General features: G+C 56.9%; 51 protein-coding genes, 4 tRNA genes and 1 riboswitch (2 of these 56 cut by a window edge). Of the genes, 25 read left to right on the plus strand and 30 right to left on the minus strand.

Translation table 11 applies throughout. The features are described from left to right. Nucleotides 1–4,112, minus strand: partial view of an alpha-2-macroglobulin family protein gene (locus RSQ48_RS10025; protein WP_415301743.1) — the 5' portion only. It extends 1,798 nt beyond the left edge of the window; the window shows 4,112 of its 5,910 coding nt (coding positions 1–4,112); its start codon is at nt 4,110–4,112; the stop codon falls past the left edge of the window. A 343-nt stretch (nt 4,113–4,455) separates the two neighbouring features. Between RSQ48_RS10025 and RSQ48_RS10030 the strand changes: the two genes are divergently transcribed. Further along, nucleotides 4,456–4,992: a hypothetical protein gene (locus RSQ48_RS10030; RefSeq protein WP_003799485.1), complete on the plus strand. Its 537-nt coding sequence runs from the start codon at nt 4,456–4,458 to the stop codon at nt 4,990–4,992. Between the two features lie 77 nt (nt 4,993–5,069). Here the strand turns inward: RSQ48_RS10030 and RSQ48_RS10035 are convergent, their stop codons facing one another. Both RSQ48_RS10035 and hemN read right to left on the minus strand, forming a co-directional pair. Then, complete coding sequence (locus RSQ48_RS10035) at nt 5,070–6,218, minus strand: NAD(P)H-dependent flavin oxidoreductase (RefSeq protein WP_240208619.1); 1,149 nt, start codon at nt 6,216–6,218, stop codon at nt 5,070–5,072. 122 nt (nt 6,219–6,340) lie between these two features. Then, nucleotides 6,341–7,762 (minus strand): oxygen-independent coproporphyrinogen III oxidase, encoded by a 1,422-nt coding sequence (hemN, locus tag RSQ48_RS10040; protein WP_003799480.1) that lies wholly within the window; start codon nt 7,760–7,762, stop codon nt 6,341–6,343. A gap of 196 nt (nt 7,763–7,958) precedes the next feature. On the opposite strand from hemN, the gene RSQ48_RS10045 reads away from it, so the two are divergent. The 7 genes from RSQ48_RS10045 to RSQ48_RS10075 all read left to right on the plus strand — a co-directional run bounded on the left by RSQ48_RS10045 (nt 7,959) and on the right by RSQ48_RS10075 (nt 14,606). After that, nucleotides 7,959–10,886 carry a monovalent cation/H+ antiporter subunit A gene (locus RSQ48_RS10045; protein ID WP_003799479.1) on the plus strand — a complete coding sequence of 976 codons (2,928 nt, stop codon included), beginning with the start codon at nt 7,959–7,961 and terminating at the stop codon, nt 10,884–10,886. Then, on the plus strand, nt 10,886–11,227 hold the full coding sequence (locus RSQ48_RS10050) for a Na+/H+ antiporter subunit C (protein WP_003799476.1): 342 nt from the start codon (nt 10,886–10,888) through the stop codon (nt 11,225–11,227). Before RSQ48_RS10045 ends, RSQ48_RS10050 begins: the two co-directional genes overlap by 1 nt. Before the next feature lie 44 nt (nt 11,228–11,271). Next, a complete protein-coding gene (locus RSQ48_RS10055; RefSeq protein ID WP_407927747.1) occupies nt 11,272–12,858 on the plus strand; it encodes a monovalent cation/H+ antiporter subunit D in 1,587 nt (528 codons plus the stop codon). Then, a complete protein-coding gene (locus RSQ48_RS10060) occupies nt 12,858–13,343 on the plus strand; it encodes a Na+/H+ antiporter subunit E (protein ID WP_003799469.1) in 486 nt (161 codons plus the stop codon). The genes RSQ48_RS10055 and RSQ48_RS10060 overlap by 1 nt, the downstream gene beginning before the upstream one ends. Continuing rightward, nucleotides 13,340–13,621: a K+/H+ antiporter subunit F gene (locus RSQ48_RS10065; protein WP_003799468.1), complete on the plus strand. Its 282-nt coding sequence runs from the start codon at nt 13,340–13,342 to the stop codon at nt 13,619–13,621. The genes RSQ48_RS10060 and RSQ48_RS10065 overlap by 4 nt, the downstream gene beginning before the upstream one ends. Then, nucleotides 13,618–14,046, plus strand: a complete 429-nt coding sequence (mnhG, locus tag RSQ48_RS10070; RefSeq protein ID WP_003799467.1) for a monovalent cation/H(+) antiporter subunit G — start codon at nt 13,618–13,620, stop codon at nt 14,044–14,046. The genes RSQ48_RS10065 and mnhG overlap by 4 nt, the downstream gene beginning before the upstream one ends. A gap of 182 nt (nt 14,047–14,228) precedes the next feature. After that, a complete protein-coding gene (locus RSQ48_RS10075) occupies nt 14,229–14,606 on the plus strand; it encodes a hypothetical protein (protein ID WP_003799466.1) in 378 nt (125 codons plus the stop codon). Between the two features lie 93 nt (nt 14,607–14,699). Here the strand turns inward: RSQ48_RS10075 and RSQ48_RS10080 are convergent, their stop codons facing one another. The 10 genes from RSQ48_RS10080 to RSQ48_RS10125 all read right to left on the minus strand — a co-directional run bounded on the left by RSQ48_RS10080 (nt 14,700) and on the right by RSQ48_RS10125 (nt 24,886). Then, nucleotides 14,700–16,586 carry a potassium transporter Kup gene (locus tag RSQ48_RS10080; protein WP_051010389.1) on the minus strand — a complete coding sequence of 629 codons (1,887 nt, stop codon included), beginning with the start codon at nt 16,584–16,586 and terminating at the stop codon, nt 14,700–14,702. A gap of 3 nt (nt 16,587–16,589) precedes the next feature. After that, the gene (locus RSQ48_RS10085) at nt 16,590–17,729 is read right to left on the minus strand and encodes a sensor histidine kinase (RefSeq protein ID WP_003799464.1); all 1,140 of its coding nucleotides are present in this window, start codon (nt 17,727–17,729) and stop codon (nt 16,590–16,592) included. A gap of 39 nt (nt 17,730–17,768) precedes the next feature. After that, entirely contained in the window at nt 17,769–18,449 is a 681-nt protein-coding gene (locus RSQ48_RS10090) for a response regulator transcription factor (RefSeq protein WP_003799463.1), read from the minus strand. Between the two features lie 89 nt (nt 18,450–18,538). Then, the gene (locus RSQ48_RS10095) at nt 18,539–19,039 is read right to left on the minus strand and encodes an ExbD/TolR family protein (RefSeq protein WP_003799462.1); all 501 of its coding nucleotides are present in this window, start codon (nt 19,037–19,039) and stop codon (nt 18,539–18,541) included. A 2-nt stretch (nt 19,040–19,041) separates the two neighbouring features. After that, a complete protein-coding gene (locus RSQ48_RS10100; protein WP_059317537.1) occupies nt 19,042–19,899 on the minus strand; it encodes a MotA/TolQ/ExbB proton channel family protein in 858 nt (285 codons plus the stop codon). A 9-nt stretch (nt 19,900–19,908) separates the two neighbouring features. Then, nucleotides 19,909–20,676: an energy transducer TonB gene (locus tag RSQ48_RS10105; RefSeq protein WP_003799460.1), complete on the minus strand. Its 768-nt coding sequence runs from the start codon at nt 20,674–20,676 to the stop codon at nt 19,909–19,911. 250 nt (nt 20,677–20,926) lie between these two features. After that, on the minus strand, nt 20,927–22,024 hold the full coding sequence (locus RSQ48_RS10110; RefSeq protein WP_003799459.1) for a sulfate/molybdate ABC transporter ATP-binding protein: 1,098 nt from the start codon (nt 22,022–22,024) through the stop codon (nt 20,927–20,929). 18 nt (nt 22,025–22,042) lie between these two features. Then, nucleotides 22,043–22,930, minus strand: coding sequence for a sulfate ABC transporter permease subunit CysW (gene cysW / locus RSQ48_RS10115; RefSeq protein ID WP_003799458.1), 888 nt, complete (start codon nt 22,928–22,930; stop codon nt 22,043–22,045). After that, the gene (gene cysT, locus RSQ48_RS10120) at nt 22,927–23,841 is read right to left on the minus strand and encodes a sulfate ABC transporter permease subunit CysT (protein ID WP_415301744.1); all 915 of its coding nucleotides are present in this window, start codon (nt 23,839–23,841) and stop codon (nt 22,927–22,929) included. The genes cysW and cysT overlap by 4 nt, the downstream gene beginning before the upstream one ends. A gap of 25 nt (nt 23,842–23,866) precedes the next feature. Further along, nucleotides 23,867–24,886, minus strand: a complete 1,020-nt coding sequence (locus tag RSQ48_RS10125; protein WP_415301745.1) for a sulfate ABC transporter substrate-binding protein — start codon at nt 24,884–24,886, stop codon at nt 23,867–23,869. A gap of 489 nt (nt 24,887–25,375) precedes the next feature. On the opposite strand from RSQ48_RS10125, the gene RSQ48_RS10130 reads away from it, so the two are divergent. Then, a complete protein-coding gene (locus RSQ48_RS10130; RefSeq protein WP_003799454.1) occupies nt 25,376–25,789 on the plus strand; it encodes a BON domain-containing protein in 414 nt (137 codons plus the stop codon). A 139-nt stretch (nt 25,790–25,928) separates the two neighbouring features. Here RSQ48_RS10130 and RSQ48_RS10135 read toward each other — a convergent pair whose 3' ends face one another. The 4 genes from RSQ48_RS10135 to RSQ48_RS10150 form a co-directional block, all read right to left on the minus strand. Then, entirely contained in the window at nt 25,929–26,138 is a 210-nt protein-coding gene (locus RSQ48_RS10135; RefSeq protein ID WP_003799452.1) for a cold-shock protein, read from the minus strand. A gap of 427 nt (nt 26,139–26,565) precedes the next feature. Continuing rightward, nucleotides 26,566–26,641 (minus strand) — tRNA-Val (locus RSQ48_RS10140). Nucleotides 26,642–26,732: 91 nt separating this feature from the next. Further along, entirely contained in the window at nt 26,733–27,005 is a 273-nt protein-coding gene (locus tag RSQ48_RS10145; RefSeq protein WP_003799450.1) for an HU family DNA-binding protein, read from the minus strand. Between the two features lie 341 nt (nt 27,006–27,346). Further along, nucleotides 27,347–27,532, minus strand: coding sequence for a hypothetical protein (locus RSQ48_RS10150; RefSeq protein WP_219234902.1), 186 nt, complete (start codon nt 27,530–27,532; stop codon nt 27,347–27,349). 44 nt (nt 27,533–27,576) lie between these two features. Here RSQ48_RS10150 and cobA point away from each other — a divergent pair, with 44 nt between their 5' ends. The 7 genes from cobA to nirJ are packed head-to-tail and all read left to right on the plus strand — an operon-like array spanning nt 27,577 to nt 32,982. Beyond that, nucleotides 27,577–28,359, plus strand: a complete 783-nt coding sequence (gene cobA, locus RSQ48_RS10155) for a uroporphyrinogen-III C-methyltransferase (RefSeq protein WP_003799445.1) — start codon at nt 27,577–27,579, stop codon at nt 28,357–28,359. Then, complete coding sequence (locus tag RSQ48_RS10160; RefSeq protein WP_415301746.1) at nt 28,356–28,733, plus strand: c-type cytochrome; 378 nt, start codon at nt 28,356–28,358, stop codon at nt 28,731–28,733. Before cobA ends, RSQ48_RS10160 begins: the two co-directional genes overlap by 4 nt. Continuing rightward, nucleotides 28,730–29,893: a cytochrome D1 domain-containing protein gene (locus tag RSQ48_RS10165; RefSeq protein WP_415301747.1), complete on the plus strand. Its 1,164-nt coding sequence runs from the start codon at nt 28,730–28,732 to the stop codon at nt 29,891–29,893. The genes RSQ48_RS10160 and RSQ48_RS10165 overlap by 4 nt, the downstream gene beginning before the upstream one ends. Continuing rightward, nucleotides 29,883–30,869, plus strand: a complete 987-nt coding sequence (locus RSQ48_RS10170) for an Lrp/AsnC family transcriptional regulator (RefSeq protein WP_415301748.1) — start codon at nt 29,883–29,885, stop codon at nt 30,867–30,869. Before RSQ48_RS10165 ends, RSQ48_RS10170 begins: the two co-directional genes overlap by 11 nt. After that, a complete protein-coding gene (locus tag RSQ48_RS10175) occupies nt 30,862–31,347 on the plus strand; it encodes an Lrp/AsnC family transcriptional regulator (RefSeq protein ID WP_003799440.1) in 486 nt (161 codons plus the stop codon). The genes RSQ48_RS10170 and RSQ48_RS10175 overlap by 8 nt, the downstream gene beginning before the upstream one ends. Nucleotide 31,348: 1 nt before the next feature. Then, the gene (locus tag RSQ48_RS10180) at nt 31,349–31,846 is read left to right on the plus strand and encodes an Lrp/AsnC family transcriptional regulator (RefSeq protein ID WP_415301749.1); all 498 of its coding nucleotides are present in this window, start codon (nt 31,349–31,351) and stop codon (nt 31,844–31,846) included. Between the two features lie 2 nt (nt 31,847–31,848). Next, the gene (gene nirJ, locus RSQ48_RS10185) at nt 31,849–32,982 is read left to right on the plus strand and encodes a heme d1 biosynthesis radical SAM protein NirJ (RefSeq protein WP_415301750.1); all 1,134 of its coding nucleotides are present in this window, start codon (nt 31,849–31,851) and stop codon (nt 32,980–32,982) included. A gap of 382 nt (nt 32,983–33,364) precedes the next feature. On the opposite strand, the gene RSQ48_RS10190 is transcribed toward nirJ, so the two are convergent. Genes RSQ48_RS10190 through RSQ48_RS10200 form a run of 3 tightly spaced genes read right to left on the minus strand, consistent with a single transcriptional unit; the run spans nt 33,365 to nt 36,311 of the window. Further along, nucleotides 33,365–34,345, minus strand: coding sequence for an NAD(P)-dependent oxidoreductase (locus tag RSQ48_RS10190; protein ID WP_415301751.1), 981 nt, complete (start codon nt 34,343–34,345; stop codon nt 33,365–33,367). A gap of 48 nt (nt 34,346–34,393) precedes the next feature. Beyond that, nucleotides 34,394–34,738, minus strand: coding sequence for a c-type cytochrome (locus tag RSQ48_RS10195; protein ID WP_415301752.1), 345 nt, complete (start codon nt 34,736–34,738; stop codon nt 34,394–34,396). Nucleotides 34,739–34,751: 13 nt separating this feature from the next. Continuing rightward, entirely contained in the window at nt 34,752–36,311 is a 1,560-nt protein-coding gene (locus RSQ48_RS10200; protein WP_230406167.1) for a nitrite reductase, read from the minus strand. Nucleotides 36,312–36,629: 318 nt separating this feature from the next. Here RSQ48_RS10200 and RSQ48_RS10205 point away from each other — a divergent pair, with 318 nt between their 5' ends. Continuing rightward, complete coding sequence (locus tag RSQ48_RS10205; RefSeq protein ID WP_003799428.1) at nt 36,630–38,102, plus strand: PLP-dependent aminotransferase family protein; 1,473 nt, start codon at nt 36,630–36,632, stop codon at nt 38,100–38,102. A 13-nt stretch (nt 38,103–38,115) separates the two neighbouring features. Here RSQ48_RS10205 and RSQ48_RS10210 read toward each other — a convergent pair whose 3' ends face one another. The 3 genes from RSQ48_RS10210 to rnr all read right to left on the minus strand — a co-directional run bounded on the left by RSQ48_RS10210 (nt 38,116) and on the right by rnr (nt 42,806). Continuing rightward, nucleotides 38,116–39,351 (minus strand): cystathionine gamma-synthase family protein, encoded by a 1,236-nt coding sequence (locus RSQ48_RS10210; RefSeq protein ID WP_039942898.1) that lies wholly within the window; start codon nt 39,349–39,351, stop codon nt 38,116–38,118. Nucleotides 39,352–39,509: 158 nt separating this feature from the next. After that, nucleotides 39,510–40,256: a 23S rRNA (guanosine(2251)-2'-O)-methyltransferase RlmB gene (rlmB, locus tag RSQ48_RS10215; protein WP_003799424.1), complete on the minus strand. Its 747-nt coding sequence runs from the start codon at nt 40,254–40,256 to the stop codon at nt 39,510–39,512. A 72-nt stretch (nt 40,257–40,328) separates the two neighbouring features. Continuing rightward, the gene (gene rnr / locus RSQ48_RS10220; protein WP_003799422.1) at nt 40,329–42,806 is read right to left on the minus strand and encodes a ribonuclease R; all 2,478 of its coding nucleotides are present in this window, start codon (nt 42,804–42,806) and stop codon (nt 40,329–40,331) included. Between the two features lie 109 nt (nt 42,807–42,915). Between rnr and RSQ48_RS10225 the strand changes: the two genes are divergently transcribed. Continuing rightward, a tRNA-Leu gene (locus RSQ48_RS10225) sits at nt 42,916–43,000 on the plus strand. A 513-nt stretch (nt 43,001–43,513) separates the two neighbouring features. Here RSQ48_RS10225 and RSQ48_RS10230 read toward each other — a convergent pair. Together RSQ48_RS10230 and RSQ48_RS10235 are read right to left on the minus strand one after the other, a co-directional pair. Beyond that, the gene (locus RSQ48_RS10230) at nt 43,514–43,756 is read right to left on the minus strand and encodes a heavy-metal-associated domain-containing protein (RefSeq protein WP_100214765.1); all 243 of its coding nucleotides are present in this window, start codon (nt 43,754–43,756) and stop codon (nt 43,514–43,516) included. A gap of 717 nt (nt 43,757–44,473) precedes the next feature. Continuing rightward, nucleotides 44,474–44,558, minus strand: a tRNA-Leu gene (locus RSQ48_RS10235). Between the two features lie 150 nt (nt 44,559–44,708). Further along, nucleotides 44,709–44,802: riboswitch (SAM-I-IV-variant riboswitch) on the plus strand. Nucleotides 44,803–44,920: 118 nt separating this feature from the next. Between RSQ48_RS10235 and RSQ48_RS10240 the strand changes: the two genes are divergently transcribed. After that, nucleotides 44,921–45,265 carry a hypothetical protein gene (locus RSQ48_RS10240; RefSeq protein WP_415301753.1) on the plus strand — a complete coding sequence of 115 codons (345 nt, stop codon included), beginning with the start codon at nt 44,921–44,923 and terminating at the stop codon, nt 45,263–45,265. Here the strand turns inward: RSQ48_RS10240 and RSQ48_RS10245 are convergent. Further along, a complete protein-coding gene (locus RSQ48_RS10245) occupies nt 45,262–46,062 on the minus strand; it encodes a siderophore-interacting protein (protein WP_415301754.1) in 801 nt (266 codons plus the stop codon). The two genes, RSQ48_RS10240 and RSQ48_RS10245, sit on opposite strands and share 4 nt — an antisense overlap. Before the next feature lie 2 nt (nt 46,063–46,064). Continuing rightward, on the minus strand, nt 46,065–46,637 hold the full coding sequence (locus RSQ48_RS10250) for a PadR family transcriptional regulator (protein ID WP_003799415.1): 573 nt from the start codon (nt 46,635–46,637) through the stop codon (nt 46,065–46,067). A 160-nt stretch (nt 46,638–46,797) separates the two neighbouring features. Between RSQ48_RS10250 and RSQ48_RS10255 the strand changes: the two genes are divergently transcribed. Continuing rightward, nucleotides 46,798–46,882 (plus strand) — tRNA-Leu (locus tag RSQ48_RS10255). An 817-nt stretch (nt 46,883–47,699) separates the two neighbouring features. Here RSQ48_RS10255 and RSQ48_RS10260 read toward each other — a convergent pair. Both RSQ48_RS10260 and RSQ48_RS10265 read right to left on the minus strand, forming a co-directional pair. After that, nucleotides 47,700–48,773, minus strand: coding sequence for an NAD(P)/FAD-dependent oxidoreductase (locus RSQ48_RS10260; protein ID WP_131070648.1), 1,074 nt, complete (start codon nt 48,771–48,773; stop codon nt 47,700–47,702). A gap of 303 nt (nt 48,774–49,076) precedes the next feature. After that, nucleotides 49,077–49,757, minus strand: a complete 681-nt coding sequence (locus RSQ48_RS10265) for a prepilin peptidase (RefSeq protein WP_415301755.1) — start codon at nt 49,755–49,757, stop codon at nt 49,077–49,079. 225 nt (nt 49,758–49,982) lie between these two features. Between RSQ48_RS10265 and RSQ48_RS10270 the strand changes: the two genes are divergently transcribed. Next, the gene (locus tag RSQ48_RS10270) at nt 49,983–52,010 is read left to right on the plus strand and encodes a DUF4139 domain-containing protein (protein ID WP_415301756.1); all 2,028 of its coding nucleotides are present in this window, start codon (nt 49,983–49,985) and stop codon (nt 52,008–52,010) included. A 2-nt stretch (nt 52,011–52,012) separates the two neighbouring features. On the opposite strand, the gene RSQ48_RS10275 is transcribed toward RSQ48_RS10270, so the two are convergent. Next, the gene (locus tag RSQ48_RS10275; RefSeq protein ID WP_003799407.1) at nt 52,013–52,891 is read right to left on the minus strand and encodes a LysR substrate-binding domain-containing protein; all 879 of its coding nucleotides are present in this window, start codon (nt 52,889–52,891) and stop codon (nt 52,013–52,015) included. A gap of 140 nt (nt 52,892–53,031) precedes the next feature. Here RSQ48_RS10275 and RSQ48_RS10280 point away from each other — a divergent pair, with 140 nt between their 5' ends. The 4 genes in view from RSQ48_RS10280 to RSQ48_RS10295 are tightly spaced (at most 36 nt apart) and all read left to right on the plus strand, a layout consistent with a single transcriptional unit that may run on beyond the window. Beyond that, complete coding sequence (locus RSQ48_RS10280) at nt 53,032–54,108, plus strand: putative 2-aminoethylphosphonate ABC transporter ATP-binding protein (protein ID WP_131070650.1); 1,077 nt, start codon at nt 53,032–53,034, stop codon at nt 54,106–54,108. After that, entirely contained in the window at nt 54,095–55,906 is a 1,812-nt protein-coding gene (locus tag RSQ48_RS10285) for a putative 2-aminoethylphosphonate ABC transporter permease subunit (RefSeq protein WP_336579345.1), read from the plus strand. The genes RSQ48_RS10280 and RSQ48_RS10285 overlap by 14 nt, the downstream gene beginning before the upstream one ends. Nucleotides 55,907–55,913: 7 nt before the next feature. Beyond that, complete coding sequence (gene phnX, locus RSQ48_RS10290) at nt 55,914–56,780, plus strand: phosphonoacetaldehyde hydrolase (protein WP_415301757.1); 867 nt, start codon at nt 55,914–55,916, stop codon at nt 56,778–56,780. A gap of 36 nt (nt 56,781–56,816) precedes the next feature. Next, on the plus strand, nt 56,817–57,531 hold the 5' portion of the coding sequence (locus tag RSQ48_RS10295) for a putative 2-aminoethylphosphonate ABC transporter substrate-binding protein (protein ID WP_003799399.1). It continues 305 nt past the right edge of the window; the window shows 715 of its 1,020 coding nt (coding positions 1–715); it begins with the start codon at nt 56,817–56,819; the stop codon falls past the right edge of the window.

Consider the following 57,531-nt stretch of genomic DNA (forward strand, 5'->3'; position numbering starts at 1 on the left):
TGCTCAGGCAAGGCGGCTGATGGCAAGCCCTTGCCACGGTACTGTGCCTGCACGTTGACCGTCATGGCACGCGGGCTGCTGTTTCGCAGCGTAAGCTGAGCCTGGTACTGATCGCCTTCGCGAGCAATCGCGGGCAAACCAGGAATGATCTGCAGATCCTGCGTGGTGACGATCTGGGCGGAGCCACTGCCAAAACGCTCACCAGCCAAATCGGCAACGGCCACGATGCGGTACTGGGTCAAGGAGTCTTTGAGGGGGACCGTCACGGTCGCGCGTCCTTGAGCATCCAGCTCCACATTGCCCTTCCATAGCAACAAGGTGTCGAGCAACTCGCGGGTGGGGCTCTTGCCGCCGCCACCGCCTGCTGCCACCGCCTTGCGGCCATAATGTCGACGTCCCACAATCTCGGACTGTGCTGTAGCGGTCTGCACGTTGTAACCCCGCAAAGCACGCATGGCCGTGAGCAGGTCCCAACTCGTGTTAGGGCTCAGTTCCAGCAAGGCCTGATCCACGGCCGCCAGGGCCACGGAAGCACCGGCTGCGGGTGAACCATCCGGTTTGAGAACCTGAATATCCACCTGGGCCTGCTCACGGATGGCGTACTGATTGCGATCCGTGCTGACTTTCACATCCAGCGCATCTTGCTGGCTACTCACTTCGATACCGGCCAGACCAAAGCGATAGCTGGGCTTGGACAAATCTACCGTGGTAGTCGGGGCCACAAACTCGCCCCCCCCTTCCGAGTAGGCCTTGTACCAGGTCAGAGGCTGGCTCCAGCCCCAGCTGAAAAAGGAGTACCAGGGAACATCACGCAGACGCCCCCGCAGCACCAGCACGGAAACGTAGACATTCGGCCCCCATTCGGGTTTGATCTCCACGCTGACGGTCGGATTGTCGCCTTCGAGCTGGACAACCTGGGCCTGCAACACACCCTCGCGCTCCACCGACACCAGGGCGGTGGCCTCACGGAATGGCATTCGCACCTGGAACTGCGCCTTTTCGCCCGGCGCCCAGGTCTTTTTCGCAGGAATGACATCTATCCGGTCATCATTCTGACCACCAAACCACAACGAGCCCGAACCGCTGACCCAGACCGTGCTGGCGGCCACCGACTCACGGCCCTTGTCATCACGCGCAATGGCACGCAGCTCCACCTGGCCGCCCTTCTCCAGTTTTACATCGCACTGCACCAACCCCTGTTCGTCGCTGCGTCCCTCGCAGACCGTACCCAGGTCTTGGCGCTGCTCCTGGTTGTCGTAGCTGTAAAACCCGCCCACCATACGCTTACGAATCGAGAAGCGCTGCACATTGGCGGCCTCAATACGGACTGGCACATTCTTCAAGGGCTTGCCGTCAGGGCTTAAGGCAATAGCCGAGAGCTGGGTGGATGAACCCGCCGCCAACCAAGTGCCTGCACGCAAGCCCGCCACCACATCGGCAGGCCATACCGCAATCGTCTGGGTCAGGGTTTGAATCTCGCCATTGGGATCGGAAAACGTCGCCTCCACCAAAAACTCGGAAGGCTGATCCACTACAGGCAACTGATCCAGCTTGGCACGCAACCCGCCTTGGGCATCGAGCTGGAAGCGTTGTTTGTTCAAGAAAACGCGAGCCTCTGACATCGCCGACTGATCCGCTTTTTCAGGCGGCGCAAAGCTGTAGTCACTGTAAGTGCTGAACGCGGGCGACTGACTGCGCACCACCGCCGACAGTTGTACAGGCAGGAAATCCGCCGGGCCACCAGACAGATAACGCAGCTGCAGATCAGCCTGCATCTGCTCAGGACTGATCAGATAGGGACGATCCTGACCATCACTTAACTTGATACTACCGCCCAGCACAGGCAGCTTGAATTGCTCAACACGGAAATCGCCAAAATTGAAGTACTGGTTCTCGCCTTCGGTTCGCAGTCGGTAGACACCCAGCTCCGCATCCTTGGGGATCGTCCAGTCGGTCAATGCAAATACGCTACCGGCCGCCGTTTTTTGCCATTTCAGTGGCAATTCAATCCGTTTGCCGCTGCCTTCATGTTCGACGATCATCGTCTCGGGATAACGAACTGGAGCCTTGAAGCCATCGCGTACCCGCTCACGCAGGTAATGTTTCATGTGCGCGACTTCACCGGCACGAAACAGGCTGCGATCCATCACGCTATGCGCAACCGGCTCATCGCGACCGCCCCAGTTATAGGGCACATTAAAGCGCCATGGCTCGATACCGGCGTTCCATTCGCTCAGCGCGAAACTGAACTCGTCTTTGCCCCTGGCCATGGGGTTGTCTTTATCGATGCGGGCCGTCACAAACAGGCCGGACAGGCCAGTCTCATTGCAATAATCCGGGCTGGAGACAGGATGGGGGTGATGAAAAATCCCGTCCTGCCCTGTTTCGCCCTGCACCAGCTCTTCGCCGCGGCAATTCATGACACGGATTTTGGCGCCGGGCACGACTTTGGCATCATCCAGGGTAGTGACCCAAACCAGCAGGTCATCACCACCTTGCTTGATGTGTACCCCCAGATTGGTGACCAGCACCGAACTACGCACATACATGGTGCCCGCCGACTCCAGCAAGGAGGCGCCCAAGCGCGGCGAGGCCACTTCCAGAACGTGGAAACCGGGCTCTTTCAGCGGCACGCCAATCAGTTCAAAAGGACGCTCGTTTTTCTGGTCCATGCCGGGCAAATCAAGCTTTTTAAGATCCTTGCCCTGAAGCAGAGGCTGAGCGCGCAGATCCAGATAACCGTTTTGATCGATGGGAGCGGTTACGCGAAAATCGCTGCCCATCATGCTCTTCAGCGTGTCCGCTGCCACCGACCAGGAATAGTTAAGCTGCCGCAGCCGGGAATACCAGGCCAGGACCTCCTTATCGTCCTTGACCGCCATCGCCCCCACCTGCCCGGCCGACACCAGCATCTGCTGAGTGGTCAGATTCGCTTCCACATTACGCAAGTTCAAACCAATGGCGGGTGGGTCAGCGTCATCCGAGCCATCGCGATCAGCATGGCCAAAGCGCTCGACAATCCCAAAAGGCTCCACCACAAACTTGACCAGCGGCGGATACGTCGTCGTCTTCATGCCGTTGCTCAAGACCTCGGGATTTTGCAAGGGCCGCCCGGCATCGTCCGTCAAGGAGTCTGGAACCTGGATGGTCAGCTGGGCATTTTCCGGAAAAGGCCCCTCAAATCGTACATTCTGGCCGGGACCACGGTCTTGCCAGGCCTCATCCTGGTCGGACACAGGCTCCCATACCTTGTCGCCGGCTTGTAGACGAATCTGCTGCAGGTGCTCATAGGCAACCGGTGCCGAGAACTGTACAGCCACACTGCCAACAGGCGTGCAGGGCGCCTCAGCGCGTTCGCGCAGACAAGAAAGCGAAGCCGTGAAATGTGGCCGCACTGAAAAATCGAAGGTATAGCGGTCGGTATTAGGCACGCCCTTGCGATTGGCAATCGCTGTCGTGATGCCCGGCTCGAGCACAACCGACACGCTGGCATCGGCGGGCAAAGGACGCGCGCATTGCACGGCCTGATAACGCTCATCCACCTCATCCACATAGAAGGCAGAACGAGCCAGGGCATCACGCTGCGCACCTTCAATGGCCTTTAGGCCAATGCGCTCGCCAATGCCCTCAACCCGGCAATACCCGTGCTTGACTAAAGAAGCACTATTAACGGGCGCATTGAAATTAAATAAAAATACCTGGTCTTCATCAATAATGCTGTAATACGGGCGGCTGGATTCCAAAATGGCGCCACCGGAATTGAAACGATATTGAGCCGGTCCGCTAATCGCTTCATTATTAATGCTGCGAAAGCTCTTGGACACCACGGCGGTACAAGTCAAGCCAGGTCCTGGTCGCTCATCAAACTCATAAATCCAGCGACGGGAATCCAGCCAGCGGCCCTGCCCCGCAACGGAAGGATCATCACACTGGACCTGGACAGGTGCCGGCAGTTGTGAATCGCCAAAATGAACAGCGGGCTTGGCAAAGGTAACTTTGACATCCCGTAAATCGGACGTCGCCCCTTGGGGCGAAAAACTGCTAATCGTAATGGCTTGGGCGCTACTGACGCCCAGCAAGAACATCAAGCCCAGCAAAGACTGGCGATGCATCGTTCTTCCCCTATGGATATGCTATTTTCGGCGCCAGTTTAATGGAAATCCGCTACGCTGAGCGTGTATAAACTCTTACATGCATGCTTAAAGAATGCCACCAAGTGCAACAAAAAAAAACGCCGGACTTTAAATCACGGCGCAATGGCTTTGAAGGGGCAAACATGGCATTTGAAAGTAAAAATTTCAAATGCGACCAAACACCCCCTTTTTTCCTCAAACTGGCGACATCAACTACGATAAATGCCATACGAACAGACAGCAGCACTGGAAAACCAGCCCACTAACCCCATATAGAGTGAGGCTTGTGAAGACCCAAGCGCTTCGATTTCAGGAAAGACACATGAGCACCATGACCCTGCAGGAACTGGATAAGACCCGAGAGGAATGTCGCAAACTGATCAGTCGACGCGCCCTGCTTTCAGCCGCCGCTGCCGTTGTCCCTGTTCCCGGCGTGGACGTAGGTACCGACGTGGCCATTTTAATGAAGGTCATCCCCATTATTAATGCCCGCTTTGGACTGACGGCCAGCGATGTGGACGCCCTGAGCCCCGAGCTGAAGAAGCTGGTGGTGGTCGGTGGAACAAGCATGGGCTTGGGCCTGGTGGGCCGCGTTCTGAGCACTGATCGCATCATCAATATTCTGGTGCGTCTGGGAGCAAAAAAGCTGGCCGGTAAATATGGTGCCAAATATGTCCCGCTGATAGGCAGTGCCATTTCTGCCTCTATCAGCTTTGTCGTACTGCGCAAGGTCGGCAACCAGCACATCGAGGAGTGCTATGAGATTGCCCGTCGTCTGGCATTGGAGACACAACGACGGGAAGCTGTCCATACCATCGATGCGGCTGAAGAAGGCCTGATACGCGAGCTCAAGGGCTAAGACACCGCTTGCGCGCCTTAGTCTGGAGAGCGTCCTGCTTCAGTTCGCACCCCAGACAGTTCGCCCAGCCCCGGTCCTTAGACTGCAGGGACCACACCCGGTGTTTTGCTGCGACCATTCAACATATAGTCCATCAGTTCGCGCACAGACTTCATGGCCTTGCCGAAAGGCAAGGCCTCTGAACTGCGAAAGAACAGACCCCGCTGTACATCGCCTTTCAAGGCATACGCCAATTGACGGTCAATGCAAAACTGTCCATGACGCTGCACACCGTCGCGCAAACCGCAATGAGCCAGGCAGTCAAAGCCTTCGGTGCACGGCCGTTCGCGAGCCACCGATTGCAGTTTTTTCTCTTTGTGCAAATAAGCGTCCAGCCACGGTGTACGCACGGCTCGAGCCGGCAATCCGGCCACGCTCATGAAGGTCACGATGTCCTTGGCTTCCGCATCCAGCAAAACACGCTTGAAATTCTCGTGGGCATCGCCTTCCTCGGTCACCGCAAACGCCGTCCCCATTTGCACGCCATCCGCCCCCCAATCCATAAGCTGGCGCAACTGTTCAGGACGGTGAATCCCACCGGCAGCGATCAAAGGGATGCGCTCGGACTCCAGGCCCAACTCTCGGAATAAGGCACGACATCCCTCCAGCACGCGCTGAAACGCATATTCCGGTTTATTCAGAGACTGATCATCGGCTGCGCCCAGATGGCCAGCCGCATACCGGGGATTCTCCAGAACAACGGCATCGGGCAATCGCTTGCGACGCAGCCATTTCTTTACAAGCAAGGTGACGCCGCGCACGTCGGACAGAATGGGGATGAGCGCGACCTTGGGATGGTCCTGCACCAGTTCGGGCAAGTCCAGCGGCAGACCGGCACCCACTACCACGGCATCCGCACCGCTCTCGCACGACTGGCGCACATACTCGGGATACTGCGAAACCGCCTTCATGATGTTGACGGCGATGCTGCCATTGCCGCCCGAGCGCTCTCGGGCAAGATTGATTTCACGATCCAGCGCCTGCAAATTGGCCGCATCGACCACACCTTTTTCGACTTCACCCTGAGTGCTGTCCATCAGGTCTTCGTGATGACGCCGTAAATCCACGCTGGAGATGGTTCCCAGCCCGCCCAGTGCAGCCACAGTGCCGGCCAGTCGGGACGCCGATATACCGACTCCCATGCCGCCTTGGACAATAGGCAAAAGCAGTTTTCCCTTCAGGGACATGAGACGTAAATCCGTCTTTAGCACGATGTAAATACCTTAGGTTGATGCAAGAACCTGCCGGCCACGTCGGGACCAGAAACAGGGCAATAAAAAGGTGGCCGTCTTTGACAACGGCCACGGTGTTAAATCAGGCGGGAATAGCGTGCGCCGCTTTCCTGGCTCAAGTACTTGTCAAACACCATGCTGTAGGCGCGCACAAACAAACGGCCCTTGGGCAAGACCTGAATGGACTGAGAGTCGACGGTCAGCAAGCCCGCTTGCGCATAGCTGCTGAGCTCTTGCAGCTCAGCGGAGAAGTAACTGGCAAAATCGATGCCGTAACGCGCTTCCAGACGCGCAATCGGTACGGGCATGCTGCACATCAAGTGCATGATGACTTCGGCGCGCAGGCGATCGTCCTGCTGCATCACAATCCCACGCTCGATGGGCAAACACCCCTGGTCAATTTCGGCGTAGTAATTGCGCAGGCTGCGGGCATTTTGCACATGCATCGTCCCCACTTGCCCAATGGACGAAACGCCAAAGGACACCAAATCACAGGCTGACCGCGTGGTGTAACCCTGGAAATTGCGGTGCAAGCTGCCATCCAGGCGGGCCAGATTCAACTCGTCGTTGGGCAGTGCAAAATGATCCAGACCGATATAGACATAACCCGCATCCAGCAGGCGCTGCGAGGACATCAGGAACAGTTGCAGACGCTGGTCGGCATCGGGCAACTGTTCTTCGTTAATTAAACGCTGAGCCTTAAAGCGAGTGGGAAGATGCGCATAGTTGTACAAGGCAATCCGATCCGGCCTCAGTTGCACCAGTAAATCAATGGTGGATGCAAAGCTCTCCAGGGTCTGCAAGGGCAGACCGTAAATCAGATCCGTATTGATGGACTGGAAGCCAGCGGCCCGGCCTTGCTCGATGGCACGTTCGACCATGTCGAAAGGCTGGATACGGTTAATGGCTTTTTGCACATTAGGGTCAAAGTCCTGAACCCCAAAGCTGGTACGGTTAAAGCCCAGAGCCGCCAAGTTCTGGAGTGTGTCGTCGGACAGGGTGCGTGGATCGATCTCGATGCCCAGCTCAGCATCGGCCGTGAACATGAACTGCTCCTTGAGCTTGGTCATCAGCCGGGTGAGTTGTTCATTGTCCAGGAACGTGGGCGAGCCGCCGCCCAGGTGAAGTTGCTCGGTGCGCCTGTCCTCCCCCATATACTGGGTGACCATATCGATCTCGCGCAGCAGGTAATCCAGATACTGCTCGCTCTTGCTGCGATCTTGAGTGATGATCTTGTTGCAGGCACAGAAATAGCAGAGCGACTGGCAGAACGGGATATGCACGTAAACCGACAAGGGGGGATTGCTGCTGCTTAAGGCGCGCCGCGACAGCTCATGAATGTAGGGCTGTGCGGGGAAATCCTGAAAAAAACGGTCTGCGGTAGGGTAGGAGGTATAGCGCGGTCCGGAACGATCAAAGCGCCGAATCAAGGCTTCAGAGATCTCGATATCCTGTGTGGTCGGGGCGCTGGCGTCCGATGCTTCCAAGGTTTGCGGCATAGAGGGTCCTCCTGCAAAAGACCGATTTCTTCTAGTCAAGCATTCATTGTGAGAGAAAATCGCGGGTACACGCTTGACCTGCATCAAGGCCACAAGAACTAAAAAAACGCTTTTTTTATGACTGTTGGGCTGAAATTAGCTTCATATATCGTATTATTAAGCGCTAGCCGCCTAAATTACCGCCTGTTGGAGCCAGATGTATTTGCTCGTGATCCTAGCACTGCCGTTTATCGGCAGCTTGCTATCTTCCCTGATGCCCGCGAACTCTCGCAAACTCCAAGCATCTCTTGCCGGCGCTGTCGCCGTTACCTGCGCCCTACTGACCCTCTACGCCTATCCGGACATCGCTCGCGGAGAGGTGCTCGAGTCCTCCCGTTCCTGGATTCCAGCCCACGGCCTGACCTTCAAGTTGCGCATGGATGGTTATGCCTGGCTCTTTAGCATCATCATCACGGCCATGGGGGCACTGATTGCCCTGTATGCGCACTATTACCTGTCAGCCCAGGACCCGGTACGACGCTTTTTTTCCTTTTTGCAGGCCTTCATGGGTTCCATGCTGGGGGTCGTGCTGTCGGGCAACCTTATCCAGATGGTCGTGTTCTGGGAGCTGACCAGCCTGTCCTCGTTCATGCTGATTGCCTATTGGTATCACCGCATGGACGCGCGCCGGGGCGCCCGCATGTCGCTCATCATCACCGGCACCGGAGGCTTCTGTTTGCTGGCAGGCGTGCTCATGCTCGGCCAGGCCGCAGGCAGCTACGATCTGAGCGTGGTACTGGAGTCGGGCGAGCAGATTCGCAATCATCCCTGGTATACCGGGATGCTGATCCTGATTGCTCTGGGCGCCCTGAGCAAAAGCGCCCAGTTTCCCTTTCATATCTGGTTGCCTCACGCCATGGCAGCCCCCACTCCCGTCTCGGCGTATTTGCACTCGGCCACCATGGTCAAAGCCGGCGTATTCTTACTGGCCCGTCTGTGGCCGGTGCTGTCGGGCACCACGGAATGGGCAGTCATTATTGGCGGTGCCGGCTTGTGCTCCCTGACACTGGGAGCTTACGTGGCCATGTTCCAGCGTGACATGAAAGGGGTTCTGGCCTACTCCACCATCAGTCACCTGGGCCTGATTACCTTGCTGCTTGGCCTGAGCAGCCCCCTTGCCCTGGTTGCTGCGGTCTTTCACATGATGAACCATGCCACCTTCAAGGCCTCTTTGTTCATGGCGGCCGGCATTGTGGATCACGAAACTGGTACCCGAAACCTGAACCGCTTGTCCGGGCTGCGCCATGCCATGCCCCTGACAGCCACACTGGCAACCGTTGCAGCCGCTTCCATGGCCGGGGTCCCACTGCTGAACGGTTTCATTTCCAAAGAAATGTTCTTTGCCGAAACTGTTTTGGCCAGCAACGGCAATACCTGGGAATACGCTTTGCCGGTGGTAGCCGTCATTGCCGGCTCCTTTAGCGTGGCGTACTCCTTGCGCTTCATTGCACAGGTATTTTTTGGCCCCGTCGCCAAGGATCTGCCCCGCGAGCCCCATGAGCCACCCCGCCGGATGCTCATACCCAGCGCCATTCTGGTGCTGACCTGCCTTCTGGTGGGCATTATGCCAAGCCTGACCTTCGGGCCCTTCCTGCATACTGCTGCCAGCGCTATTTTGGGCAGTGAAATGCCTCAGTACGACCTGGCCCTGTGGCATGGGTTCAATCTGCCCTTGGTCATGAGTCTGGTGGCAACGGTCATGGGCGTGATTTTGGTCCTTATCATCAACCGCTTCTATAAGAACCGCCAAGGGCGCACCCCGCTGCTGACACGCGCCGATGGCCGCCGCTTTTTCGAGCTGGCCATGGAGTACCTGGAAGTGGCAGCCAACTGGGCGGTGGGCAAACTGTATTCGCCGCGTCTGCAGCGCCAGATCTTGTTGATTATCGTCGTGACGATCAGTGTGGCGGCCCTGCCGCTGGCTCGCGGCAACTGGTTCAAATCCACTATCTTCACCCCGATTGATCCGTTCTTCGCCCTGATGTGGGTGGTCGGCATCGCCTGCGCCATCGGCGCGGCGCGTCAGGCCAAATTCCATCGCCCGGCTTCCCTGCTCCTTTCAGGCGGCGCCGGTCTGGTGACCAGCCTGACCTTTGCCTGGCTCTCGGCGCCCGACCTGGCCTTGACGCAATTGGCCGTGGAAGTCGTCACTGTCGTGCTGATCCTGCTGGGCCTGCGCTGGCTGCCACAACGTGTCAGCGACATGCCGGGCGCTCAGGACAACAGTGGACGTGCCCTGTTGCGCCGCAGTCGCGACTTGATCATTGCCATTCTGGCCGGCGGTGGGATCGCCGCCCTGGCCTACGCCATGATGACCCGCCCCCACCCCAGTGGAATTTCGCCCTTCTTTATCGAGAAGGCCCTGCCCCTGGGCGGTGGCGCAAATGTGGTCAATGTGATTTTGGTTGATTTCCGAGGCTTTGATACCTTTGGCGAAATCGTCGTATTGGGTATTGTGGCGCTGACCGTCTTTGCGCTGCTGCGACGCTTCCGGCCCCCCATCGAGGCCATCGCTCAGCCGCTGGCCCGTCGTCAGAACGTCAAAGACAGCCGTGAAGCCGTTTTTGTGGAGCCCGACCCCAAAACACCTCTGCCCGAGGGCATCATGCAGATTCCAGCCGTGTTGCTGCGATTGCTGCTGCCCATCTCCACCCTGATTGCCCTGTATTTCCTGCTGCGGGGTCACAACCTGCCCGGCGGCGGCTTTGTGGGCGGCTTGATTATGGCTACTGGCATCATCTTGCAATACATGGTCAGTGGCGTGGTATGGATGGAATCGCGCCCCTTGATTCAGCCTCAAACCTGGATTGGTCTGGGTCTGCTGACTGCTGGCGTAGCCGCCATGCTGGTCTGGGTCTTTAACAAGCCCTTTTTGTCTGCCCAAAGCTGGGATCTGCACCTGCCCCTGATCGGCGAGGTACATACCTCCAGTGCGCTGATCTTCGATATTGGCGTATTCATGCTGGTGATTGGTTCAACCATCCTGATTCTGATCGCGCTGGCCCACCAGTCATTACGTTTTTATCGCAAACTGCCGTCGCTGCAATCCGCCTCGAACGCTGCATCCGGGATGGAGAATAAATAATGGAAATCGTGCTTTCAATTGCGATTGGTGTCCTGGCGGGCTCGGGCGTGTGGCTCTTGCTTCGCCCGCGTACCTTTCAGGTCATCATGGGACTGGCCCTGGTCTCTTACGCCGTCAACCTGTTCATTTTCAGCATGGGACGACTCACCATCAGTGCCGCGCCCGTTATTAACAGCAGTGAGCTGGGTGCCAGCTATGCCGATCCCTTGCCGCAAGCCCTGGTACTGACGGCTATTGTGATCGGCTTTGCCACCACGGCCTTGTTTCTGGTTGTTATTTTGGCCAACCGCGGCCTGAGCGGCACCGACCACGTTGATGGCCGCGAGGAAGACGACCTGTGAGTCTGCTCAATCAACACCTGCCCGTATTGCCCGTCGCCATTCCCATGATGGCCGCGGCCCTGATGGTGATGCTGCGCGACAAGCGCCGTCACTACAAACTACTGATCGCCTTTGCCTCCTTGCTGGCCCAGTTGTTGTGTGCCGTCTATCTGCTCTTGCTGGCCGATGGGACGCTGGCACCCATTTGGCCGCAATCGGTCGGGGTGTACCTGCTCGGTGACTGGCCCGCCCCCTTCGGGATTGTGCTGGTCGTAGACCGGCTGGCAGCCTTTTTGCTGGTGCTCACCAATGTACTGGCGTTTTGCTGCTGGTTCTATTCGCTGGCACGTTGGGATCGCGTAGGGGTCCATTTCCATTCTTTGTTCCAGCTACTGCTGATGGGGCTGAACGGTGCCTTCCTGACGGGGGATCTGTTTAACCTGTTTGTGTTCTTCGAGGTGTTGCTGGCGGCATCGTATGGGCTGATGTTGCACGGATCAGGCGCGGCGCGTGTCAGTGCCGGCCTGCACTACATCGCCGTCAATCTGATTTCCTCGTTCCTGCTACTGATCGCCATTGCGCTGGTGTATGGCGTCACGGGCACCTTGAACATGGCAGACCTGGCCTTGCGCGCCGGCTCCATGCCGGATTCGGACCGCCTGGTATTTGAGGCAGCCCTGGCCATCCTGGGCATTGCCTTCCTGATCAAGGCGGCCGCCTGGCCTCTGAACCTGTGGTTACCCAACGCCTATGGCAATGCCTGCGCACCGGTCGCCGCCATGTTTGCCATCATGACCAAGGTAGGCATATACGCCTTGCTGCGTATCGGCTCCTTGCTCCTGCCCACGGGTGCTCCTGCGGCCTTCGGCGTAGCATGGATGTTCCCTGCCGGAATTGCCACCCTGGCGTTTGGGGCTATCGGTGTCATAGCGGCCCAACAACCCGAACGCCTGGCCAGCTATTGCATCATCGTGTCCTCGGGCACCTTGCTGGCGGCACTGGGCATGCCCGGCGTGATTCTGACAGGTCCCGCCCTGTACTACATGCTCAGCAGCGTGCTGGCGCTGGGCGCGTTTTTTCTGTTGCTGGAACTGGTCAGCCGCACCAAACCCTTTGGCGCCGATCTACTGGCTGTCAGCCAGGAAGTCTTTGATCTGGATGACCCTGAATCCGAAGACCATAGCGATGATGTGGTCGGCGTCGCCATCCCCGGCGTGATGGTTTTTCTAGGCATGTCCTTTATTGCCTGCGCCTTGCTGATTGTCGGCCTGCCTCCCCTGTCCGGTTTTGTGGCCAAGCTGTCCTTGCTGACGGCCGCACTCAAGGCTTCGGGCCAATCCCCAGAACCCCTGAACGCCTGGATTCTGACCGCCGCGGTCCTGATTTCAGGAGTGGCCGGTTTGATCGCCATGGTGCGGGTGGGCATTCGTCTGTTCTGGAGCAATAGCTCACTGACCATCCCTCGTCTGAAATTGATCGAGGCAGCGCCAATTGCCAGCATTATTGTCGCCTGCGGGATTCTGAGCTGGTATGCCGGCCCCATCACCACGTACCTGGAACAGACTGCTCAGCAACTGGATGAACCACGTATTTATATTGGTTCAGTCCTGCGACAAAACCCTGTGCGCTCCGTTCAGGCGGAGGGACTGTGATGAGACGCTATACCAAACACCTGTTCCTGCCCTTGCTGTTGCTGGGCCTGTGGCTGCTGCTGAACGACTCGCTATCGCCAGGCTATCTGGTGCTGGGCCTGTTTCTGGCTACTGCCCTGAGTCTGGCAGCCATCCCGTTCCGGCCCGTCAAGGCCAGCATCCGTCACCCATTTCTGGCCTTAAAGCTGATTGGACAAGTTGCCTGGGACATCGTGCTGTCCAATATCGCCGTGGGCAAACTGGTCCTTAAAGGCAGCAAGGCGCCGCGTCCCGGTTTTCTGGCCATCCCCCTGCGATTGACCGATCCGCATGCTCTGGCTGCTCTGGCCTGCATCATTACCTACACGCCTGGCACGGTCTGGTCAGGGTTTGATGAGAAGACCCGCATCCTGACCTTGCACATTCTGGACCTTCAGGACGAGCAGGTATGGTTAGACACGATTCAGAAGCGCTATGAAACCCCGCTGCTGGAGATTTTCCAATGATCGATATTGTTTACTGGGCCTGTCAGTTTGCCCTGGGCTGCTTTGTTCTGGGCATGTGTTGTGCCGTCATCCGTCTGCTCAAAGGCCCATCCGCCGCTGACCGCGTACTGGCACTGGACACCATGTACATCAACGGCATGCTGGCCTTGCTGGCCCTGGGCATCCGCTTTGATTCAACCCTGTACTTTGACATTGCCTTGCTGATTGCCCTGTTTGGCTTTGTAGGCTCCGCCGCGATGGCGAAGTTTTTGCTGCGCGCCGAGGTCATCGAACCATGACAGACACATTGTTGCCCTGGTGGCTTGCCATTCCAGTCGCCCTCTTACTGGTGCTAAGCGGCATTGTGGCCTTGATCGGCTCGGCGGGCCTGCTGCGTTTCAAGCATGTGTACTCGCGTATTCACGCCCCAACAATGGGAAATACGCTAGGAACATTTTTCATGGTACTGGCTGTGGCGATCAGCGCGAGCCATTTGATGAGCCGTCCTATTTTGCATCCACTCATCATCAGCGTGCTCCTGATCATTACCTCCCCGGTCACCGCCATTTTTTTGATGCGTGCCGCCATCAAACGTGAATATCGTCAACGTCTGGCCGAATACGGGCCCGATGAGCCCGGCTATCTGGACATGCCGCACAAAGCCCCCCTGCCCGCAGACCTCCTTCCGCCACAACCTGAGCCCCAGGAGCAAACCCGCCAGTAAGGAGTTGGAAAAGTTTTATTACCCTCACTTGCAACTGCTCCACTTATACTGATAGGTGTTTACTGCGTGTCAGGGATTGCCCTATACGCAGCTGCTTTTGGGGCTTTGCGGCCTGCTCATACCTACTCGTGACAGCGCTCGCCAAGCCGGTGATTCCCTTAGCAAGTAAAGGAGTGAGATTGATGAGTCTACATACACGCCCATCCCGAATCCTGAGTGCAGGCTTGCTCAGTCTAGGTTTACTGTCCTCTGCTGCCTGGGCTCAAACCCCGTCCAAAGACTATCGCCACGACATCCAGCGCTGCGAGCAATTTACCGGTGAGCAGCGGACCACCTGCCGTCGTGAAGCTGGTGCTGCCTTGCAGGCCGAGCGTCAGCATAAGCTGGACAAACAGGATCACAATCTGGAGGCCAATCGTCAGGCACGGTGCCATCGTCTGCCCGCTGATCGGCAGCAAGACTGCCTGAAAGCCATGCGCGGTCAGGACACCACTGTACGCGGCAGCGTGGAAGGTGGCGGTATCCTGCGCGAGACCACAACGGTGGTGCCCGCTCAATAAACCTTCGCGAACACACTTTTGCCTGCGCAGGCTGGCTGTTAAAAAGAATGGGCCTTACCAGGCCCATTCTTCGTTTTGAACGATACTCTCGGTTTACAACTCGACCTGCATGCCCATCTCCACCACTCGATTGGGTGGAATCTTGAAAAAGCGCGTGCTGCGGCTGGCATTGCGAGCCATGAACGCAAACAAGCGTCGACGCCATCCCAGATACCAAGGCTGTCGCGATTGGATCATCACGGTCTGACGAGACAAGAAGTAAGACGTTTGCATAGGTTCCAGATTGAGCTCTGGATGCTCCAGGGTAATCTGCTCGAGCAACTGAGGTACATTAGGCTCTTGCTTAAAGCCCCATGAGGCAACAGCCTGCCAGCTTCCCCGGCTCAGACGTTGCAGCGTATAGCGCTCACCAAAGGGCACATAGGGTACGCCCGCACTGCTCACCGTCAAAAACAGGACTTGCTCATGAAGCACTTTATTATGTTTCAGATTATGCAATAAGGCTGGGGGAACCGAATCTGGGATGGTGCTCATAAACACTGCTGTGCCCGGTACACGGGTTGGAGCATATTCCTCCAGGTTGAGCAAAAACTCCTTCAAAGGTTGTTTGTTTTCCAGCAAACGCTCGTGCAACGCAGCGCGCCCCTGCCTCCATGTCAACATCAAGCCAAGCAGAACCGCCCCCACCAGCAAGGGCAGCCACCCCCCTTCCAGCAATTTAAGCGCATTGGCCGAGAACAACAGCACGTCCAGTACCAGGAAAATACCCAAAAGCCCCAGCCAGGCCCAGCGCTTGAGTCCGTGGGCGCGACGCGGCAACAGCATCAAGGCCAGCAAACTGGTCATCAGCATGGTGCCCGTTACCGCAAAACCGTAAGCATGAGCCAGACGGTCCGAGGAACCAAAGCTCAGCACCAGCACCATCACCGCCACGCATAACAGCAAATTCACCCGAGGCAGGTAAATCTGTCCCTCTTCTTTGGCCGAAGTATGTTGAATGACCATACGAGGCCAGAAACCAAGCTGCACTGCCTGCCGGGTTACGGAAAACGCCCCCGAAATCACGGACTGAGAAGCGATCACGGTTGCGACCGTTGCCAGCATCACCATGGGTACCAGCGCCCAGTTCGGTGCCAGATAAAAGAAAGGATTACGAATCGCGGTCGGGTCGGATATCAGCAAGGCGCCCTGGCCGAAATAGCACAAAACCAGACAAGGCATCACCACCAGGAACCAGGCTTTACGAATCAAAGGACGACCAAAATGGCCCATGTCGGCATACAAGGCCTCCGCTCCGGTCAAAGCCAGAACCAAAGCGCCAAGCAGTAGAAACGTTTGCCAGGGCGCCTGGGCAATAAAAGCCACCGCCCAACGCGGGTCCAGGGCCATCAGCACTTGCGGATGTTCGATCACACGCCACAAGCCCAAGCCACCCAGAACCAGAAACCAGATCAGCATGATGGGGCCAAACAACTTGCCCATGGTTCCCGTTCCATGCGACTGGATCAGGAACAGTGCCAGCAAAACCCCCAGGGCCAGTGGCACCACCCAGGGGTCAAGCACATGCGAGACCATGCCAATGCCTTCCAATGCAGACATCACGGAAATGGCCGGCGTGATGATGCTGTCCCCATAGAACAAAGCAGCGCCAATCAGCCCCAAAACCACAATGAGCTGGCGCTTGGGCCCATGAATACCACGGGCAGCCAACTCCATCAAAGCCAGGGTGCCGCCTTCGCCTTTATTATCCAGTCGCAGCACCACCGTCACGTACTTGATGGAAACCACCACGGTCAGCAGCCAGAATAGCAAGGACAGCACGCCATACACCTGCTCGGCACCAGGCTGACTGTAGGCACTCAAGGCCACTTTCATGGTGTAGAGCGGGCTGGTCCCGATATCCCCATATACCACGCCTAACGCGCCCACTAACAAGGCCGCCCGAGCCGCTTTTCTGGGGTTTTCTGTTGCTGTGTTCAAGGCTTAATTTCCAATCAAAGTATCGTGCCGGGTCAGACGCGCACCAATACGCGGGCCAGGAAAAACAATGGTAATACGGGTACCGGGAAAATCAGGGCGGCTCATCAAACTCCACCAGGCACCATGCGCACGGGCAATTTCCTGCACAATGGCCAAGCCCAGACCGGAGCCTCCGGCCTGCGTGCCGGGTGAACGGTAAAAGGCTTCAAAGACACGTTGTTGCTCGCTGGCCTCAATACCCGGACCATGGTCCTCGACGGACAAGGACGGCGGGTTGCTGGCCACGCGCAGAACAATGCGGTCCGTTCCTTGACCATAGCGCAACGCATTATCCATCAGGTTGGACAGCAGCTCGCGCAGCAGTACGGGAGCCGCGTCAATCCAAACCGGCTTTTCAGGCGCCAGCAAATGGATCTCTGCACCATGCTGACGGGCCTGCAAAAACCAGTCACCGCCCTCCTCACGCGTCCACTCACACAGATCCAGGCGCACAAAACTGTCTTTGATATTGGTATCGGCATCCGTGCGGGCCAGCACCAGCAACTGCTGACCGAGGCGAATCATACGATCCGACACACTTTTGATGCGCTCGGCGCGCTGGCGAATATCGTCCGGTAAGGGCTTGGCCAACATCAGCTCCGATTCCAGCTGCAAACCGGTCAGGGGAGTACGCAACTGATGCGCAGCATGACCAATAAAGCGCTTTTGCGCCTGCAGGGTATCACGCTGACGCTCCAGCAACTCGTTAAAGTGCTCCACCAAGGGCACGATTTCCGCCGGCAAGGCGCTCGCATCCAGGCGTTCAAAATCATCATCGGCCCGATTGCGTATTTGTTGTGACAAATCATCAATCGAGGCAAGCTGAGAGCGAATACCGGATAACAGCACCCAGGCGATCAAACTGACCAGCAAGACCTGGCTCAAGGCCATGGTCCAGAAAATATCGCGCAGCAGCCAATCCTCCAGGCTCATACGACGTGTCAGCACCCAGGTAACGCTCAGATCCAGTACAACAAGAATGGAAATCGGAGGAAAAAGCCGGCCCATCAATTTGCGGGCCAAAGAGCCGGGGGCAAGAAAGCGTTCCAGCCATGATCGCAACAAGGAGGTTTTTTCCGCTGAAGAAAGATGCTGATCGGGCATGGTTGACCTAAAGTGTCTGGCAGCGGGCACAGGCTGCCGTTATGCTCCGGCCACGCTCTCCACATCGAGCAGATAGCCAAAGCCGCGCACAGTCTGTATCACTGCCCCGGTGCCTTCCAGGCGTTTGCGCAGACGATACACATAAACTTCGACCGCATTGTCGCTGAAATCGGCATCCCAAGCAGACAAGGAATTAATAATCTGCTGCTTGGTGACCACACGACCGGCCCGCATCATCAGCATTTCCAGGACGGACAGCTCACGCACCGACAGGTTCACGCGTTGCCCCGCGCAGCGCAGCTCGCGGCCAATCGTATCAAAACTCAAGGGCCCGACATCAATAACAGGCTGCACCTGCCCGCTGCGGCGGCGGCCAAAGACACGTACCCGGGCAGCCAGCTCGGACAGATCAAAGGGCTTGATCAGGTAATCATCCGCACCGGCATCCAAACCGCCCACGCGATCATCCACGCCGTCGCGCGCGGTCAGAATCAGAACGGGTATCGCATTGCCCTGCTGGCGCAACTGCCGCAATACCTCCAGGCCACTGATGCCTGGCAGGTTCAAGTCCAGGAGCAGCAAATCGTAGACTTGGGCGGACAGCTCCTTCAAGGCGCTTTCACCTTCCTGAAGCCAGTCAACCGCATAGCCCTGATCGCTGAGAAACTCCTGCAGTGCGGCGCCCAGTATGGCGTCGTCTTCAATAACTAGTACACGCATTGTGGGGATTTTATTACGAAACAGGCCCCTCGCGTCGCGGATGCAAAGCGAGGGGCCAGAAAAAACAACATGAGGGATTACGCGCAGCGTTACGGAGCCGGTGCCGGCTTGCCCGTGGTCTCGCCCGTTGATGGACCTTTCTGTGCGTCACCCTCTTGTACAGGAGCCTGGGTCGTTGGGCCTGGACGGGTGATGAATCCCAATCGGGTCAGGCCAGAAGCCTTGGAGCGGCTCATGACCTGGGCCAGTGTTTCATAGCGAGTATCGGTATCGGCACGGATACGCAGTTCCGGCTGCGGCTGCTCCTTGGAATAGGGAGCCAAAGTAGCCGCCAAATCTTCCAGGGCCACCAGTTGCTCATTGACAAAAATCTGCCCTGCCGCATCAATAGCCAGATCAATCGTCTTGGGATCTTGCTGAATCGGCTCGGAGCTTGCCTGGGGCAACTGTATCTTGATGGAGTGCGACAGCAAAGGAGCGGTGATCAGAAAGATCACCAGCAGCACCAGCATCACATCGATCAGCGGCACCATATTGATTTCAGACAACGCAGAGCCCGAATTACGATTATCAAAGCTGCCAAAGGCCATGATTAATGCTCCCGCTTGGCAGCGGCTGCCGAGCTCGATGCTGCACCGCCACCCGAACTGGGGACACGGCGCAGAACAGGTTGCGTATCCTGCACCGGCTGACCGGTCGTCAGGAAGGTAAACAGATCATGCGCAAAAGCGTCCAGCTGGGACAAGTAAACGCGGTTGGTGCGCACAAACGCGTTATAGGCCAGCACGGCAGGAATGGCTACGGCCAGACCCAGGCCAGTCATCACCAATGCCTCGCCCACAGGGCCAGCAATCTTGTTCAAGGTGACGCCATCGGACAGACCGATATTGATGAGCGCGTGGTACACCCCCCACACCGTGCCAAACAGGCCTACGAACGGAGCGGTGGAACCGACCGAAGCCAACAATGTCAGGCCGTTTTCGAGTTTGGCGGTTTCCTCGTCCATCACCTTGCGCATGATGCGCGACACAAACGCACCCGTTGAACCTTTCTCCTCCAGCCGCATAGCCCCGTACTTGACGTGATGCTTTTGAGCGTGAATGGCGTGACTGGCCAGATGGCTGAACGGATCACGTGCACCGTGGGTAGCGATCTCGTTTTCAACCTGCTCAAGCGAGCTGGCCGACCAGAACTCGCGCATGAAACTTTGCGAGCGGCGTTTCAGACGGAAAGACAAGATGCCCTTGACGATAATCAGATACCAGCTGGCAATCGACATCAAGGCCAGAATCACAAACAGGGTCTTGCCGACCACATCGCTTTGCTGGATAAAGTGCAGCACCCCGGTCGCTTCCTCAGCAGCAGCAACACTGGCGGCAGCCTGATCGGCAACAGGCCCTGCAACTTGTGCCAGGCTTACCCATACGCTTTGAAATAGTTCCTGCATCATTGATCTATCCTAGTAAACAAAGTCGAAAGGAATATCGGCCATGGCACGATAGGCCACACCATTTTCCGTATACGGTTTAAAACGCGCTGTGCGTACAGCCTTCAGGGCAGACTCATCCAGACGCTCATAGCCTGAGGAGCTTTGCACCTTGGCTTCCAGCACGGTTCCTTGGGTTGAAATCACGACACGCACCACTACGCGGCCCTGCTCGCGACGGCGTTCCGAAGCCCGCGGGTACACGGGCACGGGTCGACGACCCAAATAATCCACACGGCCAATCAGTTTGGGACGATCGCCCTGTGCAGAACGTGCCGCGGCTTGAGCCGCATTATCCGTGGCCGGTCCAGCCTGGGCAGCGGGTGCTGCCGGTTGGGCAGGCTGTGGCGTTTCTGCTGGCGGTACTTCCGGTTTGGGCTGCGGCTTGGGCTTGGGCTTTGGCTTGGGTTTCGGTTTAGGCTTGGGAGGCTCTGGCACCGGCGGTTTTTCCACAATCGGCTCTGGCTCAGGCTCCACGATCGGTTCAGGCTCAGGATCGGGCTCCACCTCAGGTTCTGGCTCTGGCTCTGGCTCAGGTTCGGCCACCACCTGTTCGGGCGGAGCACTGACCTGCTCTTGCTGGACCGGCGCTTCCGTTACCTCCAACAAGGTCACTCCCACCACATCAATCGGAGCAGGTTCACCCACCATCTTGGGGCTTTCCGTCCACAAGATGGTAGCCAGAACCCCCACGTGCAATCCCAGTGCTAATGCCAGCCCGGTTGCCTTCAAGGCCAGCATCGAGCGATTATTCGTTTGAGAAGCAATTCCGGTCATAATCCGTTCTACACATTCTGCAACCCGCATGGACCATGAGGGGACCGGACAGGATGCCCAGTGAAGTATCGAATCTTAACAGAAACAGGAATGATTCTCAATACTGGAAAATAGGAAAATATCCTGTGTTCAGCCTGCTTTGCAAGCAATTTTCCTGATACTAACGCAAACAGGCCGACTTACGGTCAGCCTGTTACGCCTCGTTTGCGAAAGATTAAGACGGACGGACGTCGGACGGGGTTTCCAAAGGAAAAGCACTGAATTTGCGCGGCAAGGCCAAGGCGCGCTCGCCGGGTGACAAGTCCAGCTGAGACCAGCGCTGATGATCGAACTCCGCCTCCCAGGCCCGTTCTCCTTCGTTCAGAGCCAGCTCCACCCGCACCGTTGCCCCCAAGGGAATAATACGCTGCACCGCCACCACAATACCTTGGCCATCCAGTTTGCGCTGCAGGTCCAGATCATGCGGACGCACATAGCCCACCGCTTCGCCCTGCCCGGCGCCCTGCCCGTTCAAGGCCTGGCTGGACTCGAACTGACCCAGTTGAGGATCAGCTACAAACCGTCCCTGCCGGAACTGACCAGGCAGGCGATTTGCCGCCCCCAGAAACTCGTATACAAAGGGGCTGGCCGGATGGTTATACACCTCTTGCGGAGCGCCCTCTTGTTCGACCCGCCCTTTGTTCAGCACCACGATACGGTCAGCCACTTCGATGGCCTCCTCCTGGTCGTGAGTCACAAACAAGGTGCTGATATGCAAGTCATCATGCAAACGACGCAGCCAGGAACGTAACTCTTTACGCACCTTGGCATCCAGAGCGCCAAATGGCTCATCAAGCAACAGGACACCAGGCTCTACAGCCAAAGCGCGCGCCAAGGCGATACGCTGTCGCTGACCACCCGATAAAGCGGCAGGATAACGATCTGCCAGCCAGTCCAGCTGCACCAGCTCCAGTAGCTCGTGCACACGCTGACGAATCTGTGCTTCGGGCAGGCGCTGTTTGCGGGGTTTGATGCGCAAACCAAAGGCCACGTTCTCAAATACGGTCATGTGGCGGAACAAGGCGTAATGTTGAAACACAAAACCGACTTGACGATCGCGGGTGCCAACCGAAGCCACATCCTTGCCATTGATGAGCACCTGACCCGCATCCGCATGTTCCAGACCTGCCACAATCCGCAGCAACGTCGTCTTGCCGCAACCCGAAGGCCCCAGCAAAGCCACCAGCTCGCCCGCTGGAAAATCCAATGTCACATCACCCAGTGCCGTAAACGCACCAAACTGTTTAGATAGATGACGAACTTCGATACTCATAATGAACTCCGAATGCGGTCATCCACGATGACCGTCTTGAACCATTTTGCGCTCGGCCCACAATTTAAGCGCCAGCGTCAGCAAAGCCAAAACTGCCAGCACCGAAGCGGCGGCAAAAGCGCCCACGGTGTGATAGTCGTTGTACTCAATCTCTACATGCAAAGGCAGGGTATTGGTCTGGCCACGTATATGACCAGACAATACCGACACTGCCCCGAACTCGCCCATTGCACGGGCATTGCACAAAATCACCCCATACAGCAGACCCCATTTGATCTTGGGCAAGGTCACGCGCCAGAACATCTGTCGCCCGTTGGCTCCCAACACCCGCGCGGCCTGCTCTTCGTCGCTACCCTGCATTTGCATGAGCGGGATCAGCTCGCGCGCCACAAACGGGAAGGTAACAAACAGGGTTGCCAGAACCAGCCCCGGCAAGGCGAACACAATACGGATGTTATTGGCATCGAGCCAGTCCCAAAACGGGCCCTGACGACCAAAAATCAATAGGAACATCAAACCTGCGATCACTGGCGAGACCGAAAAGGGCAGGTCAATCAAGGTGGTCAACAGGCTTTTACCACGAAACTCAAAACGGGCAATAGCCCAGGAAGCCGCCAAACCAAATGCGATATTCAAGGGGACGGCGATAACAGCCACGAGCACGGTCAAACTGGCCGCATGCAAGGTATCGCTCTGACTCAGTGCCGACAGATACGGCAAGACACCCCGACTGAACGCTGTCATGAATACCAGGATTAAGGGCAGCAGCAAAAACAGAACAAAAAACAGCAAGGCAAGGCCGATCAGTACCGCCTTGACGACCGGCCCCTCATCCTGCGCTGCCCGCAGGCGTGCCCTTGGCACCGACACCACAGGTACAGCGGGTTCCATCGCCAGGCTGCTCATCGGGCGCCCTCCAAGGCAAAAGGCGCAGCCACCCTGGCCGCTTTGCCACGCGCCTGCCCAGAATGACGCGCTTGCAAATACCACTGCAAACGATTGATTGCCAGCAAGATAATGAATGACAAGACCATCATCAGAACCGCCAGCGCCGAGGCGCCAGCGTAATCAAACTGTTCCAGCTTGATCACGATGAGTAAAGGCGTAATTTCAGAGACCATCGGCACATTCCCGGCTATGAAAATAACCGAGCCGTACTCCCCTACTGCGCGGGCAAACGCCAGGGCCACACCGGTCAGGCAGGCCGGCAAAATGGCGGGCAGAATCACTTTACTGACCGTCTGGAAGCGATCGGCTCCCAAACAGGCACTGACCTCCTCCTGCTCTTGCTCCAATTCCTCCAGAACTGGCTGAACGGTGCGCACTACAAACGGCAGGCCAATAAACACCAGGGCGATCAATACCCCCCAGGGAGTGAACGCAATTTGCCCGACATAGGGTTGCGCCCATGCCCCGATCCAGCCGGTAGGTGCATAAATCGCCGCCAGAGAAATCCCAGCCACCGACGTCGGCAATGCAAAGGGCAAGTCAATCAAGGCATCCACAAGACGGCGACCTGGGAAACGATATCGAACCAGCACCCAGGCCAGAATCAAACCAAATACGCCGTTGATCACAGCGGCCAAGGCCGCCATGCCAAAAGTCAACTTCAACGAGGCCAGGACACGCGCGGCGCTGATGGTCTCCCAAAAGGCCGACCAGCCCATAGAGGCGGTCTTGAGCAAAACAGCCGACAACGGTATGAGCACAATCAGACTTAAATAGCTGATGGACAAACCCATGGTCAAGCCAAAGCCTGGCAAAGCCCGCTGCTTGCGGCCAGCGGGCAGAAATCCCCAAAGACGAGCCTGTGACATCGAACGGTCCTCAGTAAGAGTGGGGTTATTTGCTCAAATAGATGCTGTCGAACACACCACCGTCCGCAAAGTGTTTGGCCTGAACCTGAGTCCAGCCGCCCAGCTCATCATCGACCTTGTACAGCTTCAACGCTGGAAACTGATCGCGGTACTTGGCGGCCACCGACTCCAGTCGAGGACGGTAAAAATGACGTGCAGCGATTTCCTGACCTTCCGGGCTATACAAATACTCCAGATAGGCTTGGGCCACTTTTTCCCTACCATGCTTGGCGGCATTGGCATCGACCAGCGCCACAGGCGGCTCAGCCAGGATGCTGCTGGAGGGCACCACAATATCAAAACGATCGGGCCCCAGATCCTTGACGGACAACAGCGCCTCGTTCTCCCAGGCAATCAATACATCACCGATACCCCGCTCGACGAAGGTCGTGGTCGAGCCACGCGCGCCGGAGTCCAGCACGCTGACATTACGGTACAGCTTGGCCACAAAATCACGCGCCTGCTCTTCATCCCCATTGGCTTGCTTTAAGGCATACAGCCAGGCAGCCAGGTAATTCCAGCGCGCGCCCGCCGAGGTTTTAGGATTGGGCGTCACCACTTTGACGTCCGGGCGAATCAAGTCGTTCCAGTCGTGAATGCCTTTAGGATTGCCCTTGCGCACCAGCAAGACAATCGTAGAGGTATAAGGGGTGCTGTTGTCCGGCAAACGCGCCTGCCAGCCTTTGTCCAGCAAACCAGACTGCGCGATCTGATCGATATCGGAAGAGATCCCCAGTGTCACCACATCCGCAGGCACCCCGTCAATCACGGTACGCGCCTGCTTGCTGGAGCCGCCATGAGAGCTGCGTATGACCACCTGCTCACCCGTTTGTGACTTGTAGTGGGCCTGGAAGGCCTTGTTGAACTCAGCGTAGAGCTCACGTGTCGGGTCGTACGAGACATTCAGAATACTGACTTCGGCTGCCACCGCACTTGCCGCCGCCAGCACCAGTGCCAGCAAGGCTCCTGCCCGCATGCCTTTCCACTTCTGTTGAAACCGCTTCATTCCCCATCCCCCCTGACACCATGTCCAAGCAATGAGAACGAGTCTAGCAAGGGTGTTTCACACCGCTAAATACCGATTCTTTGGTTAGATATAGCGGGCAGATAGAGGGGCCAAGAAGACTGCACTGACAAGGGAAAGAGCCGGCCGTAGTCAAGGCGGATGCGCAACTCTTTCTGTACTTCGAGCCACTGCTCATACCAGGTCTTCGCTTCGTTACGTTTTGAACCGTAAAGAAATGGTTGGCCCGCCGGACTATGAAAAAATCCAGACGTGGTGGCGTCCTACGTAGATTACACAAGCGTCGCCCACAACATATCGAGCCCGTCTGTCTCGCCGGGCAGCCGAACCCAAATGGCCGCCCCGATCGTTGAGCACGATAGTTAGATACAAACGCCCTATCCCATCGCATCCAAGCAGGTCCCTCTGTTCTGACGTGCGCCCCCTGTTTAACGGTGCACTCTGAAAGCTAACCAGAAAAAAGGTGAAACAATGAACTCCAGAACTCTTTCTAACTTGCTACTTGCTTCTACGCTCAGCTTAGGATTTAGCACGGTCGTCATCGCGGACAGCAAACCCTCTCACCCGGATCTTTCCGCAACAACCGGGCATGCAAGCAAAGACCCCAAAACGCCAGGGGAAGCAAATGCCAAAGAGGTGAGCACCCACCGCGCTGGGGCGGGGGACAAACACGGTGACGCCGAAATCAGTCAAAAAATTAAAGCGGCACTCCATGCCGATCATGCACTCAAAGACAAAAACATTGCTGTTGAGATGAACGACGGAGTTGCAACACTAAGCGGAACCGTCTCCAACGACAGCGAGTACAAGAAAGCAGTTGCAGTGGCTGAAAAAACCGAAGGCGTAAAACAGGTGAAGGCCACCGGACTGAGCGTCAACAAATAAGAGAACCGCTCGACCCGTCCCAAAGAGCCAGTACCGAAGATCTGAGCGTCAAGCACCCAATAAAAAACCGGACCCCATGCTTCATGGGGTCCGGTCTTATCGATCAACGCTACACTAGCCTGACAAGGCTAGCAGGAGATCAGATGATTTGGATCTGGGTAGCGCAAGGGCCTTTTTGGCCTACGCCTGCAACGAAGGAAACGCGTTGGTTTTCTTCAAGAGATTTAAACCCAGAGCCCTGAATTTCACTGTGGTGTGCGAAGAGGTCTTTACCGCCACTCTCCGGCATGATGAAGCCGAAGCCTTTTTCGTTATTGAACCACTTCACGATACCAATTTCTGTTTTCAATGTATGTCCTAAATAATCAGGGTAAAAATGTCCCTGGACACACTATGGCCGAGATTCACCAATATAGATAGCACCGTTACAAAGTAAATAGCCAGACGGCCCGGACACTGATCGCAAATGCGCACGGATGACCGGAAGCGGACCGTAAAGCGCAACTCTGTGCTGGTTGCCACCACCCATGACCCCGTCTTACTGCCTGTTCTCTGTACCAAGCCGCTAAGGCTCGATCAAACCTGAAAGGCGAACCTAGGAGTACGTTTACGAACGCTTACAGCCACTTTACCGCCTGTTGGCAGCATCTGAAGGCCTTTTTCCCGGTCTGGTGTGCCTGTTCAATCAAGGGCGAACGCACGTATAAGGCCAATAAAACAGGCACAAAAAAAGCACTTAGTTTTACCTAAGTGCTTGATTCGACTAGCAAAAGAAATGGTGGGTGCTGAGGGGTTCGAACCCCCGACCTACGCCTTGTAAGGGCGCCGCTCTACCAGCTGAGCTAAGCACCCATTTCCGTGATGCCGTTCTTCTTGTGAAGAAAAAGAATTATAGGACCAAAGAATTTTTTTTGCAAGCCTTTTGCGCCAATTAATTTATAAATTAATTCACAGCGTCTTTCAGAGCCTTACCGGGACGGAACTTGGGCACGTTGGCGCCTTCGATCTCGATAGTTTCACCGGTACGTGGGTTACGACCCGAACGGGCAGCGCGTTCCGACACAGCAAAGGTGCCAAAACCAACCAGAGTAACCGTATCTTTTTCTTTCAGCGTGGTGGTCACGGCATCGATAAACGCATCCAGTGCACGACCAGCGTCAGCTTTGGACAGATCGGCTTTGGTGGAAATGAATTCGATAAGCTCGGTTTTATTCATTGAGAAAATACCCCTGAAAATTATTTTACGGGCCCCCAGCGGGAACCAGTTTGTGGCGGTCAGACTTAATAGTGACAAACGACCGGACATCCAAGCGCCCTGTCTGTCATGGCTACCGGGCGCACAAGTGCCCCGGTTGGCTACCGCGTATTAAGCCTTCGTTTAATACCCGTGTCAAGCAAAAAAACCTCTGTAACCCGCATCATTGCTCACTGTTGATACAAGTTGCAGGACTTTCCCTATTTTGCTGCGAGAAACTTAACAGCCTGCCGCAAATATGTTATTTGGGCATCGCCCGGCACAAAATTAGCGGGCTGATACTTGCGTTTTTGAATAATCTTTCAAGCACTTGCACGCCTGTCTGCGTCCCCCTGCTCGGTGCGCATCGACCAAGCTCGCCTGACGGCATCGTCCTTGCTCATCAGCAGCATCGCAATGGTGGTCAGAAAGGTCACTTTCCGCACCCATTCCCTGAGCATAAACCATACCCATGCCAGGTCCTGCACGCCTCCTACAATTTTCTGCATTGTTCCCCTGTATTTCATATTTAGCGACAGCAAGGAGCGCAGCGATGCACGGCAAGGTTTATCTGGTTGGAGCGGGTCCGGGTGACCCTGAACTTCTCACAGTGCGGGCTTTATACCTGCTGCAACAGGCCGATGCCGTCGTCCACGACCGTCTGGTCAGCCGCGCGATCATGAGCTGCGTCAACCCGGAAGCCAGTTTGCACGATGTTGGAAAAGTGGCAGCCTGCAGAGCCGGTATGCAAGACGACATCAATGCCTTGCTTTTGTCGCTGAGCAAAACACACCAGCATGTCGTTCGCCTCAAAGGTGGCGATCCCTTCGTCTTTGGGCGAGGTGGCGAGGAGCAGCTTTATCTGCATCAGCATGGTGTTCAGGTAGAGGTTGTGCCGGGTATTACGGCTGCCATCGGCGCGGCTGCCTCCCTGGGTATTCCCCTGACCCATCGCGGTCTGGCCAGCAGCATGCGTGTGGTCACCGGTCACCTGCGTGATAACCGGGGTCTGGAACTGGACTGGGCGTCCTTGTCCGACCCCTCCTGTACGCTGGTGTTCTACATGGCCATGGCTAATTGCGGCCATATCGCCCAGGCCTTGATTCAGCATGGACGCGACGCGGACACTCCTATCGCCCTGGCTCAGGATGCCACGCTTAAAAATCAGCGCTGGGGTTTAGGCACATTGCAAACCTTGCCGCAACTGGCAGAGACATTCAGTCCACCTGCCCTGCTGATCATCGGAGACGTTGTGCGTTTGCATCCCGATTACCCCCGGCCCCGAGCACCCGCGCAGGACACAAGGCACGTTGAGCCATTCGGAGCATTGACGTGAGCGCCAGGCATTGCTGCCGGCGCCCTGATATCGCCCGCTTCCTGATAAAGCTATGGCCGGCTGCGTTGTTCGTATTTCTTTTGCCAAAGCAGCTCGCCGCCCATGAGCCGCCCCTCAGCCCGGAACGTCAAGCATCACTCCGTAGCTTGCTGCATCAGGAATGTGGTTCGTGCCATGGTCTGAAGCTCAACGGCGGGCTGGGCCCAGCCTTGACGAGTGACGCCCTGCATGGCCAAAGCGCGGCGCAGATCGCGCTGACGATCATGCACGGCCGTCCAGGGACGGCCATGCCCGGCTGGAATCGCTTTCTCCACCCCTCGGAAAGCCTGTGGCTGGCCGATTTTCTGCTTCGAACCCCGGACAAGAAACCATGAAAGCTTTGATAACGCTTGGCCTGCTGCTTGTGCTAAGCGGCTGCTCGACCCCACCACTACGAGGCACTCACGATCTGGGACTGGTTGTCGAGCGCGCCACTGGCAGCGTCGTCGTGATTGAAACCAGCCAGCAAAGCCGTCTGGCGCGCATCGAAGGTCTGGGCGATCTGTCCCATGCTCACATCACCTATTCCCGCGACGGGCGCTACGGCTATGTGTTTGGTCGTGATGGCGGCCTGAGCAAGGTTGATCTGCTTGGGCAAGTTCTGGTGCGACGCATCATTCAGTCTGGCAATGCCATCGGTGGCGCCATCTCGCAAGACGGCAGACTGATTGTGGTACAGAACTACGAGCCAGGCGGCATCCAGGTTTTCGATGCCGATACCCTCACTTTGCTCAGCGAGGTCCCCTCTACCTACGCCCCCGGCAAGCGCGCCAAAGTGGTGGGTCTGGCAGATTTGCCCAATCAGCAGTTCGTCTACTCTCTGTTCGAGGCAGGCGAGATCTGGTTGACCGACCTGTCCAATCCCCTCAGGCCTATCACCCGTCGCTTTCCGGCCGGCCGCCAGCCCTACGATGCCATGGTGACCCCAGACGGACGGTACTACATTGCCGGGCTGTTTGGCGAAGACGCCTTGGCGTTGCTGGACTTATGGAACCCTGAACAAGGTGTCCGAAAGATCCTGGCTGGCTATGGTCGGGGCGAATCGGCCTTGCCGGTGTACAAGATGCCACATCTGCGTGGCTGGGCACTGGCAGGCCAGAATGTATTCCTGCCTGCCATAGGGCGCCACGAGGTGCTGGTTGCCAGTACCTTGGACTGGCAAGAAAAGGCCCGCATTCCGGTCCTGGGCCAGGCCGTATTTGTGATGGCCCAGCCTGATGGTCGCCAGGTTTGGGTGAACTTCGCCTTTCCAGACAACGACAAGGTGCAGGTCATTGACGTCGCGACATCCAGCGTGATCCGGACCCTGGAAGTGGGCAAGGCTGTGCTGCATATGGAGTTTACGCCTCGAGGCGAGGCGGTTTGGATCTCGGCACGCGATGACAACCGGGTCAACGTATACGACACCCGCAGTTTCAAACACCTGAGCAGCCTGAGTATTCATCAGCCCAGTGGCGTGTTTTTTACGCATCGGAGCAGTCGCATTGGTTTCTGAACTCTCCCCTTCCGCTTTCCAACTACTCAATGCCTGGCAACACGGTTTCCCCCTGGAGCCACGTCCTTTTCGCAAACTGGGACTGCTACTGGGCCTGAGCGAACCAGCAGTGATGGACTACCTCCGAGGCTGGCGCGACCAAGGCATCATCAGCCGCATTGGACCGGTTCTGAACCCCGCCTGCATAAGCAGCACGTTGGTCGGCATGCAAGTTCCAGACCGAGAGCTGGATGGCGTGGCAAACTGGATCAGCACGCTACCGGCCGTCAACCATAATTACGAACGGGAGCACGCCATCAATCTCTGGTTTGTGCTGACCTGTTCAGATGAAGCAGAACGGCGCGCAACGCTCGATCACATCGCGTGCCACACGGGCTTACGGCCCCTGTCTCTGCCCATGCTCAAGGCCTATCACATTGATCTGGGTTTCAGCCTGCTTCATCACACCAAAGTAAACAACCCTATAGCGCCCGGCAGCGGTCTGCCTGCCTTGGGCAGCGTTGAACGCAAGCTGCTTGAATGCGCATTAAAAGGCGTGGAGATTCAGGCCGAACCGTTCAAACCCTGGGCTCAGTACGCGCAAATAAGCGAGGCGCAAGTACTGCTGCATCTACGCCACTTTCTGGCGCAAGGGATTTTCAGGCGGTTTGGTGTGGTTCTACACCATCGCAAGCTGGGCTATCAGGCCAATGCCATGTGCGTCTGGACAGTAGACACGCAGCATATCGACGCCTTGGGCGAAAAACTGGCCAAGCAAAGCGGCATCACGTTGTGCTATCGGCGCCAGCCCTTTCCCCCCTATTGGAATCACAATCTGTTTTGCATGATTCACGGTAAAGAACGTGGGCAGGTGCTGAGCCAACATGCACAGTTGAACGACGATTTGGGCTTGAGCCTGTTGCCCCAGGAAGTTCTGTTCTCCAAACGTTGCTTCAAACAACGGGGCGCATTGCTTAACCAGCCTCATCATGACTAATACGAATCTCCCCTTACGCCACACACCGGTCGAATTGGACGCTGCCGATCGACCTATCCTGAATCGCTTGCAGGAGGGATTCCCCATCTGCTCCCGTCCTTTTGCGCAACTGGCTCCTGATTTTGGTTTGAAGGAGTCCGAACTAATCGCACGCGTGCAGCACTTACACCGATCCGGCGTCCTGACCCGCTTTGGCCCTCTCTTTCAGATCGAAGCCCTGGGAGGGGCTTATTGCCTGGCCGCAATGGCCGTGCCGGAAAAGCGCTGGGAAAGCACCGTCAAAGCGGTGAACCGCCACCCGGAGGTAGCGCATAACTACCGTCGCACTCACGCCTTGAATATGTGGTTCGTGCTTGCCGCCGCCAGCATGCTGGAGATCGAGTCCTGCCTGAGGATCATCGAGGTGGAAACAGGCTTGCCGGTTTTCGCATTCCCGAAAGAGCGGGAATACCTTCTTAGCCTGAAACTGGAGCTTTGACATGCGGCGCTTAACTCAGCCTTACATCGCTTTGATTCATGCGTCTGAACAAGGCTTGGCGATAGAACCCCAACCTTATCTAAAACTAGCCCAAGAGCTGCGGGTGTCCGAAACCTATGTCATGACACAGCTTCAAAACATGCTGAACCACGGCTTGATCCGGCGTATTGCAGCCGTCCCCAATCACTACGCCTTGGGCTATGTAGCCAATGGAATGTGCGTCTGGAACATTGCAGACGACAAACTGGACACGGTAGGCACATGGCTGGCTACACAAGCGGGCATCAGCCACTGCTACCGTCGACCCCGACGCCTACCCGAGTGGCCCTATAACCTGTTTGCCATGTTGCATGGCAAAGACCATGACACGGTGCGCGCCCAGGCACTACACATCAGTACACAAATCAGGCAGGACTTTCCGGGAATTTTGCACGATCACGATATTTTATTTTCCACGGCCATTCTTAAGAAAACTGGCTTGCGTCTGCGGAGGCCTTAAGCATGTTTCGCCTATCCCGTTTTGTTGCTGCGTTGCACTCCCCGGTTCCCCCTATGCGTAAAAGCAAGGCCCCGGTGGTCATCTGGAATCTGATCCGGCGTTGCAATCTGCATTGCAGCCATTGTTACTCAGCCTCGACCAACAAGCATTTTCCAGGGGAGTTGAGCCATGAACAGGCGTGCCGGGTCATGGATGATTTGCATCAGTTCGGCGTACGCGCATTAATTCTATCGGGTGGCGAACCCTTGCTACGACCCGATATTTATGACCTGGCCCAACGAGCAAAAGCCTTGGGTATGTACGTTGGACTGTCATCCAATGGCACGTTGATCACAGAGCAGACTATTGATCGGATAGCCGACTGCGGCTTTGACTATGTGGGTATCTCGCTGGATGGCTTGCAAGCCAGACATGACAACATTCGGGGCGAGAAAGGAGCCTACGCGGCATCGTTGCAAGGTTTGCGTCTATGTCGTGAAAAGCATCTGAAAGTCGGCCTGCGCTTTACATTAACCCAAGAAAACGCACTTGATTTGAATGGTCTGCTACAGGTGATGGAACAAGAGCAGATTGACCGTTTTTATCTCTCTCATTTGAACTACGCGGGCAGGGGTATGGGCAACCGCTTCCTGGCCAGTCACCACGCGCTCACCCGATGGGCAATGGAACAACTGTTCACCACCTGCCTGACCTATCAGCAAGCTGGCACCCCCAAGGAATTTACCTCGGGCAATAACGATGCTGATGGTGTTTTCTTTTTACATTGGGTACGACGGCACTACCCCGAACATACGCAGAAAATTATCGACATGTTGCGGCAATGGGGAGGCAATTCCTCTGGCCAGGGCATCGCCAATATCGATAACCGCGGCAATGTGCATCCCGACACCATGTGGTGGCACTATAGTTTGGGCAATGTACTGCAACGCCCTTTCTCAGAGATTTGGTCAGACCAGCAGGAACCCCTGCTAAGGGGACTACGCCAGAAGCCACGGCAGGTACAAGGGCGCTGCGCGAGCTGCGCGTATCTCGACATCTGTAATGGCAATACCCGCACCCGCGCAGAAAAGAGCACCGGCAATGTATGGGCTGAAGATCCGGGCTGCTATCTGAATGACCAGGAAATCACTCGCTAAGGTCGCCCCTCTTTATTGCGCAAGGTCGGGCACTGCCGACGAAGCAGCGCCCACCCACACCCACGCTCCCATTCACATTCAAATTCACACTCACAACAGATCCTGAGCAAGATTTATAAGGACATCCCCGCTAGATCTGCACGCCAACTTCTACAAAGACACAATGGCAGCTGCTTGAATAAAACATCGACAAATGCTGCATCGGCCCCAGCAATCAATAATGCAGGTACCAGCCTGTGCGTTTTGTATGGTGAGCCATTCCCAATGGCAGGTCAGTCAAAGCCCAGAACGCAGACACGAATAAACACACATCGTGCCTGAGTCAAGTAGCTGAACATAATGCAGCATCTGCCCCCAACCGCAGCCGTAATACGCAGATTGTTTAAGCCAGTTCGCCCTGCACGCCATGGTGACGCAACAGATCAAGCAAAGGCTGCACAGGCCACGATGCTTTCCAGGTGATCACAATACGCTCTCCGGGTGACCAGGAACGGCACAGCGGCGCCCAGAAATCCCGATTCAACAAGGTTTCCTGCAAAACCACGCCCCCCTGATCCAAAGGCATCAGGCGCGCATCGCGACGGGCCTTTTCGAGAATTGCGGGCAAGATAAGCGGCAAATATAAAACCCAGTCCGCCTGGTTCAATTTGCGCAACGCACGAAGGGTTAACAAATCCACTGCGTCCAAATCTGCAATCGGCAGTATGGTGACCACAATAGTCTGAGGAGGCACCTCCTCCTTTAATGCCGTCTCAAAAGCCGTCTGTGCCTGCTCAGGCTTACCCTGGGCAAACAGATCGGGAATAGGACTATCCAGAACAGAATCAAAAAACTGACGGCGCGTATGGGGCTCGGGAAAAGCCTGTTTGATCTCTGCTCGACGGCGAGCCAGCAGCCCCGCCAGTTGCCCTAGCGATTCGGGAAGCTCGCTTTCTATCCATTCACGGACCCGTCGAGCCAGAACAGGAGCCGAGCCGGCAGACGAAATCGCAATCATCAAGGGCGAGCGGTCCACCATGGCCGGCACCTGCACAGTCGAAAGCTCACCGTCATCGACCACATTGCAGGGCAAATGCAAGGCTTCGGCTGCCTGCGCCACGCTACGGTTTATCTCGCGCCGACCGGTGGCTGCGATGACCAGCCAGGCATGACGAATATGATCCGCCACAAAAGAGCTGAACAGACTGGTCAAGGCACCAGCTTGGGCGCTGGCCCGTAACCATGGGGTTTGCTCGGGCGCTACAACGGTAACTCGTGCCCCAGCACGCAGCAAAAGACGAACCTTGCGCTCGGCGACCGTCCCCCCACCGACCACGACGACGACCTTGCCAGTCAGATTGAAGAACAAGGGAAACACATTCATGGCATCACATCCTTCAGGCGTCAGTGAACACTGACGCCCGGTTCATTGCTACTTCAGACCGGCAAAGTAAGCAGCCAGCTCATTGACCATTTCAGGGCTTAAGGGCTCAGCCATCGGACTCATGATGGGGTCATTGCGCTCTCGCGTTTTGAACTGCTGCAACTGTTTGACCAGATATTCCTCTTTTTGCCCAGCCAGGTTGGGATACAAGCCCACTGTACTGATTCCCTCTAGCCCATGACATGATGCACACAGGGGCAGCATGGCAGAGGCCTGAGCCGACAATTGTGACTGCCCATGTGAACCTTGCAATCCGGCCGGCTCGTCCGCCGCCCTGGCTGCATTGACTGCCATCAGTCCAGCCAGGGCCAGACCCATCAAAAGCTGTTTCATGATGTTCCTTTGCTTAGAATTTTTGGGTTTCAGGCTGCCCGATGGTGAGCCAACGGGTGCGGGCACGCGAGAACACACCGGAGGGGCTTTCCATCTTGTGCTCGGCCACCAGCTCCAGACTGCGGCTGTCATAGATCTTCAGACGATCACCCCAATAGCCAGAGCTGACGTACAGGTAATCACCCGTACGGTTGTAATTGGGAAAGAAGGCGTGACCGCCCACGTCCAGGGTTTTCACGACGGACAAGGTGTTTTTGTCGATCAGCTGAATCCAGGCGGCACGCTTGTCTTTGTCAATAATGTCGACCGCGACATACGGGGCATTGGGGTGAGCAGCCGGCGATTCGGTGGCGCCCGCCACCGGAATTTGTTTCACCACCGAAAAGTCTTTGGTATCCCAGACGGTGACCACAGAGCCCAGTTTGCAACTGCCCATATTGGTGCCGAAAGCCAGCATACGCCCATTGACTTCCGTTACCGCTCCCGAACCGGCATGAGGCTGGCAGCCAGCCGGAATATCGCGCACCACTTTGTCGTCTTTCAAGTCGATGGCCACATACTTGTTGTCATCGTAAGAGGCAACCATGGAATAGCGCCCATCCGGGGTGAGGAAAGTATCGTGCAACATGCGCCCCACCTTGGCCAGTTTGGTCACGGGCATGTCGGGCTTGTCCGGGTCGATGATCCAGATCTGTCCTGCTTGCCGCAGCGTCAGTGCAAATTTGTTATTGATGCGACTGCCGATGATCGGACCGCCAGCGGATTTAATGAAATTGCCATCGGGGTCCTCGCCTTCCAGCGCGAGATATTTCACGGGCTCCAGGGTGTCGGCTTTCAAGATAACCATGCTGTTGGGCACGAATGAGCTCAGCGCCAGCCACTTACCATCCTTGGACAGTGCTATCCCGGTGCCCGTCAGACCAATCTTGGCCTGTCGCACAATCTGCAAGGTGTACAGGTCGATTTTATAGACATGGCCATCATCACTTTTCAGATAGGCCCAGCGCTCATGACTGGGGCTGAACTCCATGATGTGGGGTGCTCCCACCGTCGCAATTTCGCCCACTTTCTGGTTGTTCTGGCCATTGATGAAAACCGCACGGGCCTGATTGGCGCCGTCACCCCGACCGTAGCGTCCACGAGCCATGATGACCATCAGATCGTAGACAGAGTCGATCTCGTAATTGGGCTTGTCGGGTAAGGTGGACTCATCGACCAACACCTTCACGCTGGCGCGGATCTGGTCCATCCCCCAGTGACGTTCCACCACAGGCTCATTTTTGATCAGCCTGGCCAGGGCACGGATATCCTCATCGGGCAAACGCCCCACGAAAGGCGGCATCAAGGTATCCGGGATTCCGGTCATGATGGTGCCGCGCAAGGCAATCTCACTTTGAACGAGACGATCCCTGTGCAGACCCGGCGCAATGTATCCACCCCGGTCGGCTGCGTGACAGACCGCACAGTTCTCCTGAAACAGCTTGTCCACCCGCACTTGCTCTTGCGTCGGTTCCGCCAGTGCCGTGCTGACGGTGGCAGACAGGAAGGCCAGGGTCATCATTTTTCTATACATTCCATTACCTCCAACATGTGACTTGCCAAGGGGCAAGGCCATTCAAACTATAACGATTGTTATTTTTTGATGAGAAGGTATGGATACGGACCAAAGAATGGTGACGGTTTTTTTATATCGCAATTACAGTAAATTAAATACTCTTACCGAGATAAAAAAATCGCTGACGATGGGTAAGGTGACAGATCAACAAAGCGGACAAATTTATCACGAACGAAACATCACATTGAGCCAACTCAAGTTAAAAGAGAGAGGGGTTACCTATAGTGGCCCAGCCTGGCTCGCTCTCGATGGTTTTGATTCCTTTCCAGTCCCACCATGTTTTCTTTACCGATTACGCTCTCTCATACTCATAGCCCGCCCTACAAACGACAAATTGCCCGTCAAATCGAAAGCCTGATTTGCTCAGGGCGCTTGCAAGAAGGTAGTCGCCTGCCTTCGATTCAGCGGATGGCGTCTTTGCTTCAAGTGTCCAAAAATACCGTGATGGGTGCCTATGACCTGCTGATTGATTCCAATCTGATTCATAGCGAACCTAGCCGGGGGTTTTTCGTGGCCACCCCTACCCGTCATGGACGCAGTCGTCTGGCACCGGATTTTGTGTTGCAAACGGCGCATTGCTCACGCAGTCTGCGCACCAGCACCGCCCAGGCCAGCGGGGTTCATGTGCCCGCCCCCAGTCTGCCAGTTCGCTTCGATTTCAAGGTCGGACGGCCTTCTGCCCATGCTTTTCCACTGCGTCAGTTTATTCATCTGTCCAATCAGTTGCTGCGCTACGCCGGCTCAGCCATGGCGGAGTACCCGCCACCGGAAGGGCTATGGGGTTTACGTCTGCAGATTGCGGATTATCTGGCGGCCAGCAAGGGAATACTGGCCGACCCGGAACACATCATCATCACCGCAGGAACTCAGGAGTCACTCAGCCTGATTACGGCGCATTTCCTGGATGAGCATAGTTGTGCGGTGCATGAATCACCCGGCTATAACGGGTTCAGGCATCTGCTGGAACGGCATCGGGCACAAGGCATTCCAGTGCCGGTGGATGAGCAGGGTTTATGCACCGGCCACCTGCCCGACAGGCCCGTCCAACTGGCCTTTGTGACGCCATCGCACCAATACCCTTTGGGACATACACTGACGGTGCGGCGGCGTCAGGAACTGCTGGCCTGGGCCAGCACCAGTGGCGCATTGATCATCGAGGATGATTACGACGGAGACTTCTGTTACGGGCCGGCCTTGCCCGCAGCGCTCAAGGCCATGAGCCCGGGACAGGTCATTTACCTGGGCTCATTTTCCAAAACCCTGGGTCCCGGCTTGCGTTTGGCCTACATGGTCTGTCCGCCCCAGCTAAGCCAAGACTTTATCGCCCGCAAGGCGCTGCTCAACAACGGCTCCCCCTGGTTAACACAAGCTGTACTGGCACGCTTCTTTGATGAGTACGACTACCCACGTCACCTGCAGCACTTGCGCCGCCGCTATCTGGACCAGCGCAATATCCTGCTCCAGGGCCTGAAGCACATATGGGGAAATACAGGTGTGATCAGCGGGCAGAATGCCGGCATGCATCTGGCCTTTCGTTTGCCATCGCAAAGCCCGAACGCCGATCACCTGGCCTCGACCGCGCTTCACTATGGCATACGGCTTTACCCTCTGGCCCAGGCCGCCAGCCAGGAAGCAGACGGCACCAAACCGCGCCATCTGCTATTTGGCTATGCCAATCTGGAGCCGGGAGAGCTGCAACAGGCGATGCAGCATCTTGCCCTGATACAGCCTAGGCTGAACCAGGACTAGACAGAGCATGTATTCAGGACTGAGCCAACGCTTGATCAAAGTCCGTGGTCAGATCGACAATTTCCTCGATGCCAACGGAGATACGCAACTGGTTATCAGCAATGCCCATCAAGGCGCGCTGCTCGGCCCCCATTTCATAATAGATGGTGTGCGCAACCGGCAATACCAGACTGCGGTTATCGCCCAGATGGGTAGCCAGCACAAAAACCTTCAGACGATTCAGAAAATCGAAGATTTCGATTTTGTCTTCCAGCACCACGCTCATCAGGCCTCCAAAGCGATTGCCGAACAAGTGGGCGGTGCGCTCATGCTGAGGATGGTCTTCCAGGCCAGGATAACGCACGTGTTTTACCTTGGGGTGAGCCTTCAGATGACGCGCCAGCGCCAGGGCGTTAGCGCAAATGCGTTCCATACGCAAAGGCAGTGTTTCCGAACCCACAGCCAGACGATGGGCCACGTCAGACGACAAGGTGCCACCCATATCACGCAATCCCTTCTTACGGATCTGCACTAGCCCCCAGTTCTGGGGATTGCCGTTGCGATAGACCTGGGCAATGTTGGGATAGGTGGTCCAGTCAAACAAGCCCGTGTCGGTCACCATGCCACCCAAGGCATTGCCATGACCGCCGATGTGCTTGGACAGGGAATTGATCACCAACGAGGCCTTGAACTCCCGACCCGGCAACAAATACGGCGAGGACAAAGTGGCATCCACCACGTACAAGAGGCCCTCGTCCTGGCACCATTGCCCCACCCCTTGCAGATCGGCCACCTGAGTGCCTGGGTTGGCAATCGTTTCCAAAAAAACCATACGGGTGTTGGGCTGTCGTGCTGCCTGAACTTGCGCCAGATCCGTCGCATCCACCAGCGTGGTCTGCACACCCAGATCCCGCAAGGTGCCCAACAGACTATTGGTATTGCCAAACAAATATTTGCTGGCAATCAGGTGATCGCCCTGACGCAACAAAGTAAACAGGGTCGCCGTCAGCGCTGCCATTCCAGTGGCGAAACTCACGCTGCCCACGCCTTTTTCCATGCGTGTAATCTTGGCTTCCAAGGCCGCCGTTGTGGGTGTGCCCTGACGAGAATAGGTGAAGCCCGATTTGCCTTGAAAGACCGCGGCCAACTCACGTGCATCCTGAAAGCCAAACTCGGTCGATGGGTGCAATGGCTGATGAATAGCGCCGTACTGCGTGCCCAAGCGACGGTCAGAATGCAGGGTGGAGGTAATAAAGCCGTTTTCGTCCATGATCGTTTCAAAGCCCAAAATGCAAGTACATCCCATCAACCTTGGTGGGCTTGCGCCCGGCTGATGGCCAATCACTTATTATCTGGTGAAGCAGCCGCTGAAAGCGGCTGTCTTTTATACAAATAAGTAATTAAGTAAGTAACAAGACTTAAAAGAAATTAAGCCTGGCTACGTTGGCGTAACGTCTCGTACAAGCAAACCGCGCTGGCAACACTGACGTTCAGGCTCTCCACAGCCCCCATCATGGGAATGGAGACCAGCTCATCGCAAGTCTCACGGGTCAGCCGACGCATACCCTCTCCCTCGGCCCCCATCACCCAGGCCATAGGCCGACGCGCATCTACCTGATGAAAGGTATGACTTGCCTGGTCGCTGGTCCCCACCAGCCAGACGTCACGCTCGCGCAGCATGCGCATGGTACGAGCAAGATTGGTCACGGTAATGTAGGGAGTGGACTCTGCCGCCCCACACGCGACACGCGACACGGTGGCATTCAGGCCCACGGCACGATCGCGAGGCGCAATCACGGCATGCGCACCCGCGGCATTGGCACTGCGCAGGCAGGCGCCCAGATTGTGAGGGTCAGTAACCCCATCCAAAATCAACAGGAACGGAACCTGGCCAGCCTCTTCAAGATCATCCAGCAATTCGTTGACATCAACCGCCAATTCCTGCTCGAGAGCCAAGGCCACCACACCTTGGTGGCGAGTGCCTTTGGCCAGACCATCAAGACGCTCGACGGGCACTGCCATGACTTTCAGACCCGCCTGCTCAACCTGTTCGATAAAGGCCAACATCCGCTTGTCGCGCCGGGTCTGATCCACATACACCTCGCGCACCGTAGCGGCGCTATAACGAACCCGGGCAATAACGGCATGAAAACCGGCCAAAACCTGCTGAGCCATAACAATCCTTGGAGGAAATAAATCAAAGCAAATAAAGAAAGCCGGGCAAAAGCCCGGCTTGATATTGTACGCCTATCGGCGCCGGCCTCTTGGGCTGCGCGTGGATTTGGCCGCTTTGGCCGTCTTTTCCGCGCTGCGCTTTTCATCCCGCTCGGCCTGCTTTTGGGAGGCACGCCGTTGGGACGCCGTGGTGCCCTTTAACGCCAAAGGCTTGGTCGGGGCCGCTTTCTTGATGGGACGCTCGGAAGGATCAGACGCTTCAGCCGCTGCCTTCACAGCCTTATACCCGACTCCCTTGACCAGACGAAACTCGATGCGACGCGCCTCCAGGTCAACGCGGGCTACCTGTACTTGCACGGCATCGGTCAGGCGATAACGCAAGCCCGTGCGCTCACCACGCAGCTCATTCAAGGTTTCGTTGTACTGGAAATAATCCGCGCCCAGTTCAGAGACATGGACCAGACCCTCTACATACAGAGTATCCAGGGTGACGAAGAGGCCAAAACTGGTGACACCGCTGATCTTGCCGGAGTACTCCTCGCCCACATGCTCTTTTACAAACCAGCATTTGAGCCAGGCTTCCACATCTTTGGAAGCCTCGTCAGCGCGACGCTCGCGAGCCGACAACAACGCCCCCAGTTTTTCCCACCGCGCAAAATCCCGTTTACTGGCGGGCAGCGCCGCATCCCCCGGGTCCTCATCAATAGCCGGAACATAGCGCTCGCCCTTCAAAATACCCTTGATGACGCGATGCACCAGCAAATCGGGATAGCGACGAATCGGCGAGGTGAAGTGGGCATACTGCGAATAGGCAAGCCCAAAGTGTCCCGTTTTCTCCGGGCTGTAAATGGCCTGCTGCATCGAGCGCAAACACATGGTCTGAATGATGGCAAAGTCCGAGCGGCCACGCGCTGCCGCCACGACTTTGGCGTAATCGGCCGAGCTGGGTTCATCGCCCCCTTCCAGGGTCAAACCCAAACTGCGCAGATACTCGCGCAAGGCTTCCAGCTTGGGCGGCGTGGGGCCTTCGTGCACACGGTACAGACCGTTGCGACGGCTACGAGCAATGAAATCAGCTGCGCAGGTATTGGCTGCCAGCATGCATTCTTCAATCAGTTTGTGAGCATCGTTGCGAACCAGGGGCTCAATACGCTCGATACGGCCCAAAGGATTGCACACGATCTTGGTTTCGACAGTATCGAAATCAATCGCCCCCCGCGCAGCACGTTGCTCGGCCAGCACACGATACAGGGCATACAGATTCTGCACGGGCTCCAGCACATGCTGGATCTGATTGGCCGCCGGGCCTGTGGGCTGCTGCAGGGCGCTCCAGATATCAGAATAGGTGGTGCGCGCATGCGAGTGGATGACCGCTTCATAAAACTGATAGGCTGAAACGGTGCCGGACTTGGCGCCATCCGCCAACACGACCATATCGCAGACCATGACCAGACGGTCTACCGATGGATTAAGCGAACAGATTCCGTTGGACAGACTTTCGGGCAGCATAGGAATCACGCGGCGCGGAAAATACACACTGGTACCCCGCTCCAGCGCATCCTCATCCAGCGCGTCACCCGAACGCACATAATGGCTGACATCTGCAATTGCCACCAGCAAACGCCACGCCCAGCGGGGCCGTTTACCGGTTCCGATATCGACACGTTCGCAATACACCGCATCATCAAAGTCGCGGGCGTCTTCCCCATCAATCGTAATGAATGGCACATCGCGCAAGTCGACACGGCCTTTATATTCCGAAGGCTTGACCTTGGCAGGAATGCGGGCGGCTTGCTTGAGCGCCTTATCGGAAAAATCGACCGGCACCTCAAACTTGCGCACGGCAATCTCGATTTCCATGCCGGGATCGTCAATTTCCCCCAGCACCTCAATCACACGCCCCAAAGGCTGACGATGCCGCTCCGGCTGTTGGGTAATCGCTACGGTGACGACCTGACCCGGCTCGGCCTCGCCCTGCTCCCCGCTTGGAATCAGAATGTCATGCTTGATGCGCTGATCTTCGGGCACCACGATAAACGTGCCACGCTCGCGCAGGAAACGTCCCACCAGCTTGCTGGTGTGACGCGCCGTCACTTCTACGATCGAGGCGTCTGGCTTGCCGCGGTACTCTCCGACGATGCGCACCATAACGTGGTCGCCGTGCAACACCTTGGCCATTTCTCGTGGGGACAAGAACAGATCAGGCTGCCCGTCGTCACGCTGCAAGAAACCAAAGCCGTCGCGATGACCCAACACCTTGCCCGCGATAAAACCAGTCTGGCTGTTTTTGCGAATCTTGCCTTCGGGGGAGATCAGCAGTTGTCCATCGCGCTCCATTGCGCGCACACGCCGCTCAAAACCCACCGTAATCTCTTTGCCCAAGCCCAGCTTTTGTGCCAGAGCCTGCATGGTCAGGCCGTCTGCATCTTCGCGCAGCCCCGCCAGGATCGCTTCCCGCGTCGGGGTATCCGGGTCGAAGTCAGGCGGCAATTCATAACGGCCCGTTGTTTGAATACGGTCCTCAGTACTGTCTTGATGTTTTTTATTCAAAAGGACACTTCCATTATTAATAAAGTATGCCTATAATCCTTTTTCTTTGCTGCTCACGCAGCAAAAACGTTGAAGGCTTTTGGCACAGTCATAAGCATACAACGATATTGCCCAGGTGGCGGAATTGGTAGACGCGCATGGTTCAGGTCCATGTGCCTTCGGGTGTGGAGGTTCGAGTCCTCTTCTGGGCACCAAATTCCTCAAAAAGCCGATCATCTTTCGATGATCGGCTTTTTGTTTTGTGCGCCCATACAGCAAGGCGCTTGGGCACCGACGCAAGGCCCCATGAAAGGTTAGGCCCGCAGCCCCCACTCCACGTGTACGTCCCAAGCCACACCCTTTGCCGGGCTCTTGCGCGTTGACAAGCCATTCGCTGAGCGCCCAGCAAGCCTTCTTATTTTCTTGTCCCAGACTGGACTTGGGAAGGTACGCAGCGAGCAAGGCTTCTAGCCCAAGGACTGCCGTAACGGCAATACAAGCGCATGATTGATTAAGCACAGGCACTTCCGAATAAGAAATCAACACCGCATGATCGGTGGCTTTCTTTACAGGCCTATGAACACATCACCAATCCCATGCGGGAGAAACAAAGGGATCTTTTTCTGCCTGCCACGGCCCCTGCCTCAAAAACCCCGCCTGATTCTTTGGGACAAAAAAAACCGACTGCGTTTGAACAATCGGTTTTCCATTTCATAAAGTCGCCGCTATTAACCGCCGCAGCCGCCACAACATGCGCCATCCTCTCCATGCGCTGGCTTGGCAATCTGATAGCCCGCCTGTTCAACCGCGGCATGCAGATCTTCCAACGACACCTGGGTTTCATCAAAACGCACCGATGCCTTCGCATTCTCAAACGAAGCGTCTGCCGCTTGCACACCCTGGACCGCTGCCAAGGCATTCGCCACTTTGTCAGCACACTCAGGGTGTCGCAGACCCGCCAATTTCAACATTCCCACTTGCATTTTTCATCCCTTTAACATGAGGTGAGGCAGTTGATGAAATCGCCACCGCCCATAAAGATATATATTAAATACATCTTATAAATACGGCAAGTGACGATTAGCCATTCAGTACAGGGGTGTACGCACTCCTCCTTCAAAGAACAAGACAAGGAACGAGGACGGCAAGCAGGCTAACTGACAGATCAAGCTACTACTACCACTCGACTGACTGAGTAACTGACCAAATTGCTAGCTAGGCAAATAGGCTTGTTTGCCCATCAGATCGATGGCTGGCTGACAGCACGTGGACGAAGCAAGATCGAATGGACAACGGCGATGGTTGAAAGAACTGGATTCAAACGCCAGCTCAACTGCACCTGAACAAGGCCAGGGAGAAGAGTGCACTAACCATCCTGCCTGGAGAATAAAAGCCATCAAACAGCGCGTCGACCTGAGCTGCCTAATACAAAGCACTCTTTGCAGGTAGAAGAACCAACCTTATAAATAAAGCATTATTTGCAGGCAGAAGAACCAGCCTTGTAAGCGCCGTTTACGCTTGAACGCGAACCCAACCGCACAGTCCCTTACCGGTCGGACAGGCTGGCTCCGTCGGGGGCATGAAAAGGACCAAATTGAACTGCGCCTGGATATCTATACGACCCCGATTTCCCAAACCACAATACAAAAAGCCGACCATCTTTCGACGATCGGCTTTTTGAGGAATTTTGGTGCCCAGGAGAGGACTCGAACCTCCACACCCTAAGGCACATGGACCTGAACCATGCGCGTCTACCAATTCCGCCACCTGGGCTCTGACTGCAACACTTGTTTTTAAACACGTCGTTGCAAGACAGAAAATAACTATAACACGATTTTCAATTCGCGCAAACTATTTCTGTTTTTTATGATGGACAGAAGTTTGTCGGCCTCTTGCGCTTCATGAAAATCGCTTTTATGCTTATTGCCATATCAAGAGTTGGGGTAACCCATGCCAACCTGTGTACCCGCACAAGGTGGATTCAAGATATGGCCATCTGGCAACCAAAGGGATCGTTATGACAACAACCCGCTGCCAGCGGGTTTTTTTATGCCTGACCTAGCAGGCGCTCAACGGGTCCTTTAATCCAACTTGCTCACCCGGAAGCCGCTTCCAAGAGCTAAACAGGAGAAACTATGTCTGCACCGTACTGCTATCACCTCACCCTAGAACAGCAAAGCTACCGCATTGTGCTTCGTCCTGGCTGTTCGCGGCTGGCCGTTGTCCGCGAACAGCATGCGGAGACTGTCGGAGATTATGAGCCTCGCTGGCTGGGCTCCAGTTGTCGGGGCGGCTATTGGACCCGTTTTCAGCCTGATATCGACAGCACATTGCTGCTGAACATGGATGCGATCGCACGCCTGATTGACCAGCATCGCCTGGCGCATCCCGAGACAACGCTGGACACAGACCTTCAGCCAGTGCTGCACGTGGGTGGCCGCTTGCGCGCCCAACCCTACCCTCAGCAACAAGCCGCTTAATCCAGACGAGGGGCCTGATCGCCCTGATCGCCTTGGCGCCAGTAACTGCTGGCCCGAATCGCGTTCTTATCCAGGCCACGCTCCTGCACCCAGTATTCACGCAGCCCTTGGGCAACTGCGTATTCTGCCGCCACCCATACATAGCCTGTGCCGCTGGGCTGCGTCGCAGCCCGCAGCGCGTCCAGAATGCCCGGCAACCCGGCCAGTGATGGAATCCAGTTCACCGTAACGTGATCGGGCGCCGCTAGCGTCCCTACCGTCAATAAATTGCGCGCCAAGACATACACCTGCACGTTCACCGTGGCAGGCAGTTCATGGATGCGTCGTGCCATCGCAGGTATGGCGGTTTCGTCACCGATCAGGACTTGCCAATCCAGTTCCTTGCTGAGCAGAAAGGAGCCACGGGGTCCCGCGACCCCCAGCTTGTCCCCTTCCTTGGCTTGCATGGCCCATCGGCACGCCGGGCCGTCACCGTGGAGCACAAAATCGATATCCATCTCCTGTTCCGCCGCGCGGTAGTCGCGCGGCGTGTAATCACGGATGGGAGGTTTTTCCTGCCCCGCCGCAAAGACCATACCGCGCTCGCCCATTTGGGGCAGACGCAGGGAATGGGTGGCTGGATCCGGAAAAATCAGTTTGACGTGATCATCAAACCCCGGCGAGTAAAACCCCTCCAGGTCAGCACCCGTCAGGGTAATGCGCAGCATGTGAGGTCCCAGCTCACGGCGATGCTTGACGGTGAGCAATCGCAACTTCAGGGGATGGGCCACTTTTTGCGTTAATTGTTCGGACTGCATGCTTAAGACTCCTTGGGCAAATTGCGTATTTCGGCGATGGCTTTCTCCAGAATTGCCACCACGTCAGCCTGTCGTGCCAGACTGGCTGTCGATTGTTCAAACATGGCCTGTTTAAGACTATGGCGTACCTGGACAAATTCGGGCAGCCAACCCGTCTGTTCCTGCGCGGCCTTTAAATCCTCGTCACTACTCTGTTCAGCCAGCATCTGCCGTATCCATACCCGCTTGCGCCCGCGGTAGGTCAAGGACTGCAGTAGGTAGTCACACTTCTCTTTCTGCGCCTCAAGATACGCCAGCCCCTCCGGAGTCAGGCTGTACATCTTGCGGCGCCCTTGCTCCTCAATCAGAACCCAACCTTGAGTCGCACAAAAGGCCAAGGCCGGATACACCGCGCCGGCGCTGGGCACATAACTGTTCTGGCTGATCTGCGCAAAACGACGGATTAGTTGATACCCATGAGTGCTGCCTTCCTTGAGCAAGGCCATCAGCATGAGCTGCATAGCTCGGGCAGAGTACTTTCGACCCTGCCCCATATCCTGCAACATGCGCTCGACATCCATTGTGTTGAATTTCATAGTCACACTCTTATGCTATATCACTCGACACATATTAATGATAATGAGAATGACAATCAACCAAAAATCAAAATAAACCGTGCCCAATGAAAATGCTTGCATTTACCAAAAGATTCATCCTATAATTTAACGCTTGAGACGGGCAGCAGCCCTTATCAAAGCCCAGGTGGCGGAATTGGTAGACGCGCATGGTTCAGGTCCATGTGCCTTCGGGTGTGGAGGTTCGAGTCCTCTCCTGGGCACCACAAATTCCTCAAAAAGCCGATCATCAAAAGATGATCGGCTTTTTGCTGTGTGCGCACCCAAACGCTAAGATCTTCGAGCCCCTTCCAGGAGCGCACGAGGCCCCCACCCCGACCTTCCCCCCCTGAAGTACAGCAGTCAAGCTGAACACCAAACGCAAGCACCGCGATCAGATAAGCACTAAAAATCGGGCAACTTACCTTGATATCTGGGTAGCGCTTCCCCAAGGGCGGACAAGCTTAGCGCCGGGACCAAAGCGAGCAGCAGAAAAGCCACAAGAAAAATCAGGCCAAGAAGAAAAAAGTGTGGATCAACAGTCACTTACGCTACCTGAAACCAGGAAAACCAGTTCGTGCGGCCCAAGCACATAACATGCCCATTACAAAATACGAATAGCGGCCATATGTTAAAACCCTGCGCCGCCACTTAAAAAGAGCGCATCCGTACTGAGATCTTTCCATTAAAAATAGCCTTGGGCTGTTGGCAACGACATAAAACGCACTCTTTTGAGTAAATGCGTACGCCGTCCTATCGAGCTACCACTCAGTCTGAGCTGAAACCGTGAAACCAGCAGCGCAAAAGACCAGTTTGAAAAGCCCCAGAAAGTTCATGGCCTCGCACGGAGGCGAACCTGCCCGGATCGACAGATCTGATGTATGCCCCCTTGCCAACGAGCACAACCGTCAGGGGGAGACACCGATCTCCTTGACCCCGAAGATCCAGCGACAAAAAAGCCGAAACAGATGCTTTATTCTGCTTCGGCTTTTTGACATGCACAGGCCCATCACCTTTTGCTCGGCTGGCCCACCCTTTTGCTGACTACTCCAAAGGGCGATGACGGCGTTGCCAGAATGGCTGCGCCGCATAACGCTGCTCCCTACCGTACAGGGCATGTTGAGCATTCAGGTGACGCACCAGACCCAGCAAATAGTCTTTTTCATACGATCGTGCCGGCTCAGGGTTTCCTTGCGTCAGGGCCAGAGCCGCCTGTGCCGATTGCGAGCCGCTCCACAGCGCCGTAGCCAGACCATTGGCCGCCAAGGGGTCCATGGCGGCGCCCGCATCGCCAGCGCGAAGGAGACGGCCTTCAACAAAGTGAGACACGGTGGCGCTGGCAGCTGCGCTGACGGTAGGAGCACAGTCGGCCATTTGATCGATCAAGCCCAGACTTTCCATACGCACGCGCGCTGCATCGGCGCAAGCCAGTAAACCGGCCCACGTCGACCCATCATGACTCAAAGCGTCAGGCAAGAGATCCGCATCCGAGAACAAGGCCACCGTCAAACGATGGCCGGGCATGGGAGACAAATACCACCATCCCAACTCCGCCGCTTCGACCAATGAAGCCGCCAGAGGCTCCGCTCCCTGCGGTAGATCAAAAACACGCCAGGCCGCGACCAGCCTGTCCAGTCGTTGACGCTCGGCAACCGACCCGCAAGATACTGCCGCGCGACCGCTGCAATCGATCAAGGCAGCGGCTTCAAGGCTCGTGCCATCCGCCAATCTGACAGTAAGCCCGTGAGGCTGATGTTCCAGGCTCAGAACTCGTGTGCGACGCAGGCTGAGTTTCTCTTCTTTCTGCAAGCGTTCAAGCAGCACCTGCTCCAGACGTGCCTTGTCCAGCAGGTACCCCTGACCATCCTCGTCCTGCACGGTGCGCAGCCCTTCATTTCCCCATACCGAAAAACGCCCCTGAGAGCGCAGAGCCACCGTCTCATCCAGGCAGCTTTCCCATCCCAGACGGGTCAAGACCTGGGCACCGCGTTCAGACAAGGTTTCACCCCACGAAGGCTGCCGCTCTGGCGGAGCCACCAGCGTCACAGCCTGACCTTGCATACTCAGACGGCGCGCCGCTGCCAAACCCGCCACACCAGCACCAACAACAATAATCATCCCTTCATCCCCAGGTTCCCGTCCGCTTTATCAGCGGGATAATGTCCATAGAACCGCCTTGTGCGTCTGCTGACCGCTTGGGCACAATGGCTGCCAGCCCGACTGGCCCGGGACGTTTTACCACGACTGCCCAGCCAGCCCCAACTATCACCTATTGGCCGGGAGCGAGTACCCAGGATGCCAAGCGAGATGCGCCGCACTCACAAAAGGGTCAACAAGACCTGTCGGTGGACACTTCCGGCCCCTGCGGCGGGCATGGGCAAACCATCAAATCTTGTTTAGCTGAGCGAATGCCCCTGCTTCTTAAAAAAGGCGAGGCAGAGAAAACAGCATGATCCAGCCCCCCAGGACCAGATAAGGCCCAAAATGAATGGCCTGCCCTGCCGCCAGCCGACCACCCAAGCGCAAGATCAGCACGGCCAGCAAACCCAGGACAGAGGCAGACAAGAGAATGCCGGGCAGGGCACTTGCCCCCAGCCAGGCCCCTAGGGCCGCCAGCAGCTTGAAGTCGCCGTACCCCATGCCGGCACGTCCGGTCAGCAGCAGGAAACCATGATTCAAAAGCCACAGCAGACCATAACCCAGCGCTGCACCCAGCACCGCCAAGGGCAACGTGGTAAAGGTGTGATCCAGATTGACCAGCAGGCCCAGCCACAACAAAGGCAAGGTCAGGCGATCGGGCAGGTAGCCGGTTTCCGCATCAATCCAGGCCAGTAAAGCGGTAACGGCGATCCAGACACAGGCAGCCACTGCGGCCGGAGTCAGTTGCCAGCGCCACCCTGCCCAAAGCATCAGCCCCAAAGCCAGGGCCTGGCACACCCACCCCCATTGCCGGTGTAGTCGACGTGGGCGTGTACTCAAGCCGGACTCCAGTTCGATGGGCAGACTCCAGGACAGGCGCCGGGCGGGCCAATAAAAACAGACGGCCAAAACCAGAGCAACTCCCATTCCCGCCCAGGCATTGCCCCACGACGTCCACATCATAATGATCCTTCACCCGATTAATGAAAAGTGCGTGTCCCACAGTCTCGCTGACCAAATCCTAGCAGAGGCGTGTGCGCTTTTGATGACGTAAGCATTTTTTGCTCCAGGCTGCGGGAAATCGAGGCATGGCATTTTTTGTTACCCGAATGACAGACAGAGCCCAGCAAGGCTAGGCATAATGCGCTTCAACCCTTTGTTTCGCTTATGGATGAATAAGGAAGCGCCATGAACCAATTTATGCCCCACGCGGCGCGTGCTCCCCGCCTGCGCTCGTTGACCGGTGCTTTGATGCTGGTCTGGATGGGCTCAACAGCCAGTGCAGCCTGGGCCCAGCAGATCGAAGCGATCACCTTATCCAGCGCCGGTATGGCCGAGATCGAACGACAGATCCCGATTACCGACACCGGAACCGCCCAACTGCGCGTGCCTCTGAACCAGGTCGATGATATTTTAAAAACCCTGATGGCCGTAGACGGCAAAAGCCGCATTGAATCGTTGACCCTGTCCGGTCTGGCCCCGTTGAAAGAGAGCTTTGACAGCTTGCCCTTCTCGGCCAAGGATCTGGGCTCGCCCGCCGCCTTGGCGCAGGCCCTGCGAGGGCAACAACTGAGCGCCAGCTCGCAAGGCCGCCAGGTGCGCGGTGCCGTTCTGGGTGTACAGACCATCGCGGCCACTAACGAGCGCTCCTCCCAGGCCATCCTGAGCGTGCTCACGGAGCAAGGCCAGATTCAGACATTGGAGCTGGGTCCCGACACCAGCCTGGAAGTGCTGGATAAAACCGTGCAGCAACAATTGCAGCAAGCCGCGCAGGTCTTGGCCGGACAAAACAATCAGCAATCGCGTGACATTCAATTGGTCCTGAACAAGACCGACACCAAGACCGCGCGTCTGTCCTATCTGACTCCTGCCCCAGTCTGGAAAAGCTCCTACCGACTGATGATGCAAGAGGGCAAAGCCCGACTGCAGGCCTGGGCCATTTTCGAAAACACCACTGGCGAGGACTGGAAAAACGTCAAGGTCACCTTAAGCTCGGGTTCGCCAGTGATGCTGCGTCAACGCCTGCTGGAGCGCTACTGGAACGAGCGCCCCGAACTGCCCGTTGCCGTAGGCAGCGCCATCGCCCCGAAAGCGGACACCCAGGCAAGCGTGCGCGCGAATCAAGCTCATCCGGCCATGGCTAATGCCATGCGTGCCCGCATGGCCCCCCCTGCCCCTGCCCCCATCGCTGAAGCAGCCTACATGGCAGACAGCGTCCTTTCCAAACAATGGGCCGCGGGTGGTGCCAACAGCGACGCTCAAGCTCAGGAAGGTCAAACCCAGGTACGCTTTAGCTTGCCCGAGACAGTGAATGTTCCCACCGGCCAGACAGTCGCCGTCCCATTTATGGACACGTCCTTGCAGGCTGAGGCTCTGTCGGTATATCGCAGTGGTCAGGCGGGCGATCATCCCACGGCCGCCATTTGGGTCAACAATCAGCAGGCCAATAGCCTGCCACCGGGCATCATCACCGTCTTTGACCAGCAAGACGGTCATGTGGGGGATGCGGAGCTGGCCGGGCTGCCAACTGGAGAGCAACGCCTGATCTACTTTGCCCAGGACAGCAAAGTGCAGATCCGTGAAGAACAGACAGAGGAATATCGCCTAAGCAACACGCGCGTCAGCGATGGCGTGGCTCGATCGGAATGGACCCGCTTTCAAAACTTCCGTTTCGAGATCACGGGTCCCGCGAACGAAGATAGGACCGTCCTGATCCAGTTACCGCGTCAGGATGGCTGGTCCTTCAAATCCGATGCCCACGATAGCGACACAGCCCAGGAACACCGCCTGAAAGTGAAGGTACCCAAAGGTAAAACCATCACCGTCACGGCTCAGCTCAGCCTGCAGGACCAGACGGAACTGCGTCTGGAAGACATCGACGAAACCCTGCTGGTGCAATGGCGAGGCAACGGCCAGGACCAGGCCCTGCAGGCCAAGATGGACAAGCTGATTGAGTTGCGTCGGCAACTGAGCCAGGCCCAGCAGGCGCAGAACCTGGCGGTCGAGCGCCTGAATGAGACGATTGCAGAGCAGGAGCGCATCCGCGCCAATCTGGCCGCGGTCAGCGCACAGAGCACCTTGGGCGAACGCTTTAGCGCACAGCTGGCCCAGCAAGAGGACCAGATTGCCAGCCAGCGCCAGGCGGTTCAGGATCAGCGTGATGCCGTTCAAAAGGCCCGTCAGGCCTTCGAGAAAGGCTTGGCTGAACTGAACTGAACTTAGCCTCCCGGTGCGGGCAACTGGGCCTGCACCTGCTCCAGAAACGCGCGTATGGCATGACCCTGCGCGCGTTCTTTGAGGCAATACACAAACTCGCTCAAGTGCGCCGAGACATCGCTCAAGGGCAAGCTGATGATGTCCGGGTGCGCCGGCACTTCACGCAAAGGCAGCAAGCTGGCGCCCATGCCGCACACCACTCCCCACCCAATGGCCTCCCGGCTGCCTATTTCCAGAATGTGTGTGGGCTCCTGCCCCGCCTGTCCAAAGACCTGGTAGCAAAGCTCCCGGGTCATGGACCCAGACTCGCGCATCAACATAGGGTAGCGGCACAGATCCACAATCCGCAGGCGTTGGCGGCTTGCCAGCGGGTGATCCTTGCGCAGCACGGCCACTAAAGGATCGGAGGCCAGCACCAGACGCACCAGACGTGAGTCATCCACCAGCGCCGACGAAGCGATCACATCCAGTTGGTAATCGTGCAAGGCACTCAGCACCCGATGAGAGTTGTCGATACTCAAACGCATTTTCACACCTGGGTAGGCCTGATGAAAATTCCGTAATACCGCCATGATGTAATACGGTCCGGTCGCCCCTACCCGCAATATGCCGCTTTTCAAATCACGCAAGTCTCGCAGACTGAAATCAATCTGCGCGGCCTGCTGCATTAGTTGCTCAACTTGCGGCAGCAGGCGTTCCCCTTGCTGGCTTAAATAGACTCCTTTGCCCTGCCGATAAAACAGCTCCACCCCGTAGCGGCTCTCCAGTTGCCGCAGATGCGAGGTGACCGTGGGCTGGCTGATACCCAGCAACTGGGCCGCCTTGGTAATCGAGCCACAATGGGCCGTCGCGTGAAAGGACTTTAGTTCCAGAGCCAGCATGCTGCCGCTCTCCTTGGGAAAACTCAAAACCCAAATTATCCGATTCTCGTATTACAGAAATTCGTTGTACTGTCATCGGGCCGCCATATAGGACTCCCATACTGACGTTCATGACATTCATGACAAGTCGGAACCTCGGGATGAGCGCCAAGCCTGCTTTTTTAACCATACAAGGACTGCACAAGCAGTTCGGCTCCTTTACTGCCCTGGACCAGGTCAGCCTGGATATCCAGGCCGGTGAACTGGTCTGTTTGCTGGGCCCCTCGGGCTGCGGCAAAACCACTTTGCTGCGATGCATTGCAGGCCTGCAACAGGCAGACCGGGGCAGCATCGTTATGGCTGGACGTGACATCACTGAACTGCCCCCCCAACAACGCGACTACGGCATCCTGTTTCAGTCCTACGCCCTGTTTCCCAACCTGACCGTGGCTCAAAACATTGCTTATGGGCTGTCGCCCCGCAAAAACCTGGCCACACAAGTGCGTCAGCGGGTCTCGGAAATGCTGGATCTGGTGGGTTTGTCCGGTTCGGAAAACAAATACCCGGCCCAATTGTCCGGCGGCCAGCAACAGCGCGTGGCCCTGGCCCGCGCCCTGGCTCCTTCACCCTCGCTGCTTTTGCTGGACGAGCCCATGTCCGCCCTGGATGCGCAGGTGCGCGAACGCCTGCGCAGCGAGCTGCGTGCGCTGCAAAAACAGCTGTCCATTACCACCTTGATGGTGACGCACGACCAGGAAGAGGCCATGGTCATGGCCGACCGCATTGCCGTGATGGATAAAGGCCGCCTGGTTCAATTTGATCGTCCCCAGGCTCTGTATCGCGCCCCGGCAGACCCATTTGTCGCCGGTTTCGTGGGCGAGGCCAACTGGCTGCCGTTCACGCCTTTGCATGATTGCTCGGTGCTGGTCGAGCGGGTCCGTCTGGACCTGAGCCAGGAGGCACCAACCAGTGCCGGACGACTGTTCATACGTCCCGAGAACATCCGCGTGCTGGACAACAACAGCCCCACTTCGGTCACCAATACGTTTCTGGCAGACATTGTGGATGGCATCTTCCTGGGTCGCCACTACAAACTGACGCTGCGTCCGGAGGGCATGGACGGCTTGACTGTGCAGGCCATCGTCAATCCGGAGCAGGGAGACCGCCTGCTTGACCCACTGGCTGCACGACGCTGTCGTATCCAGCTTCCCAGCGAGGCCTTGCATGCCCACCACTAATACTGCCGTGCCGCCAGCCGGCACGGCCGCCCTGCCCTCGACCAGCCTGTACGGGCTACCCCTTGCCGACACACGCGTGAAGAATCCCCCGCTGACTCGTCGCGTCTTGCCTGCCTGGATAGGCGCGGCAGCACGACGCGCCCTCTTGATTGCCCTGTTTGCCCTGCTGGTGCTGTTTTTGGCCCTGCCCATGCTGTTTATCCTGCTGCGAGCCGTTCAGGACAGCGAGGGTCAGTTGGTCGGGCTGGGCCAGTTCTGGTCCATCATCAGCGCCCCAGGCTTCATGCACATGGTGGGTCGCTCGATTCTGGTTGGCCTCACCACCCTGACCATTGTCATTCCCGCTGCCTACGCCTTTGCCTTTGCCCTGCAGCGCTGTTGCATCCGGGGTGCCGGTCTGTTCCGGGCTTTGGGACTGCTGCCCTTGCTGGCGCCCTCGCTGATGCCGGGCCTGTCCTTGATCTATTTGTTCGGCAATCAGGGACTGCTGCGTCACTGGATAGGCGGCGAGACGATCTACGGCTTCTGGGGCATTGTGCTGGGGGAGGCTTTTTATACCTTCCCCCATGCCTTGATGATTTTAAGTACCGGTCTGGCTCTGGCCGATGCCCGCCTGTATGACGCGGCGCGCGCCATGGGCGCCAACGCCTGGCGTCGCTTTATGACCGTGACGCTGCCTGCCAGCCGCTATGCCGTCTTCTCCGCCGCCTGCCTGGTCTTTACGTTGACGGTCACCGACTTTGGGGTACCTAAGGTCGTGGGGGGCTCCTACAACGTACTGGCTATGGAAGCCTATAAGGCCGTGGTCGGCCAATTACAGTTCTCCAAAGGCGCTGCCATTGGGGTGCTGCTGTTGATCCCGGCCGTCCTGACCTTCTTTCTGGACCGCCACCTGCGTGCCCGTGCTCGCGGTCAGGCACAAGGGTCTTTAAGCGCCTATTCGCCCCAGCCACACCGCCGCCGTGACCGCTATTTCATGGGGGTCATGGTGCTGATTTCCCTGGCGATCCTGACCATTGTAGGCATGGCCGTCTGGGCCTCCCTGATCAAGTTCTGGCCTTACAACCTGAGCCTGTCCCTGAAGTCCTACGACTTCAACAATATGGATGGCGGCGGCTGGCTGGCCTGGCGCAACAGCCTGACCATGGCCTTGTTCACCGCCGTGATCGGCTCGGCCCTGATTTTCCTGGGTGCCTGGGTGCTGGAAAAACTCCCCGCCCGCGGCCGGACCGACAAAGGTCTGTACAGCCTGTTGCAGATGCTGGCGCTGGCCCCCATGGCCATTCCCGGACTGGTTCTGGGTTTGGGTTACATCTTCTTTTTCAACCATCCCAACAACCCCCTGGCCGGCTTGTATGGCTCCATGACCTTGTTGGTCCTGTGCAGCGTCATTCACCTGTACACCAGCGCCCACCTGAACTTCGTGACCGCCCTGAAGGCGATTCCCGCGGAGCTGGAGGCGGCCGCGGCTTCCTTGAAAGCGCCACGCCTGTCCACCTTGATGGGGGTGACCTTGCCCCTGTGTCTGCCTGCCTTGCTGTCCGTGGCGCGCTATTTGTTTGTCTCGGCCATGACCACCGTGTCTGCCGTCGTATTTCTTTACAGCCCGCAAACCGTGCTGGCCTCGGTCGCCGTCATGAATATGGATGACGCCGGCTTTATTGGCCCGGCAGCGGCCATGTGTACGGTCATCATGCTGAGCTCCGGTTTTGTCTGCCTGCTGGTTCATGTACTGAGCCGTGCCGCCTTGCGCCGCAGCCAGGCCTGGCGCTCTCCCTCTCTTTCTCCAACCCGATAGGACCGCAATGCCCTCCCCTACTTGCGCAAATACGCCACTTGATACATCCACCTCCCAGGCCATGCACCTTGAAGCCCTGATTTTCGACTGGGCCGGCACGCTGGTGGACTTTGGCTCCTTTGCTCCCACTCAAATTCTGGTTGAAGCCTTCAAATGCTTTGATCTGACCCTGAACCTGGACCAGGCTCGCAGCGCCATGGGCATTGGCAAATGGGACCACATCAAAGCCATGCTGGAACTGCCCGAAGTGCATGCCCAGTTCGTGGCCCTGCACGATCGCCAGCCTGATGATAACGATGTGGACCGCATCTACAACACGTTCCTGCCCATGCAAAACGAACGCGTGGGCGAGTTCTCCGCGGCCATCCCGGGTGCGCGTGAAACCTTGTCTTGGGCGCGTCGCCAAGGCCTGAAGATTGGCTCGTGCTCCGGCTACCCGCGTCTGGTTCTGGACAATCTGTTGCAACACGCCCATCGCCAGCAAGTGCTGGTGGACTACCACGTGGCCTTCGATGAAGTGCCACAGGCGCGCCCCTGGCCCGCCATGGCCTTGGAAAACGTCATCCGTCTGGAAATCCGCAATGTCAGCGCCTGCGTCAAAATTGACGATACGGCGGTCGGAATTGAGGAAGGCCGCAATGCCGGCATGTGGACGGTGGGTTTGCTGCTCTCGGGCAACGCCGCCGGTCTGACCGAGCTGGAATTTCTGGCCTTGGATGAAACGAGCCGCCAGACCCTGCGTGATCGCGCTGCTGCCACGTTTGCCCACGCCCAGCCTCATTATCTGATTGATACCGTTGCCCAACTGCCTGCCGTGATTGAACAGATCAATGAGCGCATGGCCCAGGGCGGACACCCCAGCGACTCTCTCTAACCCCTCCCCCTTTTGCTGTCACAAGGACATTCCTTCATGAAAACCATTGTTCTGAGCTCCTTGGCCGCCGCTTTGATGGGCACCGCCTCTTTGGCACACGCTGCCACCACCCTGACGGTGTATACCGCGCTGGAAGCCGATCAGCTCAAAGCCTACCAAGCCGCTTTTGAAAAAGAGAACCCCGATATCAAGATCCAGTGGGTCCGCGACTCCACCGGCATCATCACCGCCAAGTTGCTCGCTGAAAAGAACAACCCGAAAGCTGACGCGGTCTGGGGTCTGGCCGGCTCCTCCCTGGGCCTGATGGCCAGCCAGGACATGCTGCAGCCTTACGCCCCCAAGGGCCTGGAAAAAATTGACGCCAAAATGCGCGACCAGAACAATCCGCCCAGCTGGGTCGGCATGGACGGGTTTGCCGCTGCCTTGTGTGTGAACACCGTCGAGCTGGAAAAAAACAAGCTGCCCATGCCGACCTCCTGGGAAGATCTGACCAAGCCGGTCTATGCCGGCAAGATCGTGATGCCCAACCCGGCCTCCTCCGGCACCGGCTTCCTGGACGTCAGCGCCTGGTTGCAGCTGTTTGGTGAAGATAAAGGCTGGGCCTTCATGGACGGCCTGCACAAGAACATTGGCGCCTACACCCACTCGGGTTCCAAGCCTTGCAATATGGCTGCTTCCGGCGAGTATGCGATTGGCGTGTCCTTTGACTACCGCGGCGCCCGCCTGAAAGAAGAAGGCGCTCCCCTGGAGC

This window comes from Alcaligenes sp. SJTW-7 (genome assembly GCF_047716895.1).
Taxonomy (GTDB): Bacteria; Pseudomonadota; Gammaproteobacteria; order Burkholderiales; family Burkholderiaceae_B; genus Alcaligenes; species Alcaligenes ammonioxydans.

Bases quoted from the DNA above. Each gene is read 5' to 3' on its own strand.
- RSQ48_RS10210 (WP_039942898.1), bottom strand. From the start codon at position 39,351: ATGGACGAAAACGGCTTTATTACCTCCACCCTGCATTCTGACCGTCGC.
- RSQ48_RS10125 (WP_415301745.1), bottom strand. From the start codon at position 24,886: ATGAAGCGGTTTCAACAGAAGTGGAAAGGCATGCGGGCAGGAGCCTTG.
- RSQ48_RS10190 (WP_415301751.1), bottom strand. From the start codon at position 34,345: ATGAATGTGTTTCCCTTGTTCTTCAATCTGACTGGCAAGGTCGTCGTC.
- RSQ48_RS10245 (WP_415301754.1), bottom strand. From the start codon at position 46,062: ATGCAGTCCGAACAATTAACGCAAAAAGTGGCCCATCCCCTGAAGTTG.
- RSQ48_RS10090 (WP_003799463.1), bottom strand. From the start codon at position 18,449: ATGCGTGTACTAGTTATTGAAGACGACGCCATACTGGGCGCCGCACTG.
- mnhG (WP_003799467.1), top strand. From the start codon at position 13,618: ATGACAGACACATTGTTGCCCTGGTGGCTTGCCATTCCAGTCGCCCTC.
- RSQ48_RS10260 (WP_131070648.1), bottom strand. From the start codon at position 48,773: ATGATTATTGTTGTTGGTGCTGGTGTGGCGGGTTTGGCAGCGGCGCGC.
- RSQ48_RS10280 (WP_131070650.1), top strand. From the start codon at position 53,032: ATGAGCGCCAAGCCTGCTTTTTTAACCATACAAGGACTGCACAAGCAG.
- RSQ48_RS10265 (WP_415301755.1), bottom strand. From the start codon at position 49,757: ATGATGTGGACGTCGTGGGGCAATGCCTGGGCGGGAATGGGAGTTGCT.
- RSQ48_RS10105 (WP_003799460.1), bottom strand. From the start codon at position 20,676: ATGCTGGCCTTGAAGGCAACCGGGCTGGCATTAGCACTGGGATTGCAC.
- RSQ48_RS10095 (WP_003799462.1), bottom strand. From the start codon at position 19,039: ATGGCCTTTGGCAGCTTTGATAATCGTAATTCGGGCTCTGCGTTGTCT.
- RSQ48_RS10145 (WP_003799450.1), bottom strand. From the start codon at position 27,005: ATGAATAAAACCGAGCTTATCGAATTCATTTCCACCAAAGCCGATCTG.
- phnX (WP_415301757.1), top strand. From the start codon at position 55,914: ATGCCCTCCCCTACTTGCGCAAATACGCCACTTGATACATCCACCTCC.
- RSQ48_RS10035 (WP_240208619.1), bottom strand. From the start codon at position 6,218: ATGTCCCTGAAGGGAAAACTGCTTTTGCCTATTGTCCAAGGCGGCATG.
- RSQ48_RS10205 (WP_003799428.1), top strand. From the start codon at position 36,630: ATGTTTTCTTTACCGATTACGCTCTCTCATACTCATAGCCCGCCCTAC.
- cysW (WP_003799458.1), bottom strand. From the start codon at position 22,930: ATGAGCAGCCTGGCGATGGAACCCGCTGTACCTGTGGTGTCGGTGCCA.
- RSQ48_RS10270 (WP_415301756.1), top strand. From the start codon at position 49,983: ATGAACCAATTTATGCCCCACGCGGCGCGTGCTCCCCGCCTGCGCTCG.
- RSQ48_RS10055 (WP_407927747.1), top strand. From the start codon at position 11,272: ATGATGGCCGCGGCCCTGATGGTGATGCTGCGCGACAAGCGCCGTCAC.
- RSQ48_RS10250 (WP_003799415.1), bottom strand. From the start codon at position 46,637: ATGAAATTCAACACAATGGATGTCGAGCGCATGTTGCAGGATATGGGG.
- RSQ48_RS10230 (WP_100214765.1), bottom strand. From the start codon at position 43,756: ATGTTGAAATTGGCGGGTCTGCGACACCCTGAGTGTGCTGACAAAGTG.
- RSQ48_RS10180 (WP_415301749.1), top strand. From the start codon at position 31,349: ATGCGGCGCTTAACTCAGCCTTACATCGCTTTGATTCATGCGTCTGAA.
- cobA (WP_003799445.1), top strand. From the start codon at position 27,577: ATGCACGGCAAGGTTTATCTGGTTGGAGCGGGTCCGGGTGACCCTGAA.
- cysT (WP_415301744.1), bottom strand. From the start codon at position 23,841: ATGTCACAGGCTCGTCTTTGGGGATTTCTGCCCGCTGGCCGCAAGCAG.
- RSQ48_RS10150 (WP_219234902.1), bottom strand. From the start codon at position 27,532: ATGCAGAAAATTGTAGGAGGCGTGCAGGACCTGGCATGGGTATGGTTT.
- RSQ48_RS10240 (WP_415301753.1), top strand. From the start codon at position 44,921: ATGTCTGCACCGTACTGCTATCACCTCACCCTAGAACAGCAAAGCTAC.
- RSQ48_RS10130 (WP_003799454.1), top strand. From the start codon at position 25,376: ATGAACTCCAGAACTCTTTCTAACTTGCTACTTGCTTCTACGCTCAGC.
- hemN (WP_003799480.1), bottom strand. From the start codon at position 7,762: ATGCCGCAAACCTTGGAAGCATCGGACGCCAGCGCCCCGACCACACAG.
- RSQ48_RS10285 (WP_336579345.1), top strand. From the start codon at position 54,095: ATGCCCACCACTAATACTGCCGTGCCGCCAGCCGGCACGGCCGCCCTG.
- RSQ48_RS10075 (WP_003799466.1), top strand. From the start codon at position 14,229: ATGAGTCTACATACACGCCCATCCCGAATCCTGAGTGCAGGCTTGCTC.
- nirJ (WP_415301750.1), top strand. From the start codon at position 31,849: ATGTTTCGCCTATCCCGTTTTGTTGCTGCGTTGCACTCCCCGGTTCCC.
- RSQ48_RS10275 (WP_003799407.1), bottom strand. From the start codon at position 52,891: ATGCTGGCTCTGGAACTAAAGTCCTTTCACGCGACGGCCCATTGTGGC.
- rlmB (WP_003799424.1), bottom strand. From the start codon at position 40,256: ATGGCTCAGCAGGTTTTGGCCGGTTTTCATGCCGTTATTGCCCGGGTT.
- RSQ48_RS10060 (WP_003799469.1), top strand. From the start codon at position 12,858: ATGAGACGCTATACCAAACACCTGTTCCTGCCCTTGCTGTTGCTGGGC.
- RSQ48_RS10195 (WP_415301752.1), bottom strand. From the start codon at position 34,738: ATGAAACAGCTTTTGATGGGTCTGGCCCTGGCTGGACTGATGGCAGTC.
- RSQ48_RS10045 (WP_003799479.1), top strand. From the start codon at position 7,959: ATGTATTTGCTCGTGATCCTAGCACTGCCGTTTATCGGCAGCTTGCTA.
- RSQ48_RS10110 (WP_003799459.1), bottom strand. From the start codon at position 22,024: ATGAGTATCGAAGTTCGTCATCTATCTAAACAGTTTGGTGCGTTTACG.
- RSQ48_RS10065 (WP_003799468.1), top strand. From the start codon at position 13,340: ATGATCGATATTGTTTACTGGGCCTGTCAGTTTGCCCTGGGCTGCTTT.
- RSQ48_RS10085 (WP_003799464.1), bottom strand. From the start codon at position 17,729: ATGCCCGATCAGCATCTTTCTTCAGCGGAAAAAACCTCCTTGTTGCGA.
- RSQ48_RS10100 (WP_059317537.1), bottom strand. From the start codon at position 19,899: ATGATGCAGGAACTATTTCAAAGCGTATGGGTAAGCCTGGCACAAGTT.
- RSQ48_RS10200 (WP_230406167.1), bottom strand. From the start codon at position 36,311: ATGTATAGAAAAATGATGACCCTGGCCTTCCTGTCTGCCACCGTCAGC.
- RSQ48_RS10175 (WP_003799440.1), top strand. From the start codon at position 30,862: ATGACTAATACGAATCTCCCCTTACGCCACACACCGGTCGAATTGGAC.
- RSQ48_RS10030 (WP_003799485.1), top strand. From the start codon at position 4,456: ATGAGCACCATGACCCTGCAGGAACTGGATAAGACCCGAGAGGAATGT.
- RSQ48_RS10050 (WP_003799476.1), top strand. From the start codon at position 10,886: ATGGAAATCGTGCTTTCAATTGCGATTGGTGTCCTGGCGGGCTCGGGC.
- RSQ48_RS10165 (WP_415301747.1), top strand. From the start codon at position 28,730: ATGAAAGCTTTGATAACGCTTGGCCTGCTGCTTGTGCTAAGCGGCTGC.